General features: G+C 34.6%; 61 protein-coding genes (2 of these 61 cut by a window edge). 31 read left to right on the forward strand and 30 right to left on the reverse strand.

What is annotated here, in order from left to right; translation table 11 throughout:
• The 4 genes from ACJJVN_RS04865 to ACJJVN_RS04880 all read right to left on the reverse strand — a co-directional run.
• On the reverse strand, positions 1-1886 hold the 5' portion of the coding sequence (locus ACJJVN_RS04865; RefSeq protein WP_104515459.1) for a glutamine synthetase III. It extends 301 nt beyond the left edge of the window; 1886 of the gene's 2187 nt are visible here — the first part of the coding sequence; it begins with the start codon at positions 1884-1886; its stop codon lies beyond the left edge, outside the window.
• A 116-nt stretch (positions 1887-2002) separates the two neighbouring features.
• Positions 2003-2956 carry a calcium/sodium antiporter gene (locus tag ACJJVN_RS04870; RefSeq protein ID WP_405377322.1) on the reverse strand — a complete coding sequence of 318 codons (954 nt, stop codon included), beginning with the start codon at positions 2954-2956 and terminating at the stop codon, positions 2003-2005.
• Between the two features lie 96 nt (positions 2957-3052).
• Positions 3053-3586, reverse strand: coding sequence for a DUF421 domain-containing protein (locus ACJJVN_RS04875; protein WP_405377323.1), 534 nt, complete (start codon positions 3584-3586; stop codon positions 3053-3055).
• A gap of 218 nt (positions 3587-3804) precedes the next feature.
• Entirely contained in the window at positions 3805-4623 is an 819-nt protein-coding gene (locus ACJJVN_RS04880; RefSeq protein ID WP_405377324.1) for an SUMF1/EgtB/PvdO family nonheme iron enzyme, read from the reverse strand.
• Between the two features lie 113 nt (positions 4624-4736).
• On the opposite strand from ACJJVN_RS04880, the gene fsa reads away from it, so the two are divergent.
• Entirely contained in the window at positions 4737-5393 is a 657-nt protein-coding gene (gene fsa, locus ACJJVN_RS04885) for a fructose-6-phosphate aldolase (protein WP_104515457.1), read from the forward strand.
• 77 nt (positions 5394-5470) lie between these two features.
• Here fsa and ACJJVN_RS04890 read toward each other — a convergent pair whose 3' ends face one another.
• Positions 5471-6931 (reverse strand): redoxin domain-containing protein, encoded by a 1461-nt coding sequence (locus ACJJVN_RS04890; protein ID WP_104515456.1) that lies wholly within the window; start codon positions 6929-6931, stop codon positions 5471-5473.
• A 140-nt stretch (positions 6932-7071) separates the two neighbouring features.
• Between ACJJVN_RS04890 and ACJJVN_RS04895 the strand changes: the two genes are divergently transcribed.
• The 5 genes from ACJJVN_RS04895 (at position 7072) to ACJJVN_RS04915 (ending at position 12542) form a co-directional block, all read left to right on the forward strand.
• Entirely contained in the window at positions 7072-8688 is a 1617-nt protein-coding gene (locus ACJJVN_RS04895) for an ABC-F family ATP-binding cassette domain-containing protein (protein ID WP_405377325.1), read from the forward strand.
• Between the two features lie 194 nt (positions 8689-8882).
• Positions 8883-9164, forward strand: coding sequence for a riboflavin synthase subunit beta (locus ACJJVN_RS04900; RefSeq protein WP_104515454.1), 282 nt, complete (start codon positions 8883-8885; stop codon positions 9162-9164).
• A gap of 8 nt (positions 9165-9172) precedes the next feature.
• Positions 9173-11005 (forward strand): DNA mismatch repair endonuclease MutL, encoded by a 1833-nt coding sequence (mutL, locus tag ACJJVN_RS04905; protein WP_405377326.1) that lies wholly within the window; start codon positions 9173-9175, stop codon positions 11003-11005.
• A gap of 26 nt (positions 11006-11031) precedes the next feature.
• Positions 11032-11664, forward strand: a complete 633-nt coding sequence (locus tag ACJJVN_RS04910; protein WP_405377327.1) for a rhomboid family intramembrane serine protease — start codon at positions 11032-11034, stop codon at positions 11662-11664.
• Positions 11665-11666: 2 nt separating this feature from the next.
• Entirely contained in the window at positions 11667-12542 is an 876-nt protein-coding gene (locus ACJJVN_RS04915) for a rhomboid family intramembrane serine protease (RefSeq protein WP_405377328.1), read from the forward strand.
• 57 nt (positions 12543-12599) lie between these two features.
• On the opposite strand, the gene ACJJVN_RS04920 is transcribed toward ACJJVN_RS04915, so the two are convergent.
• Both ACJJVN_RS04920 and ACJJVN_RS04925 read right to left on the reverse strand, forming a co-directional pair.
• Entirely contained in the window at positions 12600-13226 is a 627-nt protein-coding gene (locus ACJJVN_RS04920) for a trimeric intracellular cation channel family protein (protein ID WP_405377329.1), read from the reverse strand.
• The gene (locus tag ACJJVN_RS04925; protein ID WP_104515449.1) at positions 13223-13945 is read right to left on the reverse strand and encodes an RDD family protein; all 723 of its coding nucleotides are present in this window, start codon (positions 13943-13945) and stop codon (positions 13223-13225) included. Before ACJJVN_RS04925 ends, ACJJVN_RS04920 begins: the two co-directional genes overlap by 4 nt.
• A gap of 38 nt (positions 13946-13983) precedes the next feature.
• On the opposite strand from ACJJVN_RS04925, the gene ACJJVN_RS04930 reads away from it, so the two are divergent.
• From ACJJVN_RS04930 to ACJJVN_RS04955, 6 genes are read left to right on the forward strand one after another with little or no spacing between them, the layout of a single operon-like run.
• Complete coding sequence (locus ACJJVN_RS04930) at positions 13984-14955, forward strand: stage II sporulation protein M (protein WP_104515448.1); 972 nt, start codon at positions 13984-13986, stop codon at positions 14953-14955.
• Complete coding sequence (locus ACJJVN_RS04935; protein WP_405377330.1) at positions 14933-15865, forward strand: hypothetical protein; 933 nt, start codon at positions 14933-14935, stop codon at positions 15863-15865. The genes ACJJVN_RS04930 and ACJJVN_RS04935 overlap by 23 nt, the downstream gene beginning before the upstream one ends.
• The gene (locus tag ACJJVN_RS04940; RefSeq protein WP_405377331.1) at positions 15855-16625 is read left to right on the forward strand and encodes a DUF4129 domain-containing protein; all 771 of its coding nucleotides are present in this window, start codon (positions 15855-15857) and stop codon (positions 16623-16625) included. Before ACJJVN_RS04935 ends, ACJJVN_RS04940 begins: the two co-directional genes overlap by 11 nt.
• Positions 16625-17914, forward strand: a complete 1290-nt coding sequence (locus tag ACJJVN_RS04945; RefSeq protein WP_405377332.1) for a DUF4350 domain-containing protein — start codon at positions 16625-16627, stop codon at positions 17912-17914. The genes ACJJVN_RS04940 and ACJJVN_RS04945 overlap by 1 nt, the downstream gene beginning before the upstream one ends.
• Positions 17915-17917: 3 nt before the next feature.
• Positions 17918-19078 (forward strand): AAA family ATPase, encoded by a 1161-nt coding sequence (locus ACJJVN_RS04950; RefSeq protein ID WP_405369495.1) that lies wholly within the window; start codon positions 17918-17920, stop codon positions 19076-19078.
• A gap of 26 nt (positions 19079-19104) precedes the next feature.
• Positions 19105-20412 carry a DUF58 domain-containing protein gene (locus tag ACJJVN_RS04955; protein WP_405377333.1) on the forward strand — a complete coding sequence of 436 codons (1308 nt, stop codon included), beginning with the start codon at positions 19105-19107 and terminating at the stop codon, positions 20410-20412.
• A gap of 155 nt (positions 20413-20567) precedes the next feature.
• Here ACJJVN_RS04955 and ACJJVN_RS04960 read toward each other — a convergent pair whose 3' ends face one another.
• Together ACJJVN_RS04960 and ACJJVN_RS04965 are read right to left on the reverse strand one after the other, a co-directional pair.
• The gene (locus ACJJVN_RS04960) at positions 20568-20762 is read right to left on the reverse strand and encodes a Lacal_2735 family protein (protein ID WP_405377334.1); all 195 of its coding nucleotides are present in this window, start codon (positions 20760-20762) and stop codon (positions 20568-20570) included.
• Between the two features lie 275 nt (positions 20763-21037).
• A complete protein-coding gene (locus ACJJVN_RS04965) occupies positions 21038-21748 on the reverse strand; it encodes a DUF4197 domain-containing protein (RefSeq protein WP_104515442.1) in 711 nt (236 codons plus the stop codon).
• Positions 21749-21848: 100 nt separating this feature from the next.
• On the opposite strand from ACJJVN_RS04965, the gene ACJJVN_RS04970 reads away from it, so the two are divergent.
• Complete coding sequence (locus ACJJVN_RS04970; RefSeq protein WP_245890663.1) at positions 21849-22406, forward strand: hypothetical protein; 558 nt, start codon at positions 21849-21851, stop codon at positions 22404-22406.
• A 71-nt stretch (positions 22407-22477) separates the two neighbouring features.
• Here ACJJVN_RS04970 and ACJJVN_RS04975 read toward each other — a convergent pair whose 3' ends face one another.
• The 3 genes from ACJJVN_RS04975 to ACJJVN_RS04985 all read right to left on the reverse strand — a co-directional run bounded on the left by ACJJVN_RS04975 (position 22478) and on the right by ACJJVN_RS04985 (position 23723).
• Positions 22478-22726: a DUF6952 family protein gene (locus tag ACJJVN_RS04975; protein WP_104515441.1), complete on the reverse strand. Its 249-nt coding sequence runs from the start codon at positions 22724-22726 to the stop codon at positions 22478-22480.
• On the reverse strand, positions 22707-23018 hold the full coding sequence (locus tag ACJJVN_RS04980) for a co-chaperone YbbN (RefSeq protein ID WP_394340830.1): 312 nt from the start codon (positions 23016-23018) through the stop codon (positions 22707-22709). Before ACJJVN_RS04980 ends, ACJJVN_RS04975 begins: the two co-directional genes overlap by 20 nt.
• Positions 23019-23087: 69 nt before the next feature.
• On the reverse strand, positions 23088-23723 hold the full coding sequence (locus tag ACJJVN_RS04985) for a peroxiredoxin (protein WP_104515440.1): 636 nt from the start codon (positions 23721-23723) through the stop codon (positions 23088-23090).
• 232 nt (positions 23724-23955) lie between these two features.
• Between ACJJVN_RS04985 and ACJJVN_RS04990 the strand changes: the two genes are divergently transcribed.
• Positions 23956-24810: a hypothetical protein gene (locus ACJJVN_RS04990; RefSeq protein ID WP_405377335.1), complete on the forward strand. Its 855-nt coding sequence runs from the start codon at positions 23956-23958 to the stop codon at positions 24808-24810.
• 123 nt (positions 24811-24933) lie between these two features.
• Here ACJJVN_RS04990 and ACJJVN_RS04995 read toward each other — a convergent pair whose 3' ends face one another.
• The 4 genes from ACJJVN_RS04995 to ACJJVN_RS05010 are packed head-to-tail and all read right to left on the reverse strand — an operon-like array spanning position 24934 to position 28924.
• The gene (locus tag ACJJVN_RS04995) at positions 24934-25845 is read right to left on the reverse strand and encodes a patatin family protein (RefSeq protein WP_405369490.1); all 912 of its coding nucleotides are present in this window, start codon (positions 25843-25845) and stop codon (positions 24934-24936) included.
• Between the two features lie 9 nt (positions 25846-25854).
• The gene (locus ACJJVN_RS05000; protein ID WP_405377336.1) at positions 25855-26730 is read right to left on the reverse strand and encodes an MBL fold metallo-hydrolase; all 876 of its coding nucleotides are present in this window, start codon (positions 26728-26730) and stop codon (positions 25855-25857) included.
• A gap of 54 nt (positions 26731-26784) precedes the next feature.
• Positions 26785-28317, reverse strand: coding sequence for a Na+/H+ antiporter NhaC family protein (locus tag ACJJVN_RS05005; RefSeq protein WP_405377337.1), 1533 nt, complete (start codon positions 28315-28317; stop codon positions 26785-26787).
• Positions 28318-28375: 58 nt separating this feature from the next.
• Complete coding sequence (locus tag ACJJVN_RS05010; RefSeq protein ID WP_405377338.1) at positions 28376-28924, reverse strand: cupin domain-containing protein; 549 nt, start codon at positions 28922-28924, stop codon at positions 28376-28378.
• A 153-nt stretch (positions 28925-29077) separates the two neighbouring features.
• On the opposite strand from ACJJVN_RS05010, the gene trxB reads away from it, so the two are divergent.
• On the forward strand, positions 29078-30064 hold the full coding sequence (gene trxB / locus ACJJVN_RS05015) for a thioredoxin-disulfide reductase (RefSeq protein ID WP_405377339.1): 987 nt from the start codon (positions 29078-29080) through the stop codon (positions 30062-30064).
• A 79-nt stretch (positions 30065-30143) separates the two neighbouring features.
• On the opposite strand, the gene ACJJVN_RS05020 is transcribed toward trxB, so the two are convergent.
• The 4 genes from ACJJVN_RS05020 to ACJJVN_RS05035 all read right to left on the reverse strand — a co-directional run bounded on the left by ACJJVN_RS05020 (position 30144) and on the right by ACJJVN_RS05035 (position 33696).
• Entirely contained in the window at positions 30144-30968 is an 825-nt protein-coding gene (locus tag ACJJVN_RS05020; RefSeq protein ID WP_405369486.1) for a GIN domain-containing protein, read from the reverse strand.
• 112 nt (positions 30969-31080) lie between these two features.
• Positions 31081-32856: a PspC domain-containing protein gene (locus ACJJVN_RS05025; RefSeq protein ID WP_405377340.1), complete on the reverse strand. Its 1776-nt coding sequence runs from the start codon at positions 32854-32856 to the stop codon at positions 31081-31083.
• Positions 32853-33194: a PadR family transcriptional regulator gene (locus tag ACJJVN_RS05030; RefSeq protein ID WP_104515431.1), complete on the reverse strand. Its 342-nt coding sequence runs from the start codon at positions 33192-33194 to the stop codon at positions 32853-32855. The genes ACJJVN_RS05025 and ACJJVN_RS05030 overlap by 4 nt, the downstream gene beginning before the upstream one ends.
• Before the next feature lies 1 nt (position 33195).
• The gene (locus ACJJVN_RS05035) at positions 33196-33696 is read right to left on the reverse strand and encodes a DUF4870 domain-containing protein (protein WP_104515430.1); all 501 of its coding nucleotides are present in this window, start codon (positions 33694-33696) and stop codon (positions 33196-33198) included.
• A 309-nt stretch (positions 33697-34005) separates the two neighbouring features.
• On the opposite strand from ACJJVN_RS05035, the gene ACJJVN_RS05040 reads away from it, so the two are divergent.
• From ACJJVN_RS05040 to ACJJVN_RS05055, 4 genes are all read left to right on the forward strand, one after another.
• A complete protein-coding gene (locus ACJJVN_RS05040) occupies positions 34006-34455 on the forward strand; it encodes a DUF4442 domain-containing protein (protein WP_405377341.1) in 450 nt (149 codons plus the stop codon).
• Positions 34456-34669: 214 nt separating this feature from the next.
• Positions 34670-35713 (forward strand): o-succinylbenzoate synthase, encoded by a 1044-nt coding sequence (locus ACJJVN_RS05045; RefSeq protein WP_405377342.1) that lies wholly within the window; start codon positions 34670-34672, stop codon positions 35711-35713.
• A gap of 2 nt (positions 35714-35715) precedes the next feature.
• Complete coding sequence (locus tag ACJJVN_RS05050) at positions 35716-36690, forward strand: CPBP family intramembrane glutamic endopeptidase (protein ID WP_405369483.1); 975 nt, start codon at positions 35716-35718, stop codon at positions 36688-36690.
• Complete coding sequence (locus ACJJVN_RS05055; RefSeq protein ID WP_405377343.1) at positions 36662-37717, forward strand: AMP-binding protein; 1056 nt, start codon at positions 36662-36664, stop codon at positions 37715-37717. Before ACJJVN_RS05050 ends, ACJJVN_RS05055 begins: the two co-directional genes overlap by 29 nt.
• 60 nt (positions 37718-37777) lie before the next feature.
• Here the strand turns inward: ACJJVN_RS05055 and ACJJVN_RS05060 are convergent, their stop codons facing one another.
• On the reverse strand, positions 37778-38242 hold the full coding sequence (locus ACJJVN_RS05060; RefSeq protein ID WP_405377344.1) for a low molecular weight protein-tyrosine-phosphatase: 465 nt from the start codon (positions 38240-38242) through the stop codon (positions 37778-37780).
• Between the two features lie 8 nt (positions 38243-38250).
• Positions 38251-39678 (reverse strand): chromosomal replication initiator protein DnaA, encoded by a 1428-nt coding sequence (dnaA, locus tag ACJJVN_RS05065; RefSeq protein ID WP_104515608.1) that lies wholly within the window; start codon positions 39676-39678, stop codon positions 38251-38253.
• A gap of 192 nt (positions 39679-39870) precedes the next feature.
• On the opposite strand from dnaA, the gene ACJJVN_RS05070 reads away from it, so the two are divergent.
• Positions 39871-40275, forward strand: coding sequence for an acyl-CoA thioesterase (locus tag ACJJVN_RS05070; protein WP_405369479.1), 405 nt, complete (start codon positions 39871-39873; stop codon positions 40273-40275).
• A 90-nt stretch (positions 40276-40365) separates the two neighbouring features.
• On the opposite strand, the gene ACJJVN_RS05075 is transcribed toward ACJJVN_RS05070, so the two are convergent.
• On the reverse strand, positions 40366-40971 hold the full coding sequence (locus tag ACJJVN_RS05075; protein WP_405377345.1) for an IMPACT family protein: 606 nt from the start codon (positions 40969-40971) through the stop codon (positions 40366-40368).
• 86 nt (positions 40972-41057) lie between these two features.
• Between ACJJVN_RS05075 and ACJJVN_RS05080 the strand changes: the two genes are divergently transcribed.
• The gene (locus ACJJVN_RS05080; RefSeq protein WP_405377346.1) at positions 41058-41630 is read left to right on the forward strand and encodes a hypothetical protein; all 573 of its coding nucleotides are present in this window, start codon (positions 41058-41060) and stop codon (positions 41628-41630) included.
• A gap of 54 nt (positions 41631-41684) precedes the next feature.
• Here the strand turns inward: ACJJVN_RS05080 and ACJJVN_RS05085 are convergent, their stop codons facing one another.
• Positions 41685-42551 (reverse strand): EamA family transporter, encoded by an 867-nt coding sequence (locus tag ACJJVN_RS05085; RefSeq protein WP_405377347.1) that lies wholly within the window; start codon positions 42549-42551, stop codon positions 41685-41687.
• Positions 42548-43555 (reverse strand): bifunctional diaminohydroxyphosphoribosylaminopyrimidine deaminase/5-amino-6-(5-phosphoribosylamino)uracil reductase RibD, encoded by a 1008-nt coding sequence (ribD, locus tag ACJJVN_RS05090; RefSeq protein WP_405377348.1) that lies wholly within the window; start codon positions 43553-43555, stop codon positions 42548-42550. The genes ACJJVN_RS05085 and ribD overlap by 4 nt, the downstream gene beginning before the upstream one ends.
• Before the next feature lie 155 nt (positions 43556-43710).
• On the opposite strand from ribD, the gene ACJJVN_RS05095 reads away from it, so the two are divergent.
• From ACJJVN_RS05095 to ligA, 3 genes are all read left to right on the forward strand, one after another.
• Positions 43711-44187: a GNAT family N-acetyltransferase gene (locus ACJJVN_RS05095; RefSeq protein WP_405369474.1), complete on the forward strand. Its 477-nt coding sequence runs from the start codon at positions 43711-43713 to the stop codon at positions 44185-44187.
• Between the two features lie 81 nt (positions 44188-44268).
• Positions 44269-45120 (forward strand): peptide chain release factor N(5)-glutamine methyltransferase, encoded by an 852-nt coding sequence (gene prmC / locus ACJJVN_RS05100; protein ID WP_405377349.1) that lies wholly within the window; start codon positions 44269-44271, stop codon positions 45118-45120.
• 104 nt (positions 45121-45224) lie between these two features.
• Entirely contained in the window at positions 45225-47282 is a 2058-nt protein-coding gene (ligA, locus tag ACJJVN_RS05105) for an NAD-dependent DNA ligase LigA (protein WP_405377350.1), read from the forward strand.
• Positions 47283-47364: 82 nt separating this feature from the next.
• Here the strand turns inward: ligA and ACJJVN_RS05110 are convergent, their stop codons facing one another.
• From ACJJVN_RS05110 to ACJJVN_RS05130, 5 genes are all read right to left on the reverse strand, one after another.
• The gene (locus tag ACJJVN_RS05110) at positions 47365-48648 is read right to left on the reverse strand and encodes an ammonium transporter (RefSeq protein WP_405377351.1); all 1284 of its coding nucleotides are present in this window, start codon (positions 48646-48648) and stop codon (positions 47365-47367) included.
• Between the two features lie 447 nt (positions 48649-49095).
• Positions 49096-49251 (reverse strand): hypothetical protein, encoded by a 156-nt coding sequence (locus tag ACJJVN_RS05115; protein ID WP_405377352.1) that lies wholly within the window; start codon positions 49249-49251, stop codon positions 49096-49098.
• Between the two features lie 40 nt (positions 49252-49291).
• Entirely contained in the window at positions 49292-49921 is a 630-nt protein-coding gene (locus ACJJVN_RS05120) for a hypothetical protein (protein WP_405377353.1), read from the reverse strand.
• Positions 49911-50837: a bifunctional metallophosphatase/5'-nucleotidase gene (locus ACJJVN_RS05125; protein WP_405377354.1), complete on the reverse strand. Its 927-nt coding sequence runs from the start codon at positions 50835-50837 to the stop codon at positions 49911-49913. The genes ACJJVN_RS05120 and ACJJVN_RS05125 overlap by 11 nt, the downstream gene beginning before the upstream one ends.
• Before the next feature lie 21 nt (positions 50838-50858).
• Positions 50859-51656, reverse strand: a complete 798-nt coding sequence (locus tag ACJJVN_RS05130; protein ID WP_405377355.1) for a 5'-nucleotidase C-terminal domain-containing protein — start codon at positions 51654-51656, stop codon at positions 50859-50861.
• Positions 51657-51710: 54 nt separating this feature from the next.
• Here ACJJVN_RS05130 and ACJJVN_RS05135 point away from each other — a divergent pair, with 54 nt between their 5' ends.
• From ACJJVN_RS05135 to recN, 7 genes are all read left to right on the forward strand, one after another.
• The gene (locus tag ACJJVN_RS05135) at positions 51711-52223 is read left to right on the forward strand and encodes a DUF6913 domain-containing protein (protein WP_405369468.1); all 513 of its coding nucleotides are present in this window, start codon (positions 51711-51713) and stop codon (positions 52221-52223) included.
• Position 52224: 1 nt separating this feature from the next.
• Entirely contained in the window at positions 52225-53103 is an 879-nt protein-coding gene (dapA, locus tag ACJJVN_RS05140) for a 4-hydroxy-tetrahydrodipicolinate synthase (protein ID WP_405377356.1), read from the forward strand.
• A gap of 78 nt (positions 53104-53181) precedes the next feature.
• The gene (locus tag ACJJVN_RS05145; RefSeq protein WP_104515412.1) at positions 53182-53994 is read left to right on the forward strand and encodes an outer membrane protein assembly factor BamD; all 813 of its coding nucleotides are present in this window, start codon (positions 53182-53184) and stop codon (positions 53992-53994) included.
• Positions 53995-53996: 2 nt separating this feature from the next.
• Positions 53997-54323: a DNA-directed RNA polymerase subunit omega gene (locus tag ACJJVN_RS05150; RefSeq protein WP_104515411.1), complete on the forward strand. Its 327-nt coding sequence runs from the start codon at positions 53997-53999 to the stop codon at positions 54321-54323.
• A 12-nt stretch (positions 54324-54335) separates the two neighbouring features.
• Positions 54336-55544, forward strand: a complete 1209-nt coding sequence (coaBC, locus tag ACJJVN_RS05155) for a bifunctional phosphopantothenoylcysteine decarboxylase/phosphopantothenate--cysteine ligase CoaBC (protein WP_405377357.1) — start codon at positions 54336-54338, stop codon at positions 55542-55544.
• Positions 55519-56421, forward strand: a complete 903-nt coding sequence (locus ACJJVN_RS05160; RefSeq protein WP_405377358.1) for a DUF4835 family protein — start codon at positions 55519-55521, stop codon at positions 56419-56421. The genes coaBC and ACJJVN_RS05160 overlap by 26 nt, the downstream gene beginning before the upstream one ends.
• Before the next feature lie 84 nt (positions 56422-56505).
• A protein-coding gene (recN, locus tag ACJJVN_RS05165; RefSeq protein WP_405377359.1) for a DNA repair protein RecN crosses the window boundary here: on the forward strand, positions 56506-57671 show its 5' portion. 514 nt of this gene lie beyond the right edge of the window; only the first 1166 of its 1680 coding nucleotides appear in the window; the start codon lies at positions 56506-56508; its stop codon lies off the right edge, out of view.

Consider the following 57671-nt stretch of genomic DNA (forward strand, 5'->3'; position numbering starts at 1 on the left):
TTTTCTATCAATCTGTTTTGATACTTAACTGCTGTAGGAATCACATGATTACGTGCGATGTCACCTAGGATACGTCCCTCAATCTGGATGCGCATTGCATATTCTTCTACCTCAATTTCATAACGAGATTCTGTCTCGACCTTACTCATGATGTTTAGGTCTTCATAAAGCTTTATCGTTTTCTTAGAAACTTTTGCTTTAAGAGCAGTAGGAGTTGTTTTGTTATTGCTTAGTCCACGTTTTTTAGCTTCTTTTTCCCATGCTTCTCCATAACCATCACCTTCAAAACGTATCTTCTTAGATTGCTTGATGTACTCACGCAATACATTAAAAATAGCCTCGTCTTTCTTAAGTTTTTTGTCCTTAATAAGTGCGTCTACTTCTTCTTTAAACTCGATTAATTGTTTTGCAACTATCGCGTTAAGAACGGTCATAGGATTTGCACAGTTTGCTGTAGAACCTACGGCACGTAATTCAAACTTATTACCTGTAAATGCAAATGGTGACGTACGGTTACGGTCTGTGTTATCAAGAATTACTTCTGGAATTTTACCTACTACATTAAGTTTAAGATCTGTTTTTTCTTCTGGAGAAAGTTTTCCATCAGTTACTTTCTCTAATTCGTCAAGAACCTTAGTTAATTGAGAACCTATAAATACAGAAATAATTGCTGGTGGCGCTTCATTTGCTCCTAAACGGTGGTCGTTTGAGGCACTAGCGATAGTTGCTCTAACTAACTCTTCGTTATCGTGTACAGCTTTAATAGTGTTCACAAAGAAAGTTAAGAACTGTAAGTTCTTCATAGGTGTACTACCTGGAGAAAGTAAATTTACACCAGTGTTAGTCGCAAGTGACCAGTTATTGTGTTTTCCAGAACCGTTTACTCCTGCAAATGGCTTTTCATGGAATAATACTTTAAAGTTGTGACGTGAAGCTACTTTTCTCATCACATCCATTAATAAAGAGTTGTGATCTACCGCAAGGTTTGCTTCTTCAAATATAGGAGCAAGCTCAAACTGGTTAGGAGCAACCTCATTGTGACGTGTTTTAACAGGTATACCTAAAAGCATACATTCTGTTTCCATGTCACGCATGTAGTTCAATACTCTAGATGGTATAGAACCGAAGTAATGATCGTCTAGTTGTTGTCCTTTTGCAGAGGAGTGTCCTAATAAAGTACGACCAGCCATTTGTAAATCTGGACGTGAGTCTGCAAGAGCAGCATCTATTAAGAAATATTCTTGTTCCCATCCTAAGGTAGCAACTACTTTAGAAACGTTTTTATCAAAGTATTTACATACATCTGTTGCTGCTTGATCTACTACCTGTAAAGAACGTAGTAAAGGTGTTTTGTAATCTAGAGCTTCTCCTGTGTAAGCTATAAATACAGTAGGAATACATAATGTAGTTCCCATAATAAATGCAGGTGATGTAGGATCCCAAGCTGTGTAACCACGAGCTTCAAATGTGTTTCTTATTCCACCATTAGGGAAAGAAGATGCATCTGGTTCTTGTTGAACTAACTGTCCACCACCAAATTTTTCTATTACTTCACCATCCATTTCTAGTTCAAAGAAAGCATCGTGCTTCTCTGCAGTACCACCAGTAAGTGGTTGGAACCAGTGAGTATAGTGTGTTGCACCATTCTGGATAGACCATTCTTTCATACCTGTAGAAATATGATCTGCTACTTCACGGCTTATTTTAGTGCCGTTTTCCATAGCGTCTATGACACTTTTGTAAGCTTGCTTAGTTAAGTGCTGGCGCATCGCATATTTGTTGAATACATTCTTTCCGAATATATCGCTACGACGTTTTGGTTCATTCACTTCAATAGGCTGGCGATTGAGTGTTTCTTTTAAGGCATTAAATCTTAATGTAGACATGATGTGGTGTTATTTTAATAAAATACACCGCAAAAATAAGTATAATAATTAATACACCCCTGATTTAAATAGGGTATTGATATAAAATAATAGTTAAATTGTGTGAATATCCCTTGTTATGCTAGGGTCGTAAATATCAAGTAAACAAAAAGAACGTAAGAAGTCATTAAAAAGATACCTTTAAACCTGCCTATAGAATATGTCTTAGGTATAAATGCTAGTGGCAGCATAATGAATGCAAAACCTAGCATCCAAAAGATGTCATTACTTATAAGTCCAGAATTCTCTCCGCTTATCGTGATAGGTTGTATAAGGGAGGTGATACCTAATACAGATGCTATATTGAAAATATTAGAACCTATTAAGTTACCTAAAGATATTGCTTTTTCTTTTTTAAGTGCGGCTATTACAGATGCTGCTAATTCTGGAACTGACGTACCTATGGCAACCATAGAAACTGCGATAATACTTTCTGGAATTTCTAGACTCTCTGCTATATCAACAGCTCCTTTTACTAGCAATTCAGATCCTATCCATAATGCAGCACCACCTAAACTTAGAAATAGAAATATTTTCCACCATTTAGATTCTTTAAGATCATCATCTACGGCAACGGCTTCTGGCATTTTACGAGCTCTTCTTATTAGTAGAACTAAGAAAACTATTAATAATAATAATAGTGCGGCACCTTCAAATCTATTGATATCGTGATTAAAAAATAAGAATACAAATAATAAAAGACTGAAAACAATCATCCAAGGCCAGTTGAATTTAAAAAAGTCTTTATCGATGGCAAGTGGGGCGATTAATGCTGTTACACCTAATACCAGTCCTATGTTTGCAATGTTAGAACCGATTACATTACCGAGTGCAATTCCAGAAGAGCCGTCCATTGCTGCCTGTATGCTGACGATAAGCTCTGGAGCACTAGTGGCAAATGAGACAACAGTTAGACCTATGATCATTCTAGATAAACTAAGTTTAAGAGATAGTCCTACAGAAGATCTAACTAAAAACTCACCGCCTACTACTAATAATATAAAACCTAGAAATAAATATAATAAACTCATTAATTCAATTTAGTGAACAAATGTACTACAAAAGAAAATCGTTGTATTAATGAATTTCTATCTAGTTGAGAAAGTTGTTTGTCCTTTCTTCATGAATTAAGACCGTCTTACATCCTTCATTATATAATCTTCTAATTCTTCATCACCAGATGTATGAATGACACTTACATCACCTGTAGTTTCCAGTACCACAGCTCTTACCTCGCTTAATTTTAAAACATTTGCTTCTCTTAGTTTACCTCTTAGTTCGTTTTCGGTGACCTTAGTTTTTTCTAGATTATCATGTAATACTTTACCATCTTTCATCAAAAGCATAGGAGAGTTATCCATGACCTCTTCAACGGTTTCGCTATTGAAAGTGAACCATGTAATGAGGTAATTAATTAAGTAGAAGATACCTATCAATAAAGCTCCTACAAGTAAGGATGGTGAGCTAGTAGCTGCACTCATGGCAAGTAGGTTACCTATTGCTACAGTATTTAAGAAATCAAAACCAGTCATTTTACTAAAACTCTTTAATCCAAAAATTCTAGTATATATAATTATAAGTGCATAGATGATAACAGTTCCTACTAGTACCTCTGGCATAATGTCTAAATCTTTAGTGAAATGATCCCAATTAATTTCCATAGTCTTTTCTTCTTAAAATACATATTAAAATAGGGACTAGACGAGTTGTTTTGAAAGATTTAAGAAGATAAGGTTTTATGAAAATGCTTAAAAATATGTGCGAATAGAATATAGAGTAAAAAATAAAAGCTCTACAAGATCTTTTTTTATAGATACTTATAGAGCTTAAAAAGTGAATTCTGTTTTAACTAGAAATTACTTATAAATTGAGATAAAGATTATTCATCTTCTTCTATTATTTCACAAATACAACGGAAACCAGTCTTTAGCTCACCTTGCTGGTAGTAAGAAAGATTTCTATCTAGCATGGCGTTATAAGTTTTATCTTTTCCTATTTCCTTAATTTCAGTTATGGTTAATTGCTCGGTTTCATTTTGCATTCTTCTAAATAAACCAAAATCACCAGTGTACGCAAAAATTTGATTTTGATATTTAGTCAGTTTAAACTCACGTTCTAATTTATTCTGTGCAGCAATCATTTCCTTTTCGGTAGGTAATCTGTACTTTACTTTATATGGAAAACGAGCTCTCTTGCTCTCGTTTTTACTTTTAATTGCATACACAGCATTTGCTAGGTCAGTTCTCCACAGACAAAATAATTCTGCTTGTTCCTTATTAATATTTACTACAGGGTGCCATTGAAAAAAAGGACTACTAGAATAGTTACCAGTACTCAGTTTAGAAGTGATCATTTCTTGTGGGTTGCTGTGCGTTGCAGACATTAAAAGTCTCGTGTTACCAGTCCATGGTATAAAAACACTATCTGCATCTAGATTAAATCTAGGGAATGTTTTAAGTTCTTCATGCTTCTTCATAGACCAGTAGTTACTCAAGTTATCTAGAAACTCTTTGTACATGAGATTTGTTACTGGAACTCTGTCTATGTATAAATTTTCTGTAAGTTGTATCGTGCCAGGTGGAGTAGATGGGTCTGTTACTAAAGGATCATTAGTATCTACAGGTTGAAAAACACTGCAACTGGTGGTAATTATTAAAATACAGAGTGCTACAAATGAGTGCTTTGTAATTTTATTCATAATATTTAAGCTTGTTAAAAAATAATCATATTTAATGATCCAAAAATACTTATTTAATAAAGGGAATCTCCATTTTTGTACTAGATTTATATTTAACATCTAAATACACAACGATGAAATTTTTTATTGATACCGCAAACTTAGACCAAATAGCTGATGCTCAGGATATGGGAATCCTGGATGGAGTGACTACAAACCCTTCTCTTATGGCTAAAGAAGGAATAACTGGTCAAGAGAATATTATCAATCACTATAAAAAAATCTGTGAACTAGTTGATGGAGACGTCAGTGCAGAGGTTATTTCTACTGACTATGAAGGAATGGTAAAAGAAGGAGAGGCGCTTGCAGCTCTTAATGACCAGATAGTTGTAAAATTACCCATGATCAAAGATGGTGTAAAAGCATGTAAGTATTTTACAGATAAAGGTATTAAAACTAACATGACCTTAGTTTTTAGTTCGGGACAGGCGTTACTTGCTGCTAAGGCAGGTGCTACTTATGTATCTCCATTTATAGGTAGACTAGATGACATAAGTACTGACGGTCTTAACCTAATTGCCGAAATTAGAATGATCTACGATAACTATGGTTTTGATACAGAGATTCTTGCTGCCTCAGTAAGACATACTATGCATGTTATTGATTGTGCAAAATTAGGAGCAGACGTAATGACTGGACCTCTTTCTTCTATAGAAGGTTTATTAAAACACCCATTAACAGATATAGGTCTTGCAAAATTTCTAGAAGATTACAATAAAGGAAACGCTTAATCTTTATCTAGTTAAACATAAAAAAGGTGCTTAGTAATATTACTAAGCACCTTTTTTTTACGTTTTATGTAACCAGCTTATCTACTTAAATAACCTAATAAAGTAGTTTCTATTTTGTAATGAAACAGGTTAATGTTAGGGTCTAGAATAGTAAGTCCTGGTGCTATAACCATACTTCTATTATCATTTCTCAAAGCGAGTTGCTTGCTTATGGACTGACTGTTTACCAGTTGGAATTCGGTTGCCATATTAAAACCAAATTGTTCTCTAGCATCTTTCCAGGCATCGCTCTCAGGGTTATCTAGATTAATACCTATAAATTTAATCTCTGGATATTTATATCGCAACTCATTCACCTTTCTATGCACCCTTAAAGCATAAGATTCATTTTTATTAGACCAGTAAAAAAGAACAGATAAACCATTTATGTTAGAAGATAGTTGAGTGATATTCTTATGGTCGTCATAAATCTTAAAATCAGGTAATTTGTTTCCTGGATCTAGATTAATATAAGTTGCAGCTATTTTAGTAATTTGATTATTGAGTTGCTCGTCTTGTGATATTTCTAGAAACTCTGCAACCAGATCATTAATTTCTCCTGCATTTTTTCTACTTCTAATAAAGTTTCTAGTCTCGATACCTGCAAATAAACCTTTTAATTCTTCATTAGTAAAAAGGCTATCTATAACATGTAATTTCTCTTTACGGTATTCATAACCATGTCTATCTACGGCCTCACCAGACCCATGTTTACGAGCGCAGTTATATAAAGCAACATTAGAAACTAATGAGGTTACATAAGGTCTATAAGCATAGTTGTTAAGTAATTTTGTGTCACATATTTCTAGATGCTGTCTGTAAGAATAAAAATTAGACGGTAATACATCACTCTTTAAAATATCACCTTTGCCATAGTGTGTGAAGGCATATCGCTCTAGTGTAGACCAAGAGCTAAATCTGATAATCTTCTCTGTGTTCTCCACAAAGTTGGTTTGAAAACCATTTTTCTTTGCCGTTTTTTTTAATGATTTGATTCGCTTTGCAGTCAGCTCATCGATCATTTTTTTAAAGTCACTAGGCTCACGATGGTACTCGCTCATTAAATTTCTATTTGTTTTTTCAATTTCTAGAAATAAATTGATCAAATAGTTATTCTCCTTTGCAGCGGCACCAGTAAAAGCAAGAGACTCATCAAATGCTTTTGTGTTTAATCTTAACCTTAAGGTATCCCCATAACCTATATAAATAGATTGGTATTCAGAGGGGTGCGCAAAAGTGTATAATCCAGGCGTTATAGATTCATATTCCTTAAGGAATACACCTTTTTTATTTAGTTTAATCGTGTCTCTAACTCCAGAATAGTTTCTTAGAACGATAAAATCGGCCTTAGGGTTTATAATTTTTCCAGTTAATACAATAGAAGTCTCGCCACTATTTTCTTCTTCACAACTTATTAAAGCTGCTAGAGACACCGCCAGTAAAGCGATGTAAAGAATTTTATAGTTTCGCTTTCGCGAAAGCGAGATATAATCAATCATAAAGGCACTATATAATAGAGATAGCCACAAAAAAAGACTTATTGATTTACATGTGGCGTTAATGCATTGTTAAAATGATGTCAAAGAGTTCTTTTTAAACTGAATAGAATGAGTATTTTTGCAAATTCAAAAATCAATCTATGTTAACTGTTTCTAATTTATCGGTTCAATTCGGTAAGCGTGTATTATTTGATGAAGTAAATGCAAAATTTGGCGGTAGTAACTGCTATGGTATCATTGGAGCAAATGGTGCTGGAAAATCTACTTTTCTAAAAATTCTTACAGGAAAAATGGAGCCTACTAGCGGTCATGTTAGTCTAGAGGCAGGAAAAAGAATGTCTGTTCTAGAACAAGATCACAACGCTCATGACGAAGATACCGTACTAGAAACAGTACTTAAAGGTAATAAGCCTCTTTATGATTTAAAGACTCAAATCGATGCTCTTTATGCCGATTATACTGACGAGAATGCCGAGAAAATAGGTGAGTTACAAGTTGCCTTTGAAGAAATGGATGGATGGAATGCAGACAGCTCTGCAGCATCTTTGCTTTCTAATTTAGGTATAGGTGAGGAGTATCATTATACCCTTATGGGAGATATGGATAACAAATTAAAGGTGCGTGTTCTTTTAACACAAGCGCTTTTTGGAACTCCAGACGTGTTAGTAATGGATGAGCCTACTAACGACCTAGATTATGAAACTATCTCATGGTTAGAGCATTTTCTTGCTAATTATGAAAATACGGTAATAGTAGTATCTCACGATAGGCACTTTCTGGATGCGGTATGTACGAATATAGCCGATATTGATTTCGGTAAAATTAACCAGTACTCTGGTAACTATACCTTCTGGTATGAGTCTTCTCAACTAGCAGCGAGACAGCGCCAGCAAGCAAATAAAAAGGCCGAAGAGAAGAAGAAAGAACTTCAAGAATTTATTGCTCGTTTTAGCGCAAACATGGCAAAGTCTAAACAGGCAACTTCTCGTAAGAAGATGATTGATAAACTAGATATATCTGAGATAAAACCATCTTCTAGACGTTATCCTGCAATTATTTTTGAAAGAGATCGCGAGGCAGGTGACCAAATCTTAAATGTTGAAAAACTAGAAGGATCTGTAGACGGTGAAGTACTTTTTAAAGATGTAGATATTAACCTAGCCAAAGGTGATAAAGTTGTTTTGTTTTCTAAGGACAGTCGTGCCACCTCTTTATTTTATGATATCATAAACGATCGCGCTACTGCAGACGCTGGTAAATTTGCTTGGGGTGTTACCACAGTGCAAAGTTATTTACCAGTTGATAATTCTGAATTCTTTGATGTAGATCTAGATCTGGTAGACTGGTTAAGACAGTATGCACAAACTGAAGAAGAGAGAGAAGAAGTACACATAAGAGGTTTCTTAGGTAAGATGATTTTTTCTGGAGAAGAAGCTCTTAAGAGTGCACGTGTACTTTCTGGAGGTGAGAAAGTACGATGTATGTTATCTCGCATGATGATGAAAAGAGCAAACGTTCTTGTAGTAGATGAGCCTACTAACCACCTAGACCTAGAATCTATACAAGCTTTAAACAACAGTTTAAAAAACTTTAAAGGTACCGTGTTGCTTACTACGCATGATCATGAGTTTGCTCAAACCGTAGGTAATCGTGTGATAGAGTTAACGCCTAAAGGAGTTATAGATCGCTACACCACTTTTGAAGAGTATATGGACGATAAGAAAATTAAAGAATTGAGGGATAAGATGTATTCTTAGTTTTTATTTTATAAAAAAAGAGTAAAAAAAATGCGGGCAAAGCCCGCATTTTTTTTGCTTAAGAGATAATTAAAAAGCATTTGTCATGAGTTAAGAAGATCTAGAGCAACTTAATTGCACTGTCTTAATAACTAGGCATCATCTTTGTTCATTGTCTATCGAGTATTCGTTAAATTTGTAAAATACCAGAGGTTATGGGAATTATAGGTCGCAGAAAGAATAAGAAATACGATTATGAGCCACGTTACTATAAAAATAGTACCGGCGGTAAACCCTTTGAGATCAAACATAAGTTTGATGATCAACGTTCTACAGTACAAAATGTAGGGCTCAAGGGCAAATTCGGTAATGCGATACAAGATTTAAAACAAGGAGCAGATGTGCTGGTTAAGAGAAGACTCTTAATTATTATTTCTATTCTTGTTCTCATTTTTCTTTGGATCATTGACTTTGATTTATCCATCTTTAGATTCTAATTGACTTCATGTCAGATATTATAAAATTATTACCAGATCACGTTGCAAATCAAATCGCTGCCGGAGAAGTAGTACAACGACCTGCCAGTGTGGTAAAAGAGTTGCTAGAAAATGCTATAGACGCTGGTGCAACACAAATCCAGATGATCATAAAAGATGCTGGTAAAACATTAATACAAGTTATTGATAACGGTAAGGGTATGAGCATGACAGATGCTCGTATGGCTTTTGAACGTCATGCGACCTCAAAAATCTCTACTGCCGATGACCTTTTTAATCTCCATACCAAAGGTTTTAGAGGTGAGGCACTTGCCTCTGTTGCGGCTATTGCACAAATTTCTGTAAAATCTAAAAGAGAAGAAGATGATCTAGGAACTTTGTTAGAAATAGAAGGAAGTAAAATCACAAAGCAAGAGCCTGTGGTTACTTCTAAAGGTACAATGATAAGTGTACGTAATTTGTTTTATAACGTCCCAGCTAGAAGGAAATTCCTTAAATCTGATCAGGTAGAATTACGCAATATTACAGACGAGTTCCATCGTGTGGCAATGGTGCATCCAGAAGTAGCAATAAGTTTCACCCATAATGATACTTCACTTTTTAATCTTGTTAAGAGTACCTACCGACAGCGTATAGTAGGTATTATGGGAGCAAAAACTAATGAAAAATTAGTTCCTGTAGAAGAAGAAACAGAATTGATGTCTATAAGGGGTTTTATAGGTAAACCAGAATTTGCTAGAAAAACTCGAGGACTTCAATACTTCTTTGTAAACAATAGATTTATAAAACATAATTATTTAAATCACGCGGTAGCAAGTGCTTTTGAAGGATTGTTAAAGGACAAATCAAATCCGTCGTACTTTCTTTATTTAACCGTACCGACTGATAGTGTTGATATAAATATCCACCCTACAAAAACGGAGGTGAAATTTGACGATGAGCATAGTCTATATGCTATCCTTAGAGCAAGTGTAAAGCATGCATTAGGTCAGTTTTCTGTGAATTCTATTGATTTTCAACAAGAGAAACAATATGAAGTGCCTTATGATGTGGCAAAAAATGGCTTTACACAAGCGCCTAAGATAGAGGTAGATCCTGATTTTAATCCGTTTCAACAAGATTCAAAACCAGAAAAATCATACCAGGCGCCTACGTTTCAAAAGCCACCGTCTCAACCATGGGAATCACTTTATGCAGGTATAGAAGAAACCACGCAGTTAATTGATGAAACGCATACAGAAGAGTCTACTTCTTCTATGTTTCAACAACATGAGGTAGAACAGCGCAATATTTTTCAATTACAACGCAAGTTTATAATCAGTACTTTAAAAAGTGGACTGTTAGTTATCAATCAGCAAAGAGCGCATGAGCGCATTCTTTACGAGAAATTATTGAGACAACTTACCGTGCAAAATGGAGTGAGCCAGCAATTGCTTTTTCCTATCAAGATTAATTTACCTGTAGAAGAAGTAGCGATACTTATTGCTTTACAAGAAGAGTTAGAGCATACTGGTTTTTTATTTAAAAGTCTAGAAAATAATGTGGTAGAGATAGAGGGCTTACCGCTAGAATTAAAAGAAAAAGATGTGCCTGGCGTTCTAGAAGCAGTTATTGCAAAAGAGCAACATGATTTACCAGAAAACACCTATTCTCCTGCAGACAGACTTGCACAAACCATGGCGACCAGCATGTCTATTAAAACAGGTGAGGTGTTGAACAGCGAGGCGATGGAGAATCTAGTGGATGAATTATTTGCATGTAAAGAACCTGAGGTCACCTCTTCTGGAAAGAAAATATTTATAAATCTATCTGGCGATAGTCTTAATTCAAAATTTAACTAAAGATGTTTAATTTCAATTTATCACCTATGGTTAAGAATCTCCTCATTTTAAATGTGGTGATTTACCTTGGGTTTATGTTTATTCCTAATGCAGGGCCATTATTTAACACCTTTGCATTATGGCCTTTTCAAAACCCTAATTTTAGAATTTGGCAACCGCTTACTCATATGTTTATGCACAGTCAGTATGACTATACGCATATCTTGTACAATATGCTCGCACTTGTTTTTTTAGGTCCTGCAATTGAAAGATGGATGGATTCTAACCGTTTTCTTTTCTTTTATTTAGCTTGTGGTATCGGTGCTTTTTTAACAGTAGCTGCGGTAAATTATTATAACTTCACCTTTGATTATGCTCATTTCATGGCGACAGATTACAATGTTCCTTCTGTCGGTGCTAGCGGAGCTATTTATGGTATTCTAGCCGCTTTTTTATGGTTGTACCCAAATGAAAAGTTGATCTTATTCCCAATTCCTATACCTATAAAAGTTAAATATTTGATAGGGTTCTATATGATCAAAGAATTACTTGCTACATTAGGCTACATTGCATCATCTGCAAATGTGGCGCATCTAGCTCATATAGGTGGTGCTATATTTGGTTTTATCATGATATGGTACTGGAAGAAAAACGATATGGATAAATATAGAATCTATTAAATATGAATGTTTGGGATCAGTTTAAAGCAAAATATGCCATTTTTGATATAAGTGGTAAGTTGATTACCGTTTTATTTTTGACCTCTATTTTAGGGTGGATTTTATACTTTACTTATTCACCTGCTTATTTACAATTTGTTTTACCAAGTGGCTTTTTGCCTGCGTTATTGCAGCCGTGGAGCTGGATTACTTATGGTTTAATACATGATGATTTATGGCATTTTATAGGTAACGCTTTGGGTACCTATATAGCTGGTAGGTACATTTTAAATATTTTTAAAGGAAGACAGTTTTTAACCTTATTTTTTTTAGGTGTTCTAGCTGGTGCGTTATCTTTTATACTAGCATCTGGTTTACTTCCTACTTTTTTTAGATCTCCTGGTTTAATAGGTGCAAGTGCTGGTGTTTTTGCATTGATTTTCTTTGCATGTGCTTATTTTCCAGAGTCAGAGTATCGATTGATATTTGTAAATATTAAGTTGAAATACTTTGCATATTTCTTTCTTGCAACTAATATAGTAATGGTTGCGTTACAAATAAATACAGGCGGTAGCCTTGCACATCTAGCTGGTGCTGCAGTAGGTTATTTTGCTGCTGTACGTATGAAAGAAGGAGACGATATTTTGGAGAGTTTTGCTAGAATAGGAGACTTTTTTACAAACCTTTTTAAGCCTAGCGTTAAGAAACCTAAGTCAGAGCGTAAAGCAAAAATGAAAACAGTTTATAAAGGGAAAACAGCATCTTCAAAAACAGCTAGTACAGTAAAATCTACAGATCAGAAAAAGGTAGATGCTATTCTTGATAAAATTTCGGCGAGTGGTTATGAATCTTTATCAAAAGCAGAAAAAGATTACTTGTTTAAAGCAGGAAAAGACTAGTTTATTTCTTTATAGTTGGATAGTTGGTTCCGCTTTCGCGAAAGCGGAATAATGAAATCACTTATTTATAATTTCATTTTTAAAGTAAGGCGATGGTAGTTTTATTTTAAAGACCACGGCAAGTACACGTGTTAATATTACCGTCACTGCAGATGCTGTAAAAACAATATTGTTAGGTAAGTTGAACTTTAAAAGTATAAAGTATACCATACCGCCTATAATACAAGCGGTAGCATAGATATTCTTCCTGAAAATAACGGGAATTTCATTAATCAAAATATCTCTGAGCACACCACCAAAACAAGCAGTGATACACCCTATAATAATACAGATTAATGGGTGTAAACCAGCGGCCAGTCCCATTTCTAGACCTACTACCGTATATAGACCTATACCGATAGCGTCAAATAAAAAGAGAGTTTTACGCAGTTTTGCTAGTTGGGCCCTGAAGATAAAAGTGATGACCACACAAGCTAGTATGGTGTAGATCAAGTTCATGTTACGCATCCACGAGATGGGTTGTACTCCTATAAGAACATCTCTTAAAGTACCACCGCCAGCGGCTGTGACAAAGGCTATGATGACTATCCCAAATGGATCTAGTTTTTTAGAAAAAGCTGCGAGTGCACCAGAAATGGCAAAGGCAATAATCCCTAGAAAATCAATAATTTCTATAAAATTCATCGTCCTTGAGTTAGGTAAGTGTAGTCTTTGAGCACAGTGCGTATGAAGACTCCATCTCTCAAATCTGAATTGATATTTAAAAGAGATTCTACTTTTATACGCAATTCTCTTAGAGTCATATAATCACGACTTTCTCCAGCAAGGCGGTAAATATCTTTTATCTCATTAACATCTGCATCTGTTAATAGATAAGCATTTTGAAATTGAGTCTGATAATTAGGGTCTAGATCTTCTAGAATGGTATGCGATATTTTTGTGCTTTTCTTAGTGTTAATGACTATGGTTTTTGCAGCTAGATCACCTAAGCGTTGTTTTTTTTCTGAAAATAGAATAGAAACTACACCTACGGTACCAAAAAAGATTACAATATCTACTAATCTGAATATCCATCGCACTAAATAATCTGATAAACGAGCAGGTGATCCGTCTTCTCTTACCACTTTAATACCCATAATAAATTTACCTACCGTACGTCCATTAAAGATAAGATGCATTAATAGTGAGTAGCAAAAAATAGGAAGCATAGAAAGTTCTTGAATTCCTAAAGTATTATTATCGTCAAATAATCCTACCGCTCTATATATAGTAAGAGACATGGTAATCAGGTATATAGCAAATATAACTAAGTCTAATAAGAAGGCTAACATGCGTTTACCAACACCGGCAAATTCATATTCTATGTTTACATTTTGTGCTGTGTTAATTGCAGTATTTGACATACAGTTGTAAGTTTATATCTTTATAAAAAAAATAGCCCATGCGTGAAGCTGCTTTTGTGAAGCAAAATAAGGAAAAATGGATAGCTTTTGAAAGAGCACTGGACGCTAATGTGAAAATTAATCCAGATCACCTATCTGATTTATATATTCATCTTACTAACGACCTGTCTTATGCACAGACTTATTATGAGAATTCTAATACATTAAAGTATTTAAACTCTCTTGCTAGTCAGGCACATCAAAAAATTTATGTCAATAAAAAGGAAAGTAAAAACAGTATAGTAGAATTCTTTAAAACCGACTTTCCATTATTTTTCTCGGGATATCAAAAAGAATTTCTTTATGCCATCCTTGCATTTTTTGTAGCGATATTTATAGGTACCATAAGCACTTTGTATGACGACAGCTTTGTTAGGTTAATACTAGGTGATTACTATGTAAACATGACACTTGAAAATATAGCAAATGGTAATCCTACTGCTATATATCAAGATAGTGGGCAAGGAGGTATGTTTCTAGGTATTACGATCAATAATATAAGAGTAGGTATGATGTGTTTTGCTTTCGGTCTACTTACCTCTATAGGCTCGTTATATATTATTTTTAATAATGGTATTATGGTAGGAGCATTTTTCACCATGTTTTATAGAGAAGGTGTCACCATAGAAGCATGGCGTGTTATCATGTTACACGGTACGGTAGAGCTTTCTATAATAGTAGTATGTGGTGCTGCAGGAATTATATTAGGTAACGGTATTTTATTTCCTGGAACGTATCAACGTAAATATTCTTTTATAAAAAGTGCCAAAGCAGGTTTAAAAGTTATGGTGAGTACCATACCTTTATTTATACTTGCAGGTTTTATAGAAGGATTTATTACCAGGTATGCATTTATGCCAGCGCTATTAAACTGGATTATAGTACTAGGAAGTGCTGCATTAATTATATGGTATTATGGAATTTATCCTAGAATAGTAAAAAAGAGACATGAACAATTATATAGAGCCTAGATTACGTAGGGACTTTGGTGGTGTTATAACTGCCTATTTTGATTTTTTAAAAGGCGATCATAAAAATTTATTTAAGGTATTTCTTGCCTATAATTTTATTTTTATAATTATTCTATTTGTTACTAATTATATCGCAGATTCAGGACTATCTAGTGTTGTTGCACTTGCAAATGGTACCTATATGGACCAGGCTATGGATGGCTCTTTAGAAACCAGTTATATAGCTAGCGGTATAGGTATAGTAATTAATATTATAGTTATCTTATTAAACGCATCTCTAGCTGGTGTATATTTAAGACTCTATGAAAGAGATAGAGAAGGAAATCCTAATTATAAAGAGGTATTCCATTTTGCCAAAAAGAAATTAGGAGGAATGTTCTTAATTGTTTTAATAGGTGGTATTGCGGTTATACCAGTTATGATAGTAGGTGTTATCGCAGCTATTATACCTATTTTAGGAATCTTTGTAATGTTACTTATTCTTATTGCATATGCTACTTGGGTAGGATTGAGCATGTTTGCATTTGCTTATGATGAGCACATGGATGCCGTTGCTGCACTAGGTAAAGGTTGGGAAATGCTTTTTTCTAAATTCTGGAAAGCGGTAGGTGTTTCTTTTGTGACTTCTATTCTTATTTATTTAGCATCTACACTTTTTCAATTGTTACCTGTTTTAATAGTTGCCTTTTATGGTTATAACAGTGCCGAGGATAATGTGGAACTAGAAAGCAATATCTTTATCAAAGCGGTAGAGTTTTTCTTTTATGCTATAAATAGTATCCTTGGTTCGTTAACCTTTTTTCTTATCATGTTAGTCATGGGGTATTTATATTTTAACCTCCATGAGACGAAGTATAATGTGTTTTTAAAGAATCGTATTGCAAAATTAGGAGTTAGAGATGAGGAGTAAAACCTATCTATTACATATATGCTTTTGGATTCTTTTCTCTTATGTAGGAAATGCCCAGATACTAGAAAATGTGATTCAAGATATTGAAGAACAGCCTGTAGAGATAGTAGATACATTAAATAGAAAATACGACACTCGAGAATTAACGGTACGTAAGATCGATAAAGATCTTAAAGAAGAATATTCTGGTGGCGAGTTCTATTATGAACGCACCACGGCAACGAGTCAGAACTTATTTGCAAGATTCTTCAGTTGGATGATGGATGGATTACAAAGAGTTTTTGGTTTTCAACTATCACCATTAACCATAAAAATCCTTACCTATCTATTTTATTTTATCATAGGTGCTGCGGTTATTTTTATGATAGTAAGATTAGTAGGTAATGAGAGCGCTTCAAAATTATTTGGTAAAACAGCAAAGAAATCGAGTAATGTAGAAATAGCAGATACTCATATTGAAGAAATAGATTTTGCTACACTAATAGAAAATAGCGAGCGAGAAGGTAGTTATAGAAACGCGATACGTTATCAATACCTATCACTTTTAAAAAGCCTGAGTGCAAAAAAGTTAATCGATTGGGATTTTCAAAAAACCAATTCTGATTACCAACACGAACTTAAAAATCCAGAAACTAGAGAAAACTTTAAAAAAGTATCTTACCTATACGATCATGTTTGGTATGGAGAGTTTCCTATTGACGAAGAGACCTACAAACAAGCAGTAACCGAGTTCCAATCACTCAAAAATAGAGCTGCCTAATGGATAAGAAATCAAAAATATACCTCTATATCATATTCGGTGTTGTAGCTATTTTATTATTCTTAGAATTAATAACGCCGCAACCCTTAAGTTGGGAAGAGAGTTACACCAGTGGGGATAAAATACCCTTTGGTGCTTACATACTTTATGATCAACTAGACGATTTATTTGAAGATGATGTAGAAAGCATTAAAATAGATCCTGTCTCTTTTTTAAAAGAGCATGAAGACGTAGAAAATGCTAATTATATCTTTATCAATAATTACTTAGGTTTTGATAGAACAGAGCTGAGATATTTAATGGAATTTGCAGAGCGTGGTAATAAAGTTTTTGTTTCTACAGAAAGTGTTACCGGTGCATTAGGAGACTCTCTTAAAGTAGATTCTAATCGTTTTTATAGCTATTATGAGCAGGATACGGTAAGGGTGCGTTTAAATAATCCTGTATTTGAGAACCGCAGTTATATCTATCAAAAAGGGAGCAGTTACCGTCATTTTACAAGTTATGATACCACGAGAACAACGGTTCTAGGAGAGGTTTTACCTTTTGAACCGGTAAAAGGATATCTTAAAAATATCCTAGGAGAAGACTTTGGTGATCAGGCAGATTCTACCAAAACTATTATAGAAAAAGCCATTGAAAAATCTAAATCTAGACAGGTGCCGCAGGCTAATTTTATAGAACTTAAAGTAGGTGATGGTGCTATCTATTACCACCTTAATCCTATAGCATTCACTAATTATTACATGCTAGAAGAAGGTAAAAAGCAGTATGTTACTGAGATGTTTTCTTACCTTAATGATGGACCAGTTTACTTTGATGATTATGGAAAGTCTGGTAGGAGAGTTGTAGCATCTCCTATGCGATTTATACTCACTAATGGCGCTTTAAAATGGGCGTGGTATATTACACTAGGGACTATTTTATTATATTTTATATTTAAAGCAAAAAGAGAACAGCGTGCTATACCAGTCGTTAAACCACTTGCAAACAGTACCGTAGAGTTTACTAAAACTATAGGTAATTTATATTATCAAAGTGGTGATGTATCTGGTATTATTAACAAGAAAATCAATTTTTTCTTAGAAAAATTAAGAACTAAATACTTTGTAAACACTCAACAACTGGATGATGTTTTTATAAAACGACTAGCAGTAAAAGCAGGTGTTTCACAGGACCAGACTCAAGAAATTATAGAATACATAAATCACTTGCGCAGTAAACCAGTGCACAGTGAGCATGAATTAAAACAACTCAATAAAAGGATAGACGCCTTTTTTAAAGATTAAGAAATGGAAGATACTAATAACCACTCACAGATTCCTCAAGATAATAACCCTAGCCAGCAACCACAGCAGCCTGCGCAAGAGCAATATGTTCATAAGGGTGAAGAAGTTAATGATGGTAACGCTTTCGCGAAAGCGGAACAACCACCATCTATTCCAGATCCACAAGAGCCTCAAATAGAAGATCCAGCAACGTCATTACAATTTAAAAACAGACTGGACTTAAATCATCTAAGTGCGGCGGTTTATAAAATCAAAACAGAATTGCGCAAAGTAATCGTGGGACAAGAAGAAATGATCGATTTATTAATCGTGTCTATTCTTGCAAACGGTCATTCTTTAATAGAAGGTGTTCCTGGTGTTGCAAAAACGGTAACAGCAAAGTTGCTTGCAAAAACCATGCAAGTAGAATTCTCGCGTATACAATTTACGCCAGATTTAATGCCATCAGATATTTTAGGAACTTCAGTTTTTTCTATGAAAAACAATGAGTTTGAATTTAAACCTGGTCCTATTTTTTCTAACATCATATTAATTGATGAGATTAACAGAGCACCTGCAAAAACACAAGCAGCATTATTTGAAGCAATGGCAGAGCGTCAGGTGACTATAGATGGTAAAGAATACCAGCTCAACGCACCGTTTCTAGTATTTGCAACACAAAACCCTGTAGAACAAGAAGGTACTTATAGACTGCCAGAAGCACAATTAGACCGTTTCTTATTTAAGATTAATGTAGGTTATCCTAATCTAGAAGAAGAAATACAGATTTTAACTGACCATCACGCACGTAAAAATGTAAATGCAGAATCTTCTGTAAATGGTATACTGTCTGCAAGCGAAATTGAAAAATATCAAAAAACAGTAAAGGAGATCGTCATAGAAGATAACCTTATAAAGTACATCGCAAAGATTATATTAGACACGCGCAATAATCCTAATTTATATCTAGGAGCATCACCTCGTGCATCTATTGCGATTATGAATGGTTCTAAAGCATATGCAGCAATCATGGGACGTGATTTTGTAACGCCAGATGATATTAAGTATATCGCTACTGCGGTAATGCGTCATAGAATTATATTAACCCCAGAGAGAGAAATGGAAGGCTTAACAGCAGATAGAGCTGTGGCACAAATATTAGAAAACATAGAGATCCCTAGATAGTGAAGAAATTTTTTAAAAGCCTCTATTTGCAAAAACGCTTCTTTATAGCACTAGGTATTCTAGTGGTGCTATTTGTGTTTGCGTTCTTTTTTGAACGATTAATAGATTACCTTAAAATAGGTTTATTTGTAATAATAGGGTTGCTTTTAATAGATATCTTATTACTATATAGAACCAGAGATGCTATAAAAGCAAGCCGTGTTTTACCAGATAAGTTATCTAATGGAGATAAGAATCCTGTAGAGATTTTAATAACAAATCAATACAACTCTAAGATATTTCTTAATATTATTGATGAGTTACCTGTTCAATTTCAAGAGCGTGATTTTAGAATTGTAGATGAGGTAGATGCAGGTAAGTCTAAGACGTTTTCTTATACCGTGCGTCCTACAGAAAGAGGTGAGTATCATTATGGTGGCTTACAGGTATTTGTAGGTAGTCCATTAGGTCTAGCACAGCGCAAATTTTCTTTTAATCAAGATGCTATGGTGCCTAATTATCCATCATTCTTGCAGTTGCGCAAGTATGAATTAATGGCATTTACTAACAAGCTTAAAGACTTTGGACTTAAAAAAATAAGAAGAATAGGGCATACCATGGAATTTGAACAAATTAAAGATTATGTTCAAGGAGACGATGTACGCAATATCAACTGGAAGGCTAGTGCAAAACGCAACCAGTTAATGATCAATCAATTTCAGGATGAAAAGTCACAGCCGGTTTATTCTGTTATAGATAAAGGTCGTGTAATGAAAATGCCTTTTGAAGAATTAAAACTAGTCGATTATGCAATTAATGCTACGCTAGTTATTTCAAATATTGCCTTAAAAAAAGGCGATAAGGCTGGTATGTTTAGTTTTTCAGATAAATTATCTAATCAGGTAATGGCGCAAAAAAGAGCCTCTCAAATGAATCTAATTCTAGAGACGCTGTACAATCTAGATACCGATTTTAAGGAAAGTGATTTTGGTAGACTCTACATAGATATCAAACGTACGATAACGCAACGTAGTTTATTGCTTTTATATACTAATTTTGAAACTATGGATGCGTTGCACAGGCAGCTTCCATACTTACAAGCTATTGCAAAGAATCATTTATTAGTGGTTATATTTTTTGATAATACAGAATTAAAAGAGTTGGTTAAAAAGCCTGCTACCACCACACATGAGATTTATCAACAAACCATTGCCGAGAAGTTTATCTATGAAAAGCGTTTAATCGTTAATGAACTTAATAAATATGGTATTCAAACCATACTTACCGAACCTCAAAACCTGACGGTAAATACCATAAATAAATACCTAGAGATTAAAGCTCGTGGACTTTTATAAAATTTAGTAAGCTGTAAGTTAATAAAAACGACTAATTATCTCTTAGATGTGTCTAAAGTATTATTGGCATTGATCAAGAAATGTTGGAGCATAAAAAAATGCTTAAATCTTATAACTAGATTTAGCATTCTTATATTTTTTAAAAGTACAGTTTATTAATGCGTTTGTAAATTAGAGCGCAGTAACATTATTTGTTGTTTTATCTTCAAGGCTATTTGATTTAACTTATCACTATAAGCTCTATCATTTACACCAGCCTCAAAAGCTTGCTTCATTAAACAGCTGTATCGTTTTTCTAACCTACGCAGCTCCTTTAACTTGCTTTCATAAGATTTGATATCTTTTTCCATTTCATACTTTTCTAGAGTACAAAATTAAGAGAGTCTCCAATTATTTTATTCTAGTAAATTGTTAAGTTTCAGATGACTTAGGTTAAAGTAATATTAAAGAAGTTAGTTGCTTTTTTATAACACAGATTGGTTTTTGAAGAGCATTGATACGTAGTTGTCTTTAAAAACAAAAAGCTATGAATGTAAACATCCATAGCTTTTACCCCTTAAATATGTCCATATGGACATTTATAAGACTCTTAAAACGCAAATAGGTTGCGTGAAAAAATGATTAATTAATCCTGTAAAGCAAAAACTTTTACTAATAGGTCTGTGCTTCTTGAACTTACGTTCTCACGTATTTGTATTTCTTCCTGAGCAATTACCTTAAAAACACCTTCTAGTGCTTTTTGAGTAACATAATCAGTTAGATCTGGGTTAACACTATTAGTAAAAGGAATCGTGTTATATTTAGTAATAGCATTGCTCCATAAATCTGTAGCACCTACTTTACCAAGACTATTTTGAATAACTGGAGAGAACTTAGTATAAAGTTCTTCTTGTGTTCTACCTTCTAGATATGCAGTGGCAGCTCTTTGGTCACCTAAAAGAATATCTTTTGCATCATTAAAAGTAATGTCCTTAACAGCGTTTACAAAAATAGGTAAAGCCTCTTTTGTAGCATCTTCGGCAGCGCGGTTTAATAATTTAAGACCTTCGTCTGCAACACTGCTTAGACCTATTTTTCTAAGACCATCATCTACTTTTTGAAGTTCTTCTGGTAATAAAATCTTAACTAGATCATTTTTATAAAAACCATCAGTACCCATTAATTTTGATACCTCCTTATCTATACCTTGATCTAGAGCCTGTCTTAGTCCGTTACCTATGTCAGCTTGTGATAGTACGCTACCAGTACCTTGTGGTAAGTTATTTACGATTTCTTGTAAGCTACCACAGCTACTTAATGTGATCATGGCAACTAGAATAAAGGCAATTTTTTTCATGAGTTTAATTTTGTTCAAAGATATATTAAAACTATGACTGCAAGAATTAACAATAGTTTGATCATGGTATAAAATTTGATAAATTAACTAAACCAATCTTATGAAACATTTTTTAACGCTGCTAGTCGCCTCGTTTCTTTTAACGAGTTGTTACACTACACAAAGTCTAGCCAATAGAGTAGAATCAGAACCTGTAGTTCTTACTAAAACCATGCTTACCGGATTATATGAAAATAAAATCCCAGATGATCAGGAAAATAGTCTGTGGAATGACCTCTGCCTACATTTTCCTAAAAAGTCACATGATGTACTAGAAGGTAATCAAGTCTATATAGAGTACAGAGAAGATAAAACCATCACGGCAGAGCTTTATCAATTCGGCAGACTCATCGATACGATGACTTTAAAAGGCACACCCAAAGACAATTATTTTACTATAAGAAGAGGCAGCTCTTTTTTTACCATTCTATTAATTACTAATAAAGTAAGTAAGAAAACTATATTAGGAAATGATGCCAATGCAGATTTAATTCTTGCTCAAGGATATTCCAGTAACACCATGTTGCTAGAAGATCAAATAGGTGATAAAGATGGTACAGTTACCGCAACCTACATGAGGCTAGGCGACACGCGACCTGCCAAAACCTCTTTTCAGTAAAACTATAAACTAAAAAAGCAGGAATCATCTATCTGAGATATTCCTGCTTTTTTAATTTCTAAGAAAGGGTTTTACTTATCTATAGAACCCATTACTTTTTGTGCAAAAGCATTTGCAGCTTCCACACCACTCATGCCTTGAGCAACATTGTTATGTACTTCAAGAGCACCACATATGTTTGTGATTAATTCTCCTACCACATCCATTTCTTCTTCAGTAACAGATCTGTGTTCAGAAAAACTTTCTAATACTTCTAGAGTAGCTTCAAGCGCCTCTGGAGTAGTATTTTTTTGCAGGTGTCTAATTACTGGTAACTTCATTTACTAAGTCTTTAAGGTTCTCAAATTTATTAGTCTGTACCTGGTTTACAAAAGTCCCATTTTTAAAAGTAGCAAACGTAGGTAAGTTATCTACCGTAGCCATTTTACGAGATTCAGGAAACTTTTCAGCATCAGCTAGAATGAAGACAGTATTCTCATTCTCACCAGCTAGTTTTTTAAACTTCGGTTTCATCACACGGCAGTTACCGCACCATGACGCCATATATTGTACTACTACAGTATCATTTCCAGCAACGATTTCCTGTAGATTATCTTGATCTAATGTTTGCATAATAATTTTTTTAAAAGAATGGAGAAAGTAGATCAAAGTCTACTTTCTCCATTAATAAGTGACTTCTAATTAGTTTTTAGAAAGGTACTCAGCAGTAGCGTTACGGTTTGCACCCATAGCATCTTTACCTTCTTCCCAGTTTGCAGGACATACCTCACCATTTTTCTGTACGTGAGTATATGCGTCTATCATTCTTAAGAATTCGTTTACATTTCTACCTACTGGCATGTGGTTAACACCTTCATGAAATACAGTACCTTCTTCATCGATAAGGTAAGTAGCTCTATAAGTAACATTATCACCTACAAGAACGCTATCATCGATCTCTTCATTGTATTCTACCTCTACATCTAGAATATCTAGAGTACCAGAAAGATTACGGTTAGAATCTGCAAGAATGTCATAAGTAACACCTTCTATACCACCATTATCCTTAGGAGTGTTTAACCATGCAAAATGCACCTCTGGAGTATCACAAGAAGCACCTATTACGATAGTGTTTCTTTTTTCAAATTCACCTAGCGCTTCTTGAAAAGCGTGTAATTCTGTTGGACATACAAAAGTGAAATCCTTTGGGTACCAAAATAAAAGTACTTTCTTACCTTTATTCTTAGCCTCTTCAAATACATTTAATTTGAATGTATCTCCCATTTCATTCATTGCATCCACATCTAGATTTGGAAATTGTTTGCCTACTATAGCCATGATTTAATATTTAAAAATTAGTCTGTTTTTTCAAGGTGCAAATGTAGTGTCCGCTTTCGCGAAAGCGGAATAATTTCCATCTCATTAATAAATATAATAATAGATTTTGACTATTAAAATAACAGATTTGAATAAGGTAATATGATAGCTGGTAATCCTAAGTTATTTTAACTTCTATAATTACTTAAAAATTTATTCTAATCAAGTATCTTCCCTCTTCAAGGTAAAGCGTATGATGTTTAAGTCAGTTTTATTGTTTTTTGTTGTGATGTTTTCAAGTGTTTGTTATGCACAAGAGGCTTGTGATAAATTCTCAATGGTTTCTTTTCAGGAAGGTGAAATGATTAAGGATTTTTATATTAAAATTTATGATAAGTCAAAAACCATTGTCCTTTATGATAACGACACTGGTGAAATATGTATTCCAGTAAAATTATTTTCCAAAGCGGATTCAATTATTGTTCATCATAAGTTTAAAAAGCAAATTTTAAATAAGGATTTTAATTTTTCAAAACCATTGCCGTTTAAAACTGAATCAGAGTTAGATGAGATCGTTTTAAACTCTAAAAAGTATTACACAGAAATCGGGCCAGTTAAGGGGAAGACTATTCCTCATACTTTAGGTAACGATCAGATTAGTGTTCTAAGTTTCCAAATTGATAGTTTGAGCTCGGGAATGAATGTCGATCAAATAAAATTTCATTTTAGAGGTGCAGGTCTTTTTATCTCCACAAAAAGTTATGAAGCCCAGTTTAAAGTGCTCATATATCATTCTTTAGATTCTAATTTTGAGAAAATGACTCAACTAGTCAATGACAATACAAGTCATGTAGTTGATTTTAGAGGTAGAGGCTGGCTAGATGTGGATTTATCAGAATTAGAAATAAAAATTCCAGAAGAAGGATATATCATGTATGGATTACAATGTGTAAATGGATCTTTGAATATTTCCCAAAATAAAGTAAATAAGAATAAAGATTTGAATTCAGCATTTCTTATGTTTTATGAATTTCGAAAACCATTTATTAGTACAAGCAAATCTGAATATATACCTAGAATAAAATTACAGCTTTTTAGTTATGAGTGATTGTGATTTATGAATTTCGTTTTTAGTTCAACCATTGTAATATTAAACTTGTTTTAACATTCATAGGATAATTTACGATCTATTATCACTTAGATAGGCTTTTTCCTATCAAATCATCAATCCTTATTCCTCAGGCTTAATCTCATTCAACTCCACATTTTTACTCGCGGCATATTGATAACCGCTTTCCCACCATTGTTTCATTTTTTGTTTTTTAAAGATGAGTGAGTTGGTAGTCAGTACAGTAGGAGTGTAGTATAAGTTGATTATAGCATCATTTTTATTTGCTACATATTTACCTATGGTTATGTTTTGCTTTTCTATGCGGTCCATCATAAAACCGTGTAGGTTGGAGAGTAAGGAGAATACGTTCTTAGATGGTAAGTTGTTGTAATAAGCCACTTCAGTTTCTAGAATGATTACATCTACCTCTGTAGCACCACGATCTATAGCTTCTTTAATAGGCACCATGCTACCAAAACCACCGTCGGCATACTCGCAGCCGTTTTTTCTAACAAGACTCATAAAAGGGATGTAATTACAAGAGATCCATATCCAGTCTATAAAGTCTTCGTAGTCAAAATCGTTAATAGATTTATACTCGGTTTCATTTAAAGAAATATTGGATACCGTAACGACTACATCTTTGGCACTTTGTTTTAATTCGTTGAACTCATCTATAGAAAGTGTTTTCTTTATGAGTTTTCTCAGGTTTTTACTCTCACCAAATGTTTTTGAACCTCGATAGAAATTTTTTAAAACATTCCAGTGATTGATGCTTATTTGATCCTGACCAAATTTATCTTTCTTGACTAAAAAAGGGCGTCTATTAAATATAGAAGATTGATTAACACTGGTATAAATCTCTTTAATTTTCTCTATTTTATCGAGAGCAAGATGTGAAATCAATAAACTACCAGTAGACGTACCTATGTATAAATCATACTCATAGCCTAACTCTTCTTTAAGGTATTGAGCCACGCCACCACCGAAGGCACCTTTACTACCACCACCAGATATTACTAATGCCCTCATAAATAGGTGTTATTCTTTGTTTGCTTCTAGTAATAAACTATCGTAGATGGTAGTTCTTATTTTCAGCGAATTGATAAAACCATTTCCATAACCTGCCTTTTCATATTTCTCAGTGATGGTTGCATCTTTTTCTACTTCTTCGCGAGATTTTCCAGAAGCTATGGCTTCACTGATTTGTGTTCTTAAATCGTCTAACATAGCAATAGATCTTTCTACATCTTGATAATCACCTAATGGTCCGTGACCAGGTACTACTTTAGTGTCTTTATTGATAGTTGTTAATACTTGCTTTTGTGCAGCTATATAACCGGTAATAGAACCGCCAGATTTAAGATCGATAAATGGATAACCACCGTTAAACATCACATCACCCATATGCACAACATTGTTATTCAATAAATAGACAAAGCTATCACCGTCTGTATGTGCGTTATGTACGTGAATAATCATGTTATTGTGATCATCTAGCACTAATTCATATTCTTCTTCAATGGTCTTTTCTGGTAAAAAGCCTTCGTTTTTATCACTGGCTTGTAATCTCTTCAATACATTTTCATGTGCAATAACAGTTACTTGATCTGAATTGAAATTTTCATTTCCACCGGTATGGTCTCCATGGTGGTGGGTATTGATAAGAAAAGAGATAGGTTTTTCTGTGATTTTTTTAATGGCAGTCATTAATTTGTCACTTAATGGTGCAAATTGAGAGTCTATCATGACCACTTCTTTTTCAAGAACTTGAATTAAGATGTTACCACCAGCACCTTCTAGCATATACACATTGTCGGTTACTTCATGTGTTTTAATTTCTACTTTGTCAAATCTATTCTGTGCGCTAGTACCTAATACAGTGAATAGGCTTATAGCAAAAAGTAATCTTTTCATTTTTGTTTATTTGGCAGTGAATTTATACTATAGAGATCACAAAAGAATCAACATTTAAAATTCTGATGGCTCTTCACCTAGCGTACTCATGGTAGGTTTAGGTGCTGCAAGTTGTTTTATTTTAATTCTAAAAGCAGCAAATATTAAAGTCATAAAAGGAGATAACCAGTTGAAGATCGCATAGATAAAGTAATCTTTTACATCTACACCTAGTGTAGTACTTTGATATGCACCACAAGTATTCCATGGAATTAATGCGCTAGTTACTGTACCAGAATCTTCTAGCGTTCTAGATAAATTTTCTGGAGCCAGTCCTTTTTCTTTATACGCCTTAGCATACATTTTACCAGGTACTACTAGAGCTAGGTATTGATCACTTGCCGTTACATTAATAGCAAGACAACTCACAACCGTACTTGCAAAAAGCCCAAATACAGAATCAAATAAGTTAAGTAACGCACGACTTATACGAGATAAAGCACCTATTGCATCCATAATACCACCAAAGACCATCGCACAGATTATTAACCATATAGTCCCTAGCATAGATTCCATTCCTTTTCCTTCAAAAAGTCCAGCGAGTTTTTCTGCAATCTCTGGGTTATCAGTAACTGGCACAACAACTGTTTTTACAGTGATGGCATTCATAACGCCTTTGTACATAGCACTAGCATTGTATTCTTCTAGTCCAGATATAGCATGCACTAATTCTGGTTGAAATATTAAAGCAAACCCACCAGCTAATAAAGTACCTATCAATAAAGCTATTAATGGAGATACTTTTTTAACAATCATAGCAATAACTACCACTGGTACAATAAATAGAATAGGGCTGGTATTAAAAGTAGCGTCTATGGCTGTTTGATATTGCGAAACATCTGCTACACCTGTAGTGTCTATACTAAAACCTATAATTATGAAAACCAAAAGGGTAATTACAATAGTAGGCACAGTAGTAATGGTCATGTATTTAATATGAGTAAATAAATCAGTACCAGCCATAGCAGGAGCAAGGTTAGTCGTGTCACTTAATGGGCTTAATTTATCACCAAAGTAAGCACCACTTAAAACAGCACCAGCAGTCATACCTGCGCTTATATCTAGAGCACCAGCTATACCTATTAACGCAATACCTACTGTAGCACTAGTGGTCCAGCTACTTCCTGTAGCAACAGAGATAACAGCACATATAATAACACAAGCAGCTAAAAATATAGAAGGGTTTAAGATATCTAGACCGTAATAAATCATCGTTGGGATAATACCGCTTAATAACCAGGTACCGGCTAGAGCACCTACCATTAATAAAATCAAGATAGCACCTGTAGTAGATTTAAGGTTTTGAGCCACTTCTTCTACCATAGATTTATAAGTCACTTTATTAAAATAGCCCACTATACCAGCAACAGTTGCTCCTAATAGAAGTACAAATTGGTTAGAACCACTTAAAGAGTCATCACCAAAAATGTATACATTTATCGCTAGCATCGCAACTAGAGCAAATACAGGAATTAAGGCTTCCCAAATACTTAGTTCTCTGTTTTCAATGATTTTTTCGTCTTCTTGGTTGATATTTTGACTTTCCATAAGGGTAATTGATGAACTGTAATGTTACGATTTTGTGAAACGAGTTGCAAACTGTATTTTAAACCGTTTTATATTTTTTGAGAAGATGTTTTTCATATCCTAGCTTTCGCGAAAGCGTAACCATAACAGACAGCAGTGGTTTTATCCATCTAAATAGAAAATGATCTACCTGAGTATCACCCCAGTGGAGTAATAAAATAGCGTGAAAAGGATTGTAAGGCATCTGGTTCTTACCAAAGGTTTTACCATCGCTGACTAGTCCAAAAAGAACTGCCATAAAATTTTCAAAATTGGGCTGTCCTGGTTCTAATCGAGCTCTAAACACGATAATTTCATCAGTAGGATTGTAAAATCGATGTGCATCTAATAAAGGGACTTTAAAATTTTCATTAGGTTTTAATAAAATTTCCTTTCCTAAATAATGAACACCCAATGTACCTTTTATCGGATAAAAATCCTCCGTAAATTGCTCGTGAAAATGAATAGGATTACCGCCACCAGGTTGTAGTTCTACCTCTATAAGCGTGTAAGCGCCGTTAGTTTGTGCACTAGTTTTGAGTATGGTAGCTTTCTCTTTGGTAACAGGATTTAAATATACTTGTGGCATAGGTCAAAGGTACTACCTAAAAATTCTATTCATTTGTGTTATCAAAAAAGTAGCAACCATGTATATCCTTAATAAATTGATAACAAATAGTGATCATTAATTCAAGGTATTGAGACGGCATCCTATTACATTTGTATTTCAAAGTTTACAATTATGTCAGAGAAGATAGAAAGAATAAAATGTTTGATCATAGGTTCAGGACCTGCAGGATATACTGCAGCTATATATGCCGCTCGTGCAGATATGAAACCTGTAGTTTATACAGGTATGGAGCCTGGTGGACAGCTTACTACAACTACTGAGGTTGATAATTTCCCTGGTTATCCAGAAGGAATAGATGGACCGTCAATGATGGTAGATTTACAGAAACAAGCAGAGCGTTTTGGTACACAAGTACGTATCGGGATGATTACTGAGGTGAATTTTGCTACAGAAGAAGGTGGTATTCACACAGCTGTTGTAGATGGTAAAACTAAAATAGAAGCAAATACGGTAATTATTTCTACCGGTGCAACGGCAAAATATTTAGGCTTAGAGAGTGAGCAAAGATTACGTGGTGGTGGTGTAAGTGCATGTGCAGTATGTGATGGTTTCTTTTATAGAAATCAAGATGTTGCGATAGTAGGTGCTGGTGATACGGCTGCAGAAGAGGCTTCTTACCTTGCAAACATTTGTAAGAGTGTAACGATGCTAGTGCGTAAAGATCATATGCGCGCATCTAAAGCTATGCAACATAGAGTAAATAGTTTAGAGAATATTACGGTACTTTATAATTCTGAAGTGGATGAAGTTCTAGGTGATACGGTAGTAGAAGGTTTACGTATTGTAAATAATCAAACTCAAGAAAAGCACGAGATAGCTATCACTGGTATTTTTATCGCGATAGGGCACAAACCTAATACTGATATCTTTAAAGGGCAGCTAGACATGGGTGAAGATGGTTATTTAAAAACTATTCCAGGTTCTACAAAGACTAACATGCCTGGTGTATTTGCATCTGGAGATGTACAAGATAAAATATACAGACAGGCTATTACAGCTGCTGGTACAGGATGTATGGCTGCACTAGATGCAGAGCGTTACCTTGCTGAAGTAGGTGTAGTAGATGAGGTTAAAGCTGGTGATTACTACGTAGAGTAAATCGACTTGCAATAAAGCAAAAAAAAATCCCCATTGAAACTTTAGTTTCAATGGGGATTTTTAATTTTAATAAGAATCTTTATTCTCTACTAAGAACAGACTTACCAGCAAATTTATTTAAATCGATTTTAGGAGAGTTGTGCAACTCTACTTTAGCATCTCCACTAGACTCAAGATTCAATTGGTTTTTTACATTAATAACAGCGTCTGCGTTATCAGTGATATTTAGATCTAATTTATTAAAGATTAAATTTTCTCCTTTAAAGTTACTTTTACTCTTTAACTGTATATAACCAGTTTTAATATCACCTTCTATGGTTGCATCTGCACGATCTTTCATGTTTAACTCTAGGTCGTCATATTTAATTAGTGCTTTTACAGTCGTGTTGTTGTCTAGATTTACAACAGCTCTTTTACCAGTAAGGTTTAATTCTGCCTCTGTACTACGCTCTGCATTAAGAGTTAATCTTTCTACAGTTGCGGTTAAATAAACTTCGGCATCTTTTTCTATGTTCAATTCTAGATCTTCAAAAAGAAGACTAGTTACAGACGATAGTTGTGCGTCATCAGTTACAGTGATTTTATTTAATTCTGGACCGTAAATAATTCTGAATTTCATCTCTTTCTTAGAGCGTATTTTAGCCGTAGTAGTAACCACAAGTTTACCATCTATAACTCTTGCAGCAAGATACTGGTGTAGATTAGAATCTGTCGTGATCTCTACTTGAGGAGAAGCTCCAGGAATAATTTCTATTTCATAATCACCATTAATCTCTAAGGTCTCAAAGGGATCGATAGGGCTTATCTCGGTAGTAACCTCACGGTTTCCTTTTACCTTAATAAGATCTTGAGCACTCATTATAGTAGTGCTTAATGCAAACACAAATAGTAGTAATTTTTTCATTGTATTAATTTATTTGGTAAAGGTAAAACAAAAACCGCTCCAACATGAATTGGAGCGGCTAAGAGTTCTACATCTCAATCACAAGGGTAGAACGTCAACTGAAAATTATAATCTAATAAGTATCTGTGGTCTCCATAGTTATACCGCCTAGATCTAGTTTGGTTGTCACTGTAATTTTGTCATCGTTTTCTACATCGTCATCTTCATATTTCCATTTTCCATCTGTGGTAGTTGTAGAATCGATAATTCTATTAGTATCTAGAGCGTCGTTTTCATTTGAATTATTGTGTCTAGATCTAAAACTACCATCTTTAGGACATTCTAGACATATTGTTTTTCCATCACTTATCTCATACTCATAAGAACCGTCATAGCGTTTTTCTATTCTTAAAGCTTCGTCAGTCATCCAGGAATCATAACGGTCTTTAAAGCTATTATTAAACTTAACTTTAGTTCCTTTAGGTAAATAGATGGTTACATTCACTCGTTGACCGAACACGCCCGAACCTTTAGGAACAATCAAGTAACTAGGAGCAGTAAAGGAAGAATCTGTAATCTCATAATCATAGACCAGTGATTCTGCATTTAATTTTGCGGTGTCAAAAGAGTCTCCTTTGGCCTTAAAATTAACACTCACTCGTGCTAGACTATCTCTACTCGTTGCAAATGCTATATAAACGTTATTTTTTCGAACGGCTTTTTCTCCATTATAATCAACAACTTTTAAACCATTGCTAGTTACATAAGTCTGGTCTCCTAGATTACCGTCTTTCAATAACTGCAATTCAAACACCTTTTCTTTATCGATAGAAAATTCTTGAACTTCTATTACATTACCGTCATAAGCTTGTGTCGCAGCTATTCTGGCAACAGAAACACTAAGTACAATTACAGAAATGATCCACAGCACCACAAGAATGATTTTTGCTGGCATACCGATAGATTTCAAATTATTTACTAATAATTTAAGACCTAAAATAGCGAGTACTAGTAAAGGAATACCGACAGCAAAAATAATAGCCGTTAATAAAATCCATGAAGCCTGATGGTTGGGTATCACGACATCAAAGAAGTGAATTAAATTCTGTCCATCTACATCAATAAAGCTAGCCGTAATTAAAGAAACAACAAGACCTATAAGAGCAGTAGTAGCACTTAAGAAAACTATAAGCCCTATAATTTTAACTAGAGCTTTAAAAAAGCCTTTGATTAATTTCCCCAAAAAACCGAAGAATTTAATAGAACCACGTTTACCTTTTTGACCTACAATATGGTGGTCGGCGTCAGTCTGCCCATCGACCACGGGCTCAAAACCCTGCTTAAAATTCTCTTCTATATTAGTAATGTTTACTTCTTTGCCCATCATGGTAAGACGCTGGTTAGTCGTCACAGCATCTGGTACTAGAATCCACAGCAAAATATATAAGGGTATTACCCAACCCCAGCTTATTATGACAGCTATTACTAAGATGACACGCACCCAAATTGCATCTATTCCTAGAAAATAAGCCATACCGCCAGAAACACCACCTACATAACCGTTTTGTGTATCTCTAAAAAGTTGTTTGTTTTTACCAGGAGTTCTGAATTTACTTCTGGAAGTTTGCTCTTCAAATATTTCTTCATCAACCTCATAGTCTTCAGGTTGTCCCATGATGTTAATCACCTCTTCTACATGGTTTATAGAGATCACTTGTTGTTCATTAGCTCTTTTTTCTAGAAAAAGCTCGGCAATACGCGATTCTATATCGCTCATTATCTCGTCTGCGCCGCTAGTACCGGCAAATGATTTACGTACCGCTGCCACATAACGTTGCAGTCTTTGATAGGCATCTTCGTCTATATGGAAGAACAGCCCAGCTAGGTTTATATTGATGGTCTTGTTCATGATTTTTTAGTTTTAGGTATGGTCACTAGGTTAACTGCATTTTTAAGATCGTCCCAGGTTGTGGTCAGTTCTGTAAGGAAAATTTTACCAGTTTCAGTAAGTCCGTAATACTTACGTGGTGGTCCACTGGTGCTTTCTTCCCAGCGATAATTAAGCAATCCAGCATTTTTAAGTCTCGTGAGTAATGGATAAATAGTTCCTTCTACCACCAGCATTTTAGCATCTTTTAAAGTTCCTAGAATCTCAGCCACGTAGGCGTCATCTTCTTTTAAGATGGATAGAATGCAGTACTCCAGTACGCCTTTACGCATTTGCGCTTTTGTGTTTTCTATCTTCATATTAGTTATTATTAGGTACTTCTACCTCAGTATGATGAGGTATGAAGTTAATCGTTAAAGGATAATTGTAATCATGACCATCATGCGCTTTTATAGCAGCTTTAATCGTACATACTAGATCTATTACTGCCAGTATTAATATTAAAGTACCGCATATAAATCCACTAGCTATTACGGTGCTAAAAATTCCCATATCATCCCAAAATGGAAAATCATGACCATGATTCATTGCTTCCCATAAACTAGGGCCGCCAGAAATCATAGATCCTATTATAATACCGCCACCTATAAAAGCCAGTACGATAGTATAAAGTGTGATACTTATTTGAAAGTTGATGGCCTGTTTACCATGTCTATCGATAAAATCAGATTTCTTAGAATTTATCATCCATAAAAGAATGGGTAGAATAAAATTACCTAAGGGGAAAAGCCATTTACCGAATGTCAATAAATGAATTCCGGTAGCAATATTATTGTGGTTGTTTTGGTTCGTTGATTCCATAGCCTATTATTTTCTTATGCAAATATATGGTTAAAAGATAGTATTATGCAATACAAAGTACCATATATTTTTTGTAACCTATTGATTTTTAAAGTTCCGCTTTCGCGAAAGCGTAATGATTACAAGGCTTTTCAGAGTTTTTATAATCTTAATTTATTTTTTAAAATTCGTTTTTGTTTTTTAAATATTTAGTTGGTTTGAAGTGATTTCTTATTCATTGCATACAAAAAAAATTAAATAGAATTCGGTTTTTAACTTGAAAAAGCGATTTAATTATTAAATTCCCGAACACGATTTAAACACCATCTTATGATCACGCCCAAGAAAATTAATGCCTTTACATTTTTAAAATTACCTAGTTGCTGGTGGAGTGGTGTGAGGTGTAAAGAAATAGATGCAGAGAACTGTACGGTAACCGTAAAGCATAAATGGTTCAATCAGAATCCATTTAAAAGTATGTATTTTGCTGTACAAGCCATGGCTGCCGAACTTTCTACAGGCGCGCTGGTCATGTCTTATATTCAAAAAAGCGATGCACGAGTTTCTATGCTAGTTGCAAATAATAAAGCGACTTTTACTAAAAAAGCTACCGGCCGCATTACCTTTAAATGTCACGATGGACTTGCTATTAAAGAGGCGATAGAAAAAACTGTCGCAACTGGCGAGGGACAGACGGTATGGATAACGTCTCAAGGTGTAAATGAAGACGGCGTACAAGTGAGTGAATTCCAATTTGAGTGGACCGTGAAGAGAAAGTAGTTTATAGTCTCAGTGAGCAGTAGACAGGTTGATTTGTGCGCTGTCTCATGTAGTTTATTCACTCTGACCATCCCAGAAAATTTGGCTTGAGTCTAGTTGATTTAAAGAAATAGTCAGTTCCAAATTTATCTGGGATCTGCTGGAAATTTCTCGGAGTTAGTAAAGTTTTCATACTTATACCTACCTTAATGGTTCTATTCTCTATTTTTACTTCATGAAAGCACATTTCCAGAAATACGTTTTAGAATTTAAACAACCGGCAGGAACTTCTCGTGGTATTTTAAAAACCAAAAACACTTGGTTTCTTATTATCGATAACGGTAATAAACAAGGAGTAGGAGAGGTGAATATGTTTTCTGGTCTTTCTATAGATGACAGACCAGAATTTGAAAAACAACTGCAATGGACTTGTGATCATATTAATTTATCACCGGTAGAGATGATGGAGACTTTAAAAAAATGGCCTTCTATTTTATTCGGTTATGAAATGGCGATGAGGTCCTTGCAATCCAGCGATCCCTTTACATTGTTTCCGTCTATGTTTACAGGAGGACAAGATGCTATTTCTATCAACGGGCTCGTGTGGATGGGAAACCAAGATTTTATGATGCAACAGTTAGAAGAAAAACTAACAGCTGGATTTGATTGCATTAAAATGAAGATAGGTGCTATCGATTTTGAAGCGGAAATGAGTCTATTAAAATTGATACGTTCTCGCTTTCGCGAAAGCGAGATTACTATAAGAGTTGATGCAAATGGAGCTTTTACACCTCAAAATGCATTGGGTAAACTAGAAGAAATTGCAAAGTACGATGTACACAGCATCGAGCAGCCTATTAAACAAGGCCAATGGGATGATATGGCAAGACTGTGTGAGCAAACACCGCTAGATATTGCGCTAGATGAAGAATTAATAGGTCTTTATAATATAGAAGAAAAGATAGCCTGTCTAGATGTTATTAAACCGCAATACATTATCTTAAAACCTGCTCTAGTAGGTGGTTTTCAAAGTAGTAGAGAATGGATAAATCTCGCTACAGAAAGAAATATAGACTGGTGGATTACTAGTGCACTAGAATCTAACATAGGTCTTAATGCTATAGCACAATTTACGTATACGCTAGGTAATAAAATGCCACAAGGTCTAGGTACAGGTTCTCTATATACTAATAATATCGAGGCGCCACTAGAGATTAAAAATGGACAGTTGTGGTGTAACACATCGGGCAATTGGGATACTAATAAAATAAAGTTTTAAATATGTTTATTAAAAGAGGTGCAAACGGTTTTCATGATACGTGGAAGTGGCTGATAGGTGCCGTGGTAATATTTTTGGGTTGTCAGTTTTTTGGTGCTATGCCATTCACTATTGCTGTAATTTATGAGCAATTTACGCTTCATGGAGTAGATGCATTAAACAATCTAGATGAGTCTACATTAATGAATACCTTTTCAAAAAATGTTACTTTCTTTTTATTGATGTTCAGTTTTGTGGTAGGTACGCTAGTGTGGTGGTTGTGGATTAAATATATTCATAAGTTAAGCTGGACAGCATCTACTACCTCACGAGATAAATTTGATTGGAATAGAGCTTTCTTTGCCTTTGGTGTGGTAGGACTTGTATCTATAGCAACTACTTTAATAGGGTATTACAGTGCGCCAGAGGTTTATATATGGAACTATGATGCGACTAACTTTGCGATACTTGCAGTTATTGCAATCGCTCTAGTGCCTATACAAACTACATGGGAAGAGCTGTTTTTTAGAAGCTATGCTATGCAAGGATTAGGAATTATATCTGGTAATAGAGCAGTTCCTTATATTCTTACTTCAGTTGTTTTTGGGATGATGCATATTTTTAATCCAGAAATTGCTACTATGGGCTATATTGTTATGATATGGTATGTAGGTACTGGTTTTCTTTTAGGGACTTTTACTTTAATGGATGAAGGTACAGAGCTTGCCATAGGTTTTCATGCTGCAAATAATTTATTCATTGCGTTATTAGTAACAGCAGACTGGACAGCATTTCAAACAGATTCTCTATTGATAGATACATCAGATCCCACTGCAACATGGGAGACTTTTATACCTATGTTTATTTATTATCCTGCTTTAATTTTATTGTTTGCTAAGAAATACAAATGGAACAATTGGAAAGATAAATTGTTCGGTAAAATAGAAGTACCTGCCTTAAAAACTAATTATGATCCCAACCATACATCCCACGTTTAAATTAAATGGTCACTCTCTAGATTATGAAGGAGTGATGACTGTTGCATATAGTTATGTAAAAGAAGGTGAAGAATGGGAAAAGCAAGTAGGTGATTTTTTACTGAGTTGGTTAGATGACTTTGATGTAGTTACGGTTAAAACTAGTGGTTCTACTGGTATTCCCAAAGAGTATAAACTAATAAAACAGCATATGATTAATAGTGCTGTTATGACAGGTAAACGCTTTGATATAGGAATAGAAAAAGATGTGCTATGTTGTTTGCCTTTAAGTTATATAGCTGGTAAAATGATGCTTGTGCGTGCCATGACTTTAGGCTGGCACATAGATCTAGTACAACCTAGTACTATGCCTTTAAAAAAGGTAGAAAAGCGATATGACTTTACAGCCATGTCACCGTTGCAAGTTTCTAAATCTTTGGACGATATACATAAGGTACGTAAAGTGATCATAGGTGGTGGTGCTGTTTCTCAAGGTTTAATCGATCGATTAAGTGGAAAACACACGCAAGCATTTCATACCTATGGAATGACAGAGACAGCTTCTCATATTGCGGTAAGACAACTATATCCTTCTTATGAAGAGAATTACTCTGTTGTGGAAAATGTAACTATAGAGAAAGATGAGGAAGGTAAACTAGTTATTCATGCTCCAGAACTGGCGAGAACATCTTTAGTTACAAACGATCTTGTAGATTTAATAAACGAGAATCAGTTTAAAATACTGGGTAGGGTAGATGATGTTATTAATACTGGATCTGTAAAAGTGCATCCAGCACAAGTAGAACAGAAGTTGTCAGTACATATTCTAGAACCTTTCTTTTTATCTGCAAAGGAAGATGAAGAATTAGGTGAAAAAGTTGTTCTTGTAATTCAAGGTGAAGAAAGAGATCTACAAAAAGCTTTTAAAAAGCTAGATAAATTTGAAGTGCCTAAGGAAATTTACTTCGTAAAAGAGTTTGCTTTAACGCACACAGGTAAAATAGATAAGAGAGTAGTTTTAGAAAAACTATTTTCAGATAATAGATAAAGACTCATAGGAGCCTTAAAAGTAAAAAGCCTTTAATACTAGTTGTATTAAGGGCTTTTTTTATTCTCTTGTATTGTCTATTCTTTTAGCAATAACATCTGTAGCTCTATCGAGCATTCGGTATACATTTTCAAAACCTTGTGTACCGCCGTAATATGGGTCTGGTACATCTAAATTTTCTTCAGGAAAGGCTTCATCTAATATTTTGATAACCTTTTTCTTTTCTTCTTCTGTAGAAGCAAGTGAGATGACATCATCATAATTAGACTGGTCCATTACATAGATATAATCAAATTTCTGAAAGTCCTCTTTTAAGAGTTTGCGACTTTTTTGATTTGTTATATCCAGTCCGTTTTTCTTTGCTATAGCAATGGATCTTTTATCAGGAGCTTGTCCTTTATGACCTCCGCTTGTACCGGCACTGTCTACTTTAAATTTTGTAAAATTTAATTTAGATCTCATCAAGCCTTCAGCAAGAGGAGATCTACAAATATTACCTAAACATATCATTAATATGTTAGTCATAATAGATTCTAGTTAGAAAGTTTTTTATGTAAATCTTCAACATATTTACTGAATTGCTTATCGGTAGAAGCAAGATTATCAACAGTCTTACAAGCATGTAAAACAGTAGCATGATCACGCTTACCTATTTGAGTACCTATACTTGCTAGAGATGCCTTAGTAAGTTTCTTAGAAAAATACATAGCTAGTTGTCTCGCTTGTACGATATGACGTTTACGTGTCTTAGACTGTAGTGTTTCTACATCCATTGAGAAATAGTCACTTACTACTTGTTGTATTTGATCTATAGAAATCTCACGTTTTGTGTTCTTTACATAGTTCTCTACAATCTTGCGAGCAAGATCTATAGTGATATCCTTTCGGTTGAAAGAAGAGTGTGCGATTAACGAAATAATAGCTCCTTCTAATTCTCTAATGTTGGTCTTAATGTTGTCTGCTAAATAATGAATTACATCATCATCCATTTCTACACCATCACGATATAGTTTGTTCTTGATTATAGAAACACGAGTTTCATAATCTGGATGATTCAACTCTGCACTAAGTCCCCATTTAAAACGAGAAAGTAAGCGTTGTTCAATATCCTGCATGTCTACAGGTTTCTTATCACTTGTAAGAATCACTTGTTTACCATTTTGGTGCAAGTGATTAAATATGTGGAAGAAAACATCTTGTGTACTCGCTTTACCTGCAAAGAACTGAATGTCATCAACGATAAGAACGTCTACAATTTGATAGAAGTGAATAAAATCATTTCTATTATTCTTACGTACAGATTCAATATACTGTTGTGTGAATTTTTCAGCACTTATGTAAAGTACTGTTTTGTCAGGGTAGTTTTCTTTGATACCTACACCTATCGCATGTGCAAGATGTGTTTTTCCTAAACCTACACCACCGAATATTAATAGAGGATTAAAACTAGTTCCACCAGGTTTGTTAGAAACAGCCATACCAGCACTACGTGCTAGTCTGTTAGAATCACCTTCTAAGAAAGTTTCAAAGTTATAAGAAGGATTAAGTTGAGACTCGATCTTTACATTTCTTATTCCAGGAATAATAAAAGGATTCTTAAGCTCTGGACTTTTACTTCTAACTGGCGCATCTACAGACTGCGAGTTATTAATAGAGCGGTTACTACTAGGTATTTTTTCAGTAAAGGCTTCCATACCTTTTGTAGGGTTCTCCATCTTGATCGCATAGATCAATTTTGCTCCCTCGCCTAGTTCACGTGTTAAGGCAGTTTTTAATAATTTTATATAATGTTCTTCTAGCCATTCATAAAAAAAACGACTAGGTACTTGAATACTTAAGGCAGTATCTGTTAGCTTTACCGGCTTAATAGGTGCAAACCAAGTTTTGTAAGCTTGGGGTGCAATATTATCCTTTATAAAAGCTAGACAATTGTCCCATACCGATTCTGCAGTCAGTGTCATATATATTACTTTTTTCAAGTTAGAGTTGGGTCGATTAAGAACTAAAAATCACAAAGAAATCCTGTTGTTAAAATCGATGACAAATATGTGTATAAAAAACCTTAAAAAAAATTTATTTCAGGTTTGATTTCTGAAAAAAAAGTCGCAAGGATATTTCTTTTTTTAAAACCTAATTAATAACTATAAATTATTATGGATACTATCACAATTAACATAAAGCCTAGATATTCAGAAACAGATCAAATGGGAATTATTCATCATGCTAACTATTTGATTTACTTAGAACAAGCAAGGTTAGAGTGGTTGAATCAATTAGGTTTTTCCTATGTTAAAATGGAAGAGAATGGTGTGTTGTTACCTGTATATAATATCGATATTAAGTACAAAAATCCGATCAAATTTGGGGAGGAAATTTCTGTCAAAATCAGACTGAAATCACTGCCTACCACAAGGGTTGTTTTTGAGTATGAAATAGTTAACAACAGTGGTGTTCTCTGTGCAATATGTGATCTAACATTAGTATTTACCGATGCAAAAACCTTTAGGCCTAGAAAACCTATTCCAGAATTCCTTAAAGCTTGTGAGCAATTATTCTAATTATGTAGGTTCTTAACAATTTCTGTTAGTTAATAACGCTGTATTTTCCTTTTTGTTTTATAAAATCAATGATGATAATCATACAATCATTTATTCTATGGTTTTTGCTTTTATAGGGTACATTTTATTGATTTGAGCAGTGACGGCTTCTTGTTGTGATGCTGGAACATCAATGTTGATAACACAGCTAGCAGTTAATTCTTGTTTTCCTATTTTAAAATTATTTTCATCTATAAATCTCATTACCTGACTCATTTGTGGGTATTCAAATTTGATCTCAATAGATGCGGTGATGGTGCGTACTTTAATTTGTGCTGTTTCTAAACTTATTTTTGCAGCCTCACGATAAGCGCTTACTAAGCCACCTACACCTAGTTTAGTACCTCCAAATATTCTTGAAACTACAACTAGAACATCGCTCAATTCATAAGAATTAATTTGCCCTAATATTGGGTCACCTGCACTGTGGCTGGGTTCTCCATCATCATTTGCTCTATAGTTATTATCGTCTGCGCCCAGTTTCCATGCATAGCAATGGTGTCCAGCTTTAGGATGTCTATTACGCAATGGAGCTATTAAATCATTCACCTCTTCATCACTAGTAATAGGAAAAGCATAGCCGTAAAATTTACTACCTCTGTCCTTATATAAGATCTCTGTGGTAGGTTTTGTTATTGTTTTGTAGGAATCTGCCAATTATAAAATTATGTTAAAGCAATCTTAAGAACTTGTGAAAGCGATTAGTTAGAATATTTTAGCAAAATAACTATTAAACTTAACCAATGAAAAAGATCTTAGCCTTATTATTTTTATCAGCCGCAATAATTAGTTGTGAGACCGAACCTTTAGATCCTAGCTTAAACACTGAAACTACAGGTAATGGAACTGGAACTGGCGGTGGAAATGTTACTGCTTCTATAGTAGGAGATTGGTTATATACAGATGTATCTACTACCACTACCACTAGCATTACGTTTATGGGGAATACTGTAGATTCTGTGGCCGAAGTTGAGTTCGTAAGTTCAGATTTAATACTCACATTTAATGCTGATGGAACTTATACTGCAATAGGGGAATTAATTACAGAGGCATTTGCATTAGGAATGTCGGTAGGAAATCAAACCCAATCTATAAATGATTCAGGAACTTATGTTATTACTAACGACGTTATTGAATTTTCAGGTAGTTCTGGAACAGGATCTTCTCCCTTTGCACAAGGTGAAGCCATTCAAACTATACAGACATTAGATGCCACAGATTTAATTATTGAAATAAACGGTTTTACAACACAAGACACTAATGGAGCAACGATAGATACGGTTATAGAAGGTGCCGCAGAATTTGAAAGACAGTAAAAAAAATACAATTTGTTCAAAAAGCTTCTCTTAACCGAGAGGCTTTTTTTTGTGTTACGCTTTCGCGAAAGCGATCATAAGAATAGCAACTATAGCCACTATAATACCTATGTAATTCTTAGGGATAAGTTTTTCTTTAAATATAAGAATGCCTAGAATAGAAGCAAAAAGAACGGTAGCCACATTATTAATAGGGTAAACCACACTGCTTTCCATGCCGTTTTTTAAAGATTTGATTATAAAGTAAATTGAAAAATAGTTAGGAATACCTAATGCGATACCAGCAATTATAGACCTTAAATTGATAAAACGCTTTTGTGTCGCCTCGTACAAAAGAATGATGATACCTATTGTAAAAGCGGTGGCAAAACACATGGCGCTGAATAGAGATTCTTCTCCTATAGGGACATAGTTTATTTCGGCATATTTAAGAGTGGTGTCTATGATACCACTTCCTAAAAATAAAATAACAGGAAGAATAAGCGTTCTTTTATCCAGTTGAAGTCCATCCTTACTTTTAACCGAAGTAAGGTATACAGAAACAAGAGCGAGTAATATGCCTGCTATTTTCATCCATCCTATAGATTCTTGATATAACCATATTCCTGCGACAACAGGAATAACAAGTGACATTTTCCCAGATACAGCGGCTACCGTTAGACCGTTTTTCTGGCTGGTAAGTGCCATGATATTAAAGATAAAGATAAAAAGTGCGCCTATAAAAAACGAATAATACAGCCAGTCTGCCTGTAAGATGTTTTCCACATTAGGTACTTGTCCATAGGATGTTAAACCTGTGATGCACGCGATAATGTAATTAATGATGATAGCGTGTAAGGTGTTTACCTTAAAAATTTCAAAGTATTTGAAAATCACATAAAGTAAACTAGATGTGATAACACTCAGGAATAACCAGATCATGCGTTAAGATATGTTTTTAAAACATCTTGCTTTATAGTTACTCTATCTAGAATTGTGTAGTTGCCATTTATTTTTGGCGCTGGCAGTCCGTTATGAAATAAAATTTCGGTTCCCATAAATTGCATCGCTTCATCCCATAAATTAGCATCGATAAATTGTTGAATAGTACGGGAGCCACCTTCTATAATAACCGATTGTATCTGGTTGTTATAGAGTTCTTTAATTATGTTTTCAGGATTGTTAGAGTCTATAGTAATAGTAGGTGCTTGATTATCGAACACAACGTAGTTTTTATTTAGAGTATTTCTAGAATCTAGAACTATGCGTGTAGGGTTTATTCCATGCCAGTCCCTGCAAGTTAATGATGGGTTATCATCTATCACGGTTTGTGCGCCTATAAGGATTGCATTTTCTTCAGCTCTTAATCGGTGAGATAATTGTCTAGAATAGGAGTTAGTAATCCATACTGGTTTTTGTTCGTCTTTTTCTGCGGGCGCTATAAAACCATCGGCAGTTTCGGCCCATTTTAAAATAATATAAGGGCGTTTTTTTCTATGAAAAGTAAAAAAGCGTTTGTTAAGAAAATTGCATTCTTTTTCTAGGACGCCTACGGTGACGTCTATGCCTACTTCTTTTAATATAGCAACACCTTTGCCGGCCACTTTTTCATGTGGGTCTAGAGAGCCTATGACTACTTTTTTAAAGCCTTTTTTCACGATCATAGATGCGCAAGGTGGAGTTTTTCCGGTGTGAGAACAGGGCTCTAGGTTTACGTATAATACCGCTTTCGCGAAAGCGTCTTTACCATAACCATTTTTCTCAGCATCACGCACTGCGTTAACTTCAGCATGCGGTTCACCAGATTTTTTATGCCATCCTTCTCCAAGAATCTCGTCATTTTCAGAAACGATTACACTTCCCACTAGCGGATTAGGATACGTGGTGCCTAATCCATTTTGTGCTAGTTGTATGCAGCGTTGCATGTATTTCTCATCTACAGTCATTGATACAAAAGTAAGGCTGAATTAAAATCAAAAAGAGAAATCCTTTTAAAATTAGAAAATAATTTAACGAGCAGTGTGATGAAGAGTGAATGAAGAGATTCTAATATATTCCTAACTCTAGATATTATTTGGAAAGGGAACTTTAAATTCGCATTATGAAAATTCGCAAAATTTTACCTGAAGATAATCAGGCTATAAAAGATATAATTCAAGAATCCATCCTTGAACATGGGGCGCCTAAAGTAGGGACTGCCTACAGTGATGCCGCTACACAAGCTATGTATAAGCAGTACCAGCAGCCGCGTAGTGCATATTATGTGTTAGAGGTAGATGGTGTCGTATTAGGTGGCGCTGGTGTTGCTCCTTTAGATAACTACAAAGGGAATGTGTGTGAGTTGCAAAAAATGTATTTTAAACCAGAAGCTCGTGGAAAAGGCTATGGTAAAAAAATGATGATGACCTGTCTAGAGTATGCAGCTAGCTTGAAATTTGAAAGTATTTATCTAGAGACTATGGATAATATGTATAAGGCACAAGGTTTATATAAGCATGTAGGTTTTGAGTTATTAAAAGCGCCACTAGGTGATACAGGGCATTTTTCATGTCCAGTGCAGATGTTGAAGAGGTTTTAGTTAATTTAAATTATTTACAGTTAATCCTTATAAATTTACATTTTGAGTTCAGTTTTTGAATTCAATTTCAATTGAAAAAAAATGACTTTAAATCAATTCAAACTTCTTTATCAAGAGCAGCTCGCTCTATTATATCCAGAAAATGAAATTCATAGTATTTTACAAATAGTCTGTGAAGATTTGTTGAATTGGTCTCGATCTGATTTTTTAATTAATGATAGAGAAGAGATGAGTCACATTCAAGAAGAGGTGCTTCAAAATGCTTTGAAAGAATTGAATACGTCAAAGCCGGTACAGTACATAACTGGTAAAGCTCATTTTTACGGGCATGAGTTTATGGTGAATTCGGCTACTTTAATACCGCGTCAGGAAACGGAAGAGCTGGTACATATGATTATCGAGAATCATAAAAAAGATACCTATCTCAACATGATTGATATAGGTACAGGAACCGGTTGTATAGGTTTGTCTCTTAAGGCTGCTATGTCTAGTTTTAGTGTGACGTTGATGGATGTTTCTAGTGAGGCGCTAGAAACTGCACAAGCAAATGCTGCTCGACTTAAGACACCTGTAAAAACTATTCTACAAGATGTACTAACTTTAGAAGAATTACCAGAACAGTATGATGTTATAGTGAGTAATCCACCATATGTTAGGAATTTAGAAAAGCAAGAAATTCATGATAATGTCCTAGAAAATGAGCCGCATCTGGCTTTGTTCGTAGAAGATCATGATGCTTTAATTTTTTACCGTAAAATATTGGAATTGGCTCAAAAAGCCTTGAAAAAAGATGGTGTCCTTTATTTTGAAATTAATCAATACCTACCAGAAGAGATGAAAAATCTAGCAACAGAATTAGGTTTTGAATCTCAAATTTATAAAGATTTAAACGGTAACTATAGAATGATGAAGGCTCATAAAAATGAGCTTTAAGAATTAAATAAATTGTTGATATCAAACCGTAAAGAATTAATAAATAAGCAGCCCTTTTTGTATTTTACAATCTTATAATTAGAGCAATAGATAGCACGTTTTCTATGAGTCCAAAAGAACAAATACAATCCTTGCGCGATGAATTGCGTGAACATAATTTTAATTACTACGTAAACGATAATCCTACTATATCAGATTTTGAATTTGATAAAAAATTGGAGCAATTAAAAACGCTAGAAGCTGCACATCCTGAGTTCTATGACGCGACTAGTCCATCAGTACGTGTAGGTGGAGAGGTAACAAAAAACTTTCATACCGTAAAGCATATCAACCGTATGTACTCGCTGGATAATTCATATTCCATTGATGATTTGCGTGATTGGGAAACGCGTATTAAGAAGATTGTCGATGGTGATATTCGATATACTTGTGAGCTAAAGTATGATGGCGCGAGCATTAGTTTGCATTATGAAAATGGCAAATTTATACAAGCGGTAACTCGTGGTGATGGAAATCAAGGTGATGAAGTAACGGCAAACGTGCGTACTATTAAGTCGGTGCCATTACAATTAAAGGGAGATGATATTCCTGAGAAATTTGAAATACGAGGAGAGATTGTATTGCCATGGGAAGGATTTCATAAGATGAATGAAGAACGTGAAGCACAAGGTTTAGATTTATATCGCAATCCTCGCAACACGGCGAGTGGTAGTTTAAAATTACAGGATAGTGCAGAGGTTGCAAAAAGACCGCTCGACTGTTTATTATACTCACTTGCAGGAAATAATTTACCAGTAAAGACACAATATGACTCTTTAGAATATGCTAGAAAATGGGGTTTTAAAGCTCCTAAGGAAAGTGAATTAGTTGATTCTATAGAAGAGGTTTTTGAATTTATCAATCATTGGGATGTGGCAAGAAAGGAGTTGCCTTATGAAACAGATGGTGTAGTGATTAAAGTGAATTCATTAGACCAGCAAGATGAGCTAGGTTTTACTGCCAAAGCGCCTAAATGGGCCATGGCATACAAATTTGCTGCAGAGCAAGTTTCTACGAGGTTAGAAGAGATTACTTATCAAGTAGGTCGTACAGGATCAATAACACCTGTCGCAAACTTAGAGGCTGTTGAGATCTCTGGAACCACAGTGCGTAGAGCGAGTTTGCACAATGCAGACCAGATTGAAAAACTGGATATAAGAGTAGGTGATGAAGTTTATGTAGAAAAAGGTGGTGAGATCATACCTAAAATAGTTGCAGTAGATCTGTCTAAGAGACCAGAAAACTCTGTTCCTACAGTTTATGCGACACATTGCCCAGAATGCCATACAGAGTTGGTGCGTAGTGAAGGAGATGCAAAGCATTACTGCTCTAATGAAATGGCGTGCCCACCGCAGGTAAAAGGACGTATACAGCATTTTATATCTCGTAAAGCACTGGATATAGATGGAATAGGTGCTGAAACGGTAGATCAATTAGTAGAGGCTGGAATGATTCATAACTATGCAGATTTGTACGATCTAACTGTAGAGCAGGTTTTGCCATTAGATCGTATGGCTCAAAAAAGTGCCGAGAATATGATTAATGGGATAGCTGCAAGTAAACAGGTTCCGTTTGAGAGATTGTTATTTGGATTAGGAATCAGATATGTTGGGGAAACGGTTGCTAAAAAACTAGCTAAACAGTATAAAAATATAGACGCACTTTTAAAAATGCCTGCAGAGCCAGAAAAGAATGGTTTAGACCTTTTTGCAGATGTTACTAGTGCGGCAGATAAGAAAATAGAAGAACTGACTGCAGTACCAGAAATAGGTGAGAGCATAGCTAGATCTCTCGTAGAGTTTATACAGGACGATTATCATATTGCACTTATTGATCGATTAAAGACAGCTGGATTACAGCTAGCATTAAGTGAAGAGCAACTAGAAGGGCAAACAGAGAAATTAACTGGTAAAAGCTTTGTTATTTCTGGAGTATTTGAAATGTCTAGAAATGATCTTAAAAAGTTGGTAGAAGATAATGGAGGTAAAAACTCTAGTTCTATATCTAGTAAAACAGATTATCTTATACGTGGTGATAAAATGGGGCCTTCTAAGCTCGAGAAAGCAGAGAAATTAGAGATCACTATGATAAGTGAACAAGAATTTCTTGATATGGTTAAATAGGTTTCTGTTTAATGATTTAAAGAAATCTTATTGTTTTAATTCCGCTTTCGCGAAAGCGGAATTAAAATATATTTATAATCAATTAACTTACTTCTTCTCCATGCTGACTTGCGTCCAGACCACGCTCTTCTTGATCGTCTCTTACTCTTATAGGAATTAATAGATCCACAATTTTATAAAGTGCAAGGCTGCCGAAAAAGGTAAATATAGAAACTCCTATTAAAGCAATGATGTGCCACATAAAAGTGTCTGTTTCACCGCTTGTAAGTCCTACTTCTTTTGCAAATACTGCGGTAAGAATCATACCTACTATTCCTCCAACACCGTGACTAGGAAAAACATCTAGTGTGTCATCTATTCCTGTTTTTGAAAACCATGAAATAGCTAGGTTACTAGTTATAGCAGCAAAGAAACCTATGAAAATACTTTGGGATATAGTTACAAATCCTGCAGCAGGAGTGATAGCGACTAGTCCAACTATGGCGCCAATACAGGCTCCTAAGGCGCTCATCTTACGGTTACTGAACCTCTCGTAAAACATCCATGTAATCATGGCTGTTGCACTGGCGATGTTAGTGTTTGCAAACGCGATAACGGCATCTGCATTTGCAGCTAGCGCACTACCTGCATTAAAGCCAAACCAACCAAACCATAGCAAGCCAGTTCCTAAGATAATATAAGGAACGTTTGCAGGGTCATGTGTTATTTTTTTACGTTTACCTAAATAAACAGCACCTGCTAGGGCAGCAAATCCTGCACTCATATGAACAACAGTACCACCTGCAAAATCTAAAACGCCTAAGTTGCGTAATAAGCCGTCTGGATGCCATGTCATATGAGCTAGTGGTGTGTATATGAAAAGGGTGAATAGAACCATGAATAATATGTAGCTTCTAAAACGCACACGCTCTGCAAAGCTACCAGTAATAAGTGCTGGTGTTATGATAGCAAATTTGAGTTGGAACAAAGCAAATACTAAAAATGGAACCGTGCCCGCAAAGTCTGGGTTAGGCGCAAGCCCTACGTTTCTGAAGTTGAAAAAAGTCATAGGGTTTCCTATGATTCCGTGCCAGCTTTCTCCAAAAGCAAGTGAGAAACCTATAAGTACCCATAGAATACTCACTACACCTAATGCTACAAAACTTTGCAACATTGTTGAGATCATCGATTTTTTATTCACCATACCACCGTAGAAAAAGGCTAGACCTGGTGTCATTAATAAGACAAATGCAGATGCGATTAACATCCACGCAGTATCACCGCTATCTATAGCGCTCATGTCTCCGTTTTCAGTATAAGGACTACTGAAGAATAAACTGATTAATACTAATACTGCAAGAATAATGAAATTGACTTTTCTGCCCATTTTGAAATCGGTTGATTATTTTTTCAAATATAGAACATCAGTCTTAAATATTCAGTTTTATTGCTGACAACCCTATTTAAAATAGGGTGAAGGGTTGTTTAGGTGTGTTTTTGGGTAGTGATATGATAATTTTATAGGGGTAGAATTGTGAATATCTTATTTTAGGTTATTCAAGAATGAAACAGAGCTGTTAAAAGGCTGGTTAATTTAGTTTTTTAATTCTTAAAAACACATAACTGAAGAAAATCATAAATATAAAATCATTGAGTCCGTAAATGGAATAGAAAATACCAGCTAGTAGGTCTCTCGATCGTAAACCGTTTCTAGGCTATTGTTAAAAAACCAATGTAAATAAGCAAGTGCATAGGCTAGTTTTTCTATAACAAACACACCTATAAGCCATTTTAGATTTTTAAAAGTTTTAGAAACAGCTATATATGCCGTGCCTCATACCATAATCATTAATAGTCCGAAATAGGACATGACCACAGGATCTGTTTCTGTAATAACTTTGTTTGTTAATCCTTTAGAGAAAATAGCAACACCAGTTATATTCATTGCGCCAGTGGCTATAAATCCTTTTGTTATAGTTTTAGTATTCATTTTCAAAATTTGAAGCATACAATTGTTAAAAGTATTTTTGCTAATCCTTCACAACCTCAAAATTGATGCTTTTAGCATAGATAATGTGATCATGTATATTTAAACGACATCTAATATCTGTAATAAAGTATTGATCTCCAGCTTGTCCTGAATCTACCATTCTTCTTATTTTTATAGTTGTAGAAGATCCATTAATTATTGAGACTTTTCCATCTCTTACTTTGGTGATTTTTAAGTCTTCTATATTCCAAGTAACATTCAAATTAAAATTTGGGAGAAATGAAGAAAATGATCTTGTCTTTTTAAAATCTTTTAATTTAAGCTTATTGTTTATAGGATTTTTAGGGTGAAGTTGAAATTTAGGATTTGGAAACTTCTTGGCATTGACAACAATTGTATCTACCTGATTTTTATAAGTAATAAATAAGCTAGTTCGTTTTTTTTCTTCAAAATTCAAGATATAGCGACCATTTTCATTTTGTTTAATAGTACCGTTATTAGTCGTTACAACTAAATCTTTTTTATTAGATCCATCAAAAATTAAATAATTATCTAAATATTGATATACATTACGGTAGTCTACAGTTTTAAAACTGTATTCTTTTTTACTCGAACAGCTAATTAGGAGAAAAACCACGAACGAAATAATAAAATATTTTCTATACTTCATAAACCACATCTACACCTTTATCTATTTTTCCTTCTGTTAAATAGAAATCAATACGTCCTAAGTTGATACCGTAACATCCGACTTGATTTACCATTACGTCTTTTCCTATTGCATTTTTTACAATTTCAGGTGCGTCTAAAAATGTGTGTGTATGACCACCTATAATTAAATCTATACCAGATGTAGCTGCAGCAAGAGCAAGGTCAGATACTTTATCACCGCGATAAGAGTAACCTAAATGCGACATGCAAATTACTAAATCACAGTTATCTTCTTCTCTTAATAACCTAGCTTGATCTTTTGCGATTTCTATAGGGTCGTTATAGATCGTTTCTTTATACATTTTAGGATCCACTAGACCTTGTAATTGTATTCCCACGCCGAATAATCCTATACGCACGCCATCCTTTATAATTACCTTTCTCGATTTAGTATGACCGTCCATTATGGTGTTAGAAAAATCATAGTTAGAAATCACAAAGTCAAAAGAAGCGTTAGGCAGTTGTTTGTATAGTCCATCTATACTGTTGTCAAAATCGTGGTTACCTATGGTAGCGGCATCATATCCCATCATAGACATCAATTTAATCTCAAGCTCACCACCATAGAAATTGAAATATGGAGTGCCTTGAAATATATCACCGCAGTCTAGAAGTAGTGTATTGGGGTTTTCTTCTCTTACTGTATTAATCAAAGCTGCTCTACGGGCTACGCCGCCACGGCCATCGTTACGGCCGCCAGAGATAGGTTCTATATGAGAGTGAGTGTCGTTAGTATGTAGTATGGTTATTTTTTTAGTGCCTATTTCTAGTTCTGGACCTGTAATAATGCCATTTGCAAGAGCATAATTAGACCATAAAGCTGTTCCTGCTACAATTCCTGCGCTTGTATTGCGTATAAATTTCCTTCTTTCCATTTTATTTGCTTTGGGGTAAAATTACTTTAAGATGTCAAACCTGTTATCTCTCTCAAATTTTAACGTGTCTACCTTTTTAAAATAATCAATAACGGCATTTCTTATTTTATAATCTATTTTAGTAATAGGTGCTCCTTTAAAGAAGCTCATGTTATCACCACCGCTATATAGATAATCGTTAGTAGCAACGGTGTATATTTTATTAATGTCTAGAGGTTTTTTATTAATAAGTACGGTATGGATGGAGTCGTCTGTATTTAGTAAAATTTGCAAACCGTCTATAGGATGTGCGCTTTTACGTTCTATTAGGTAATTAATCATTTCATTAACCTGTTTACCGCTCAATTCTGCAACAACTATTTCGTTATCAAATGGCATGATTTCATAAGCATTGCGCATGGTAACTGGTCCTGCGTTTAACCCTGCACGTATACCGCCATGATTAAGTAATACTATATCTATGTTTTTGCCGGTTCTAGAATTATATACAGGTTCTCCTTGTGTTCTGACTATAGCTGCCATCATATTCCCAATAGGAGTGTTGAGTTTATAGTCATTCTTATGCATTGAAGTAGTGTTGTAGCTTATCTGCTCGTTCATTTGTCCGTCTAGAGACTTTTTGAAAGGGGCAATAAAAGCCTCGATTTCTTCAGTGCTTTTTAAATTTGAGTCTACGGCTGTTTGATTTCCTGAGACTTTGTTAAGTTGGTATCCTTTCTGACTGCAGGAAACTAGAAAGATGGTGGATAATAATACCGCTTTCGCGAAAGCGGTATTATTAAATAGTACCTTACTGTTTACTAACTTATTTTTTTTCATAAAGCTTCGTGCTATTGTGCTACTTTTGTGAAGTAGAATAAGTAGTAAAAGTACATGATTTTTGACGTTTTAAAAAAGCGATGGTTACGTAAAGAGTTCCGTAAATTAGAAAATAGTTTGAGGGAGCGCAGGCAACACTGGCCTAAAACGCTAGTAATAGTTTTTGATGTGAATCAAGTGTCTGATATAAAGCTTTTTAAAAAGTGGGCTCAAACTTTACATATTCCTATAGAAAATTTAACACTTCTAGGTTTTACTAAGGACGCAAAGAATGATAGTGTAGAAGGAGCTGTTTTGTTTGATAAAAACCTTGTTAAATGGAGTGGAGGTATCTCATCAGTAGATTTTAAAAAGATCTTGAGTGCGTCTTATGATTTACAAATCAACTATTTTGAAACTCCTAGTATAATGACCAGGTATGTGTCTTTAAAGTTAAATAGTGGTTTTAAAGTAGGTTATCCTTCTCATGAAGAGTGTTCTTATGATCTTGCAGTTAACGTTCCATTAACTAATCAAGAGCTATTTATCTCCGAAATTGCGAAATATTTAAAAATTCTTAATAATTAACATGCAAGATTTAATAGGTACCGGTGTTGCGCTTGTAACGCCTTTTAACGCTCAAGGAGCGATAGATCACGAGGCGTTGTCTCGTATTGTTAACCATCAAGTAGATAATGGTGTAGATTATTTAGTAGTTCTAGGTACTACAGGAGAAAGTGTGACGCTTTCTAAAGAAGAGAAGCAAGAAGTAATTAAAACTATTAAAAAGGCAAATGATGGTCGTTTACCCCTAGTTATAGGAGTAGGTGGCAATGATACTGCTGTAGTAGTTAATGAGTTAAAAACGGCAAATTTAGAAGGTTTTGTAGCAGTGTTGTCTGTGTCGCCGGCATATAATAAGCCTACTCAAGAAGGAATTTTCCAACATTTTAAAGCTGTGTCTGAGGCTAGTCCTTTACCGGTGATTTTGTATAATGTTCCAGGAAGAACAGGTTCTAATATGGCAGTAGAAACAGTAGTTAGATTGTCTCAATTTGACAACGTAGTTGCTATAAAAGAGGCTGCAGGAGATCTGGTACAAGCTATGAATATGATTCAATATACTCCCAAAGATTTTCTTGTGATATCTGGAGATGATATGATTGCAAACGCAATGACACTAGCAGGTGGAGCAGGTGTTATATCTGTAATAGGTCAGGCTATGGCACAAGATTTTTCTGACATGATACGTTATTCTTTAAATGGAGATGTAGGAGAATCTTATGAGTTGCATTATAAAATAGCGGCGAGCATAGATATGATTTTTGAACAAGGTAATCCTTGTGGGATAAAAGCATTATTGCATCATCTAGGTTTATGTGACGACAGTGTAAGATTACCGTTAGTTAAAGTAGATGAAGACCTAAGTTCAAGATTAAAATCTTTTTTAGACCAATACGAGAATTAAAATCATTACGTTAAGCAGTGTGAACGGGCTTTCTTTTTCCATAGAAAAAGTTACATTTGCAGCCCATTAAAGTTAAGTATGAAAAACCTTGTCGTAGTATTAATTGTAGCCATAACCCTTGCTAGTTGTAGTTCTTATCAAAAAGCTCTTAAGTCAGAAGATAACGCTGTCAAAGTAGCTATGATAGATACATTGTTTGCAAAAGGGAAGTATGGAAAAAGTTTAATGCTTTTTGAGCAAATTATACCGGTTTATCGTGGTACAGATAGTGCTGCGCCTATGGCTATTAAATATGCTAAGGCTCTTTATGAAGATAAAAGCTATGTAAATAGTGCTTATCAATATGAGCGTTTTATACAATCTCACCCAGCAAACCCTAATGCAGAACTTGCTTTGTTTATGGCTGCAAAGAGTCATTATCAAATGTCTCCTATATATTCAAAAGATCAAAATGATACGAATATAGCGCTTGCTAAACTGCAGGAATATATTAACCTTTATCCTTCTGGTCAGTTTGCTGACGAGACTAACCTACTGGTAGATGAATTAAGGTCTAAGCTAGATAAAAAAGCATACGAGACGGCAAAACAGTACCATCATTTTGGTAACTTTAGAGGTGGTTATATTTCAGCAATAAGTGCGTTTGAGAATTTTATAGTAGATCATCCAGGTTCAGAATATCAAGATGATGCTCAGTATTATCTGCTAGAATCTCAATATGAATATGCTATGAATAGTTTTTCTAACTTAGTTCCTGAAAGACTAGCTCTTGCTAAGAAATATTATGATACCTTTGCAAAACGCTATCCTGATAGTGAGTATAAAGAAGATGCCGACAATATACACGCTAAAATAGAGGATTATAATTCTAAGAATACAAGTAAAATATAACAATGGATACTAAAAACCTAACAGCTCCTAACACGACTATTACTTATAACCGTGATGCATTAACTGCTCCAACAGGTAATATGTATGAGGCGATTTCTATTATCGCAAAACGTGCGGAACAGATCAATACTGATGTAAGAGAAGAACTTGTTGAAAAACTAGAAGAATTTGCTACTTACAACGACTCTCTAGAAGAGGTTTTTGAAAATAAAGAACAAATAGAAGTTTCTAAATTTTATGAGCGTTTACCTAAACCTGCTGCTATCGCAGTTGAAGAATGGTTAGAAGGTAAAATCTATTTTAGAGATACAAGTTCTACTGAAAGTTAATTTAATAAAATTATGTCTGTATTAAGTGGTAAGAATGTATTGCTAGGTGTAACCGGTGGTATAGCTGCTTATAAAACTACTTATCTAGTGCGCCTGCTTGTTAAAGCGGGCGCTGCTGTTAAGGTGGTTATGACACCAGCTGCCAGAGAGTTTGTGACACCACTTACTTTATCTACTCTCTCTAAAAACCCTGTCTTAAGTCATTTTACAAATCAAGAAGATAATAATGATACGTGGAATAATCATGTAGAATTAGGTCTCTGGGCTGACTTAATGATTATAGCGCCTGCTACCGCAAATACCATGAGTAAAATGGTAAATGGCACTATAGATAATTTGTTGCTAGCAGTTTACTGTAGTGCAAAATGTCCTGTTTATTATGCTCCAGCAATGGATCTGGACATGTATAAACATCCTTCTACACAAAATAATTTTGATCAACTCAACGCTTACGGTAATCTTATGATTCCTGCAGGTGATGGAGAGCTAGCTAGTGGTTTGTCTGGTAAAGGCCGTATGGCAGAGCCAGAAGAGATCGTTAGTTTTGTTGAAAAAGAGATTTCTAGTAAATTACCATTAAAAGATAAAGTTTGCCTAATTACAGCTGGTCCAACATATGAGCCTATCGATCCTGTACGTTTTATAGGTAATCATAGTAGTGGTAAAATGGGCGCTGCAATTGCGTTAGAATTAGCAAATCGAGGTGCGTCGGTTAAATTAATTATGGGGCCTAGTCATGTTAAGACAGATCATGAACTCATAGATAGAGTAGACGTTAAAAGTGCGCAGCAAATGTATGATGCAGTACACTCCATGGTTGCTACTACAGATGTTGCTATATTTAGTGCGGCTGTAGCAGATTATAGACCAGCAAATCCTGTTGATCAAAAAATAAAAAAGAAGTCTAATACGTTAACTATTGAGTTAGTCAAGAATCCAGATATTTTAGCTAGTGTTGGAGCTATGACTCAAAAACCATTTTTAGTAGGTTTTGCTTTAGAAACAGAGAATGAATTAGAGCACGCTTTCGCGAAAGCGGAAAAGAAGCAAACCGATTTACTAGTATTAAACTCTATGAGAGATAAAGGTGCTGGATTTGGTGTAGACACTAATAAAATTGCGATTATAGATAAGAATAAAAATGTTTCAAGATTTGAGACTAAACCGAAAACCGAAGTAGCAAAAGATATCGTAGATGAAATTATTAAAAATATTTTATAGTTTTCTTGTTTTATTTTGTGCAGTGTCAACTGTAAATGCTCAAGAACTTAATTTTACTGTACAGGTAAATGCGCAGAATGTGGCACAGCCTAATCAAACTATTTTTACGACTTTAGAAACTTCAATGCAAGAGTTTTTAAATAATACAAAGTGGACAGATCAAAAATTTAAGGAGATTGAAAAAATTAATGCTTCTCTAGTTTTTGTTGTTACTAATTATGATAACGATAGATTCAGTGGTAATTTTCAAATATCTGTCTCTAGACCAGTTTATAATTCTTCTTATACGACCCCTATATTCAATTTTAAGGATAATGATATCGCCTTTGAGTATGTAGAATATGCTCCGTTTTTTTACAACGCAAATCAATTTGAGAATAATTTAATATCGCTTATTTCTTTTTATGCTTATACTACTTTAGGTATAGATGCTGATACTTTTGAAAAAAGAGGTGGGCAAGAATTTCACGAGCAAGCGCAGACTATAGTAAATCTAGCTCAAGGCTCACAAGGAGTAGCTGGTTGGAAAGCTAGTGATGGACTTCTTAGTAGGTTTAGGCTTAATGATGATATGCTTTCAGATACCTATAAGGAGTATAGAGATGTAATGTATGATTATCATATTAAAGGGTTAGATGCTTTTTCAAAAGACTCTAAAAGTGGTAAGATCTTATTAAAGAAATACATCATGCAATTTGAGGAATTGCACAGTCGTAGGCCTAATAGTTTATTGCAACGCACGTTTTTTGACGCAAAGGCAGACGAGATAATGAGTATTTATTCTTCAGGGCCGGCGGTAGATATAAGGGATATAAAAACCTCACTACAAAAACTAGCGCCTAACCAGTCTTCAAAATGGCGCAATATTAAGGTGTAACCTCTTTTTTACTTCCTTCTTTTTACCTAGATTTATGTTTTATAAACTAGTAGTTCTTTAACTGCTTAAATAGCTGTATACAAATTGCTTAAACATATTCAAATAGAGAATTTTGCACTGATCGACTCACTAGAATTAGATCTTCAAAATGGTCTTACCATGATTACAGGAGAAACTGGTGCAGGTAAATCAATTTTGTTAGGTGCATTAGGATTGATATTAGGTAACCGTGCAGATTTAAGTGCGATAAGAGATACCTCGCGTAAATGTGTTGTAGAGGCTCAGTTTGATATTTCTGATTTACAATTAAAGCATTTGTTTGAAGAAGCAGATCTGGATTATGAAAATTTAAGTTTTTTGCGTAGAGAGATTTTACCTTCTGGTAAAAGTAGAGCGTTTATTAACGATACTCCTGTGACTCTTTCTGTTATGAATAATATAGGTAAGCGTCTTATAGATATTCATTCTCAGCACCAGACATTACAGCTTTCTAAGGATACTTTTCAAATAGAGGTGTTGAACGCTTTTCTTATTGAAAACACTAAGGACTCAAAAAAGCCTGCATCCCAAATATTCAGTAGTTATAAGGAGGAATTACTTGTTTATAATAACGCAAAAAAAGAACTCAAGAAATTACAGGGTCAGGAAGCTCAGTTTTCTAAAGAGTTAGATTATAATAATTTCTTATTATCAGAATTAGAAGAGGCTGGCTTAGATCAATTAGATCAAAAAGCTCTAGAAGAAGAGAATGAGCAGTTGAGTAATGTAGAGAGTATTACTGAGGTTTTTACAGAATTCAACAACACGATTTCTGAAGATGATCTAGGAATGTTAGATCAATTAAGGCATTTGCAAAATAATTTTTCAAAAATAAGTGAATACTCTACAGTGTATTCTTCTTTAAAGGAGCGTCTTTCTTCAGTTCTTTTAGAGCTAGAAGATATATATCAAGAATCTTCTGTAGAGGCAGATAAGATAGAGGCAGATCCAGAACGTTTAATTCAAATTAATAATTCTATACGATTATTAGAAGACCTGTATAGAAAACACCAAGTAGATACGGTAGATTCTTTAAAAGACCTTAGAGATGAGCTTGCAGATAAAGTCTTTGTTTCACAAGGTCTTGATAAAAAAATCAAACAGCAAGAAAAAAAATTAAATGATGCTGAATTAAATCTGACAAAATTAGGGGCTAAAATTTCTAAGGAAAGAAGTCAGTACAAAACAGCTCTAGAAAAAGAAGTTTTGAG

The organism is Nonlabens sp. Asnod3-A02, assembly GCF_045063755.1.
Classification (GTDB): domain Bacteria; phylum Bacteroidota; class Bacteroidia; order Flavobacteriales; family Flavobacteriaceae; genus Nonlabens; species Nonlabens xylanidelens.

Bases quoted from the DNA above. Each gene is read 5' to 3' on its own strand.
- ACJJVN_RS04970 (WP_245890663.1), top strand. From the start codon at position 21,849: ATGAAACATTTTTTAACGCTGCTAGTCGCCTCGTTTCTTTTAACGAGT.
- ACJJVN_RS05045 (WP_405377342.1), top strand. From the start codon at position 34,670: ATGAAAGCACATTTCCAGAAATACGTTTTAGAATTTAAACAACCGGCA.
- mutL (WP_405377326.1), top strand. From the start codon at position 9,173: ATGTCAGATATTATAAAATTATTACCAGATCACGTTGCAAATCAAATC.
- ACJJVN_RS05120 (WP_405377353.1), bottom strand. From the start codon at position 49,921: ATGAAGTATAGAAAATATTTTATTATTTCGTTCGTGGTTTTTCTCCTA.
- ACJJVN_RS05095 (WP_405369474.1), top strand. From the start codon at position 43,711: ATGAAAATTCGCAAAATTTTACCTGAAGATAATCAGGCTATAAAAGAT.
- ACJJVN_RS05005 (WP_405377337.1), bottom strand. From the start codon at position 28,317: ATGGAAAGTCAAAATATCAACCAAGAAGACGAAAAAATCATTGAAAAC.
- ACJJVN_RS05000 (WP_405377336.1), bottom strand. From the start codon at position 26,730: ATGAAAAGATTACTTTTTGCTATAAGCCTATTCACTGTATTAGGTACT.
- ACJJVN_RS04950 (WP_405369495.1), top strand. From the start codon at position 17,918: ATGGAAGATACTAATAACCACTCACAGATTCCTCAAGATAATAACCCT.
- trxB (WP_405377339.1), top strand. From the start codon at position 29,078: ATGTCAGAGAAGATAGAAAGAATAAAATGTTTGATCATAGGTTCAGGA.
- ribD (WP_405377348.1), bottom strand. From the start codon at position 43,555: ATGACTGTAGATGAGAAATACATGCAACGCTGCATACAACTAGCACAA.
- coaBC (WP_405377357.1), top strand. From the start codon at position 54,336: ATGTCTGTATTAAGTGGTAAGAATGTATTGCTAGGTGTAACCGGTGGT.
- ACJJVN_RS05135 (WP_405369468.1), top strand. From the start codon at position 51,711: ATGATTTTTGACGTTTTAAAAAAGCGATGGTTACGTAAAGAGTTCCGT.
- ACJJVN_RS05035 (WP_104515430.1), bottom strand. From the start codon at position 33,696: ATGGAATCAACGAACCAAAACAACCACAATAATATTGCTACCGGAATT.
- ACJJVN_RS05110 (WP_405377351.1), bottom strand. From the start codon at position 48,648: ATGGGCAGAAAAGTCAATTTCATTATTCTTGCAGTATTAGTATTAATC.
- ACJJVN_RS04960 (WP_405377334.1), bottom strand. From the start codon at position 20,762: ATGGAAAAAGATATCAAATCTTATGAAAGCAAGTTAAAGGAGCTGCGT.
- fsa (WP_104515457.1), top strand. From the start codon at position 4,737: ATGAAATTTTTTATTGATACCGCAAACTTAGACCAAATAGCTGATGCT.
- ACJJVN_RS05130 (WP_405377355.1), bottom strand. From the start codon at position 51,656: ATGAAAAAAAATAAGTTAGTAAACAGTAAGGTACTATTTAATAATACC.
- ACJJVN_RS05145 (WP_104515412.1), top strand. From the start codon at position 53,182: ATGAAAAACCTTGTCGTAGTATTAATTGTAGCCATAACCCTTGCTAGT.
- ACJJVN_RS04920 (WP_405377329.1), bottom strand. From the start codon at position 13,226: ATGAATTTTATAGAAATTATTGATTTTCTAGGGATTATTGCCTTTGCC.
- ACJJVN_RS04870 (WP_405377322.1), bottom strand. From the start codon at position 2,956: ATGAGTTTATTATATTTATTTCTAGGTTTTATATTATTAGTAGTAGGC.
- ACJJVN_RS04965 (WP_104515442.1), bottom strand. From the start codon at position 21,748: ATGAAAAAAATTGCCTTTATTCTAGTTGCCATGATCACATTAAGTAGC.
- ACJJVN_RS04930 (WP_104515448.1), top strand. From the start codon at position 13,984: ATGCGTGAAGCTGCTTTTGTGAAGCAAAATAAGGAAAAATGGATAGCT.
- prmC (WP_405377349.1), top strand. From the start codon at position 44,269: ATGACTTTAAATCAATTCAAACTTCTTTATCAAGAGCAGCTCGCTCTA.
- ACJJVN_RS04940 (WP_405377331.1), top strand. From the start codon at position 15,855: ATGAGGAGTAAAACCTATCTATTACATATATGCTTTTGGATTCTTTTC.
- ACJJVN_RS04975 (WP_104515441.1), bottom strand. From the start codon at position 22,726: ATGAAGTTACCAGTAATTAGACACCTGCAAAAAAATACTACTCCAGAG.
- ligA (WP_405377350.1), top strand. From the start codon at position 45,225: ATGAGTCCAAAAGAACAAATACAATCCTTGCGCGATGAATTGCGTGAA.
- ACJJVN_RS05080 (WP_405377346.1), top strand. From the start codon at position 41,058: ATGAAAAAGATCTTAGCCTTATTATTTTTATCAGCCGCAATAATTAGT.
- dnaA (WP_104515608.1), bottom strand. From the start codon at position 39,678: ATGACACTGACTGCAGAATCGGTATGGGACAATTGTCTAGCTTTTATA.
- ACJJVN_RS04980 (WP_394340830.1), bottom strand. From the start codon at position 23,018: ATGCAAACATTAGATCAAGATAATCTACAGGAAATCGTTGCTGGAAAT.
- ACJJVN_RS05060 (WP_405377344.1), bottom strand. From the start codon at position 38,242: ATGACTAACATATTAATGATATGTTTAGGTAATATTTGTAGATCTCCT.
- ACJJVN_RS04890 (WP_104515456.1), bottom strand. From the start codon at position 6,931: ATGATTGATTATATCTCGCTTTCGCGAAAGCGAAACTATAAAATTCTT.
- ACJJVN_RS04995 (WP_405369490.1), bottom strand. From the start codon at position 25,845: ATGAGGGCATTAGTAATATCTGGTGGTGGTAGTAAAGGTGCCTTCGGT.
- ACJJVN_RS05125 (WP_405377354.1), bottom strand. From the start codon at position 50,837: ATGGAAAGAAGGAAATTTATACGCAATACAAGCGCAGGAATTGTAGCA.
- dapA (WP_405377356.1), top strand. From the start codon at position 52,225: ATGCAAGATTTAATAGGTACCGGTGTTGCGCTTGTAACGCCTTTTAAC.
- ACJJVN_RS04945 (WP_405377332.1), top strand. From the start codon at position 16,625: ATGGATAAGAAATCAAAAATATACCTCTATATCATATTCGGTGTTGTA.
- ACJJVN_RS05070 (WP_405369479.1), top strand. From the start codon at position 39,871: ATGGATACTATCACAATTAACATAAAGCCTAGATATTCAGAAACAGAT.
- ACJJVN_RS05160 (WP_405377358.1), top strand. From the start codon at position 55,519: ATGAAATTATTAAAAATATTTTATAGTTTTCTTGTTTTATTTTGTGCA.
- ACJJVN_RS04925 (WP_104515449.1), bottom strand. From the start codon at position 13,945: ATGTCAAATACTGCAATTAACACAGCACAAAATGTAAACATAGAATAT.
- ACJJVN_RS05085 (WP_405377347.1), bottom strand. From the start codon at position 42,551: ATGATCTGGTTATTCCTGAGTGTTATCACATCTAGTTTACTTTATGTG.
- ACJJVN_RS05020 (WP_405369486.1), bottom strand. From the start codon at position 30,968: ATGAAAAAATTACTACTATTTGTGTTTGCATTAAGCACTACTATAATG.
- ACJJVN_RS04990 (WP_405377335.1), top strand. From the start codon at position 23,956: ATGATGTTTAAGTCAGTTTTATTGTTTTTTGTTGTGATGTTTTCAAGT.
- ACJJVN_RS05115 (WP_405377352.1), bottom strand. From the start codon at position 49,251: ATGAATACTAAAACTATAACAAAAGGATTTATAGCCACTGGCGCAATG.
- ACJJVN_RS04985 (WP_104515440.1), bottom strand. From the start codon at position 23,723: ATGGCTATAGTAGGCAAACAATTTCCAAATCTAGATGTGGATGCAATG.
- ACJJVN_RS04880 (WP_405377324.1), bottom strand. From the start codon at position 4,623: ATGAATAAAATTACAAAGCACTCATTTGTAGCACTCTGTATTTTAATA.
- ACJJVN_RS04935 (WP_405377330.1), top strand. From the start codon at position 14,933: ATGAACAATTATATAGAGCCTAGATTACGTAGGGACTTTGGTGGTGTT.
- ACJJVN_RS05050 (WP_405369483.1), top strand. From the start codon at position 35,716: ATGTTTATTAAAAGAGGTGCAAACGGTTTTCATGATACGTGGAAGTGG.
- ACJJVN_RS05040 (WP_405377341.1), top strand. From the start codon at position 34,006: ATGATCACGCCCAAGAAAATTAATGCCTTTACATTTTTAAAATTACCT.
- ACJJVN_RS05025 (WP_405377340.1), bottom strand. From the start codon at position 32,856: ATGAACAAGACCATCAATATAAACCTAGCTGGGCTGTTCTTCCATATA.
- ACJJVN_RS05030 (WP_104515431.1), bottom strand. From the start codon at position 33,194: ATGAAGATAGAAAACACAAAAGCGCAAATGCGTAAAGGCGTACTGGAG.
- ACJJVN_RS04900 (WP_104515454.1), top strand. From the start codon at position 8,883: ATGGGAATTATAGGTCGCAGAAAGAATAAGAAATACGATTATGAGCCA.
- ACJJVN_RS04875 (WP_405377323.1), bottom strand. From the start codon at position 3,586: ATGGAAATTAATTGGGATCATTTCACTAAAGATTTAGACATTATGCCA.
- ACJJVN_RS04910 (WP_405377327.1), top strand. From the start codon at position 11,032: ATGGTTAAGAATCTCCTCATTTTAAATGTGGTGATTTACCTTGGGTTT.
- ACJJVN_RS04895 (WP_405377325.1), top strand. From the start codon at position 7,072: ATGTTAACTGTTTCTAATTTATCGGTTCAATTCGGTAAGCGTGTATTA.
- ACJJVN_RS05150 (WP_104515411.1), top strand. From the start codon at position 53,997: ATGGATACTAAAAACCTAACAGCTCCTAACACGACTATTACTTATAAC.
- ACJJVN_RS05055 (WP_405377343.1), top strand. From the start codon at position 36,662: ATGATCCCAACCATACATCCCACGTTTAAATTAAATGGTCACTCTCTA.
- ACJJVN_RS04915 (WP_405377328.1), top strand. From the start codon at position 11,667: ATGAATGTTTGGGATCAGTTTAAAGCAAAATATGCCATTTTTGATATA.
- ACJJVN_RS05010 (WP_405377338.1), bottom strand. From the start codon at position 28,924: ATGCCACAAGTATATTTAAATCCTGTTACCAAAGAGAAAGCTACCATA.